The organism is Paenarthrobacter sp. 10L412, assembly GCF_056395565.1.
Map to the genome: position 1 here is coordinate 229,459 of NZ_JBFTJT010000005.1, position 55,848 is coordinate 285,306.

The window sequence follows — 55,848 nt, forward strand, 5'->3', positions numbered from 1 at the left end:
TGGAGCGCTTCCGGGACCTCATCATCGTCCAGGCCATGCCTGAGAGTGCACAGGCCATCCTCCGCGGCGTGCCTGAGGACCAGATTGCCCGGATGCGCAACCAGGCCACGAACCTGGGCGCTGCGGAGCTTTCCCGCGCTGCGGACGTCACCAACACGGCGCTCACGGAAATGACCGGAGCCACCTCCCCGCGGCTTCACTTGGAACTTCTCTGCGCGCGGATCCTGCTGCCCAGCTCCGAGGAAACAGAACGGGGCATTGCCGCCCGGATCGACCGCGTGGAGCGTCGCCTGAATTACGCTGGCGACGCCGGAATCCCGGCTGCCGCTTCCGGCACACCTTCCGCCGCGGCTTCTTCACCGGCGGTTGCCCCCGTTGCCCAGTCCGCTCCCGCGCAAGCACCGGCGGCAGCTGTATCGGTCCCGGCAGCCGCTCCAGCATCTGCACCTGCACCTGCACCAGTTCAGGCACCCGCACCTGCCTCTTCACCAGTTCAAGCACCTGTACCTGTGTCGGAAACGTCGTCTGCGCCCGTGTCGCGGGGGCCACTCTCCGCTCCGCGCGTCTCGACCAACGACTGGCCCGTGGACGAGTCGACGGCTGCACAGCGTCCTGTCCAGAATGCTCCCTCGACGAAGCCTGCCGCCGCGACGGCCCCTCCCGCCGCACCGCAACCGGCGCCGCAGACTGCACCCGCCTCGCAGACCACACCCGCTGCACAGACGGCGCCCGCTTCCCAGCCGGCCCCCGCGTCAAAGCAAGCTCCTGCCGCTGGTGGAGATGTCGAAGCTCTCCGTCGCGCTTGGCCCGAAGTCCTGCAGACGCTGACCAAGATCAAGCGCAGCACCTGGGCCTTGGTCGAACCGAATGCCCAGGTGGCACAGTTTGACGGTCAAGTGCTGACACTCGCCTTCACCACTGCTGGCCTTGCCGGCGCCTTTGGGCGCGCGGATCACTCCGAGAATCTTCGCCAGGCAATCCATAAGACCATCGGCATCGACTGCCAGATCGTCGCAGTGGCCGGCGGCAACAGCTCAGCGAGCTCTGAGCCAAACCCAAAAGCACCTACTAGCCGGGATCTTCCGGCGTCACCTGGCACCACAGCACCTTCGACATCACCATCAGTATCACTCTCGGCAGCGCCGGCCCCAAGCCCAGCGCCAGCTGTCCCGGTGCCGGACGTGCCAATGCCGGCCGCGTCTGCCCCTGCCCCGACCCCTGTTTCGTCGGTCGACTCTGCCTGGGGCTTGGCACCCGCTGGCCCTCAGGCAGCCGCACCGGTTCCCGCCGGGCCGGAGGCAGTCCCCGCCGTTGTGCACGCCCCGGCTCAGCAAGAACCCACGACGCCGGCACCCTCCGCTTCTGCTTCGGCAACGGGCGCGCCGCATAGGGAAGCCATGGTTCCCAGTGCTGCGCCAGAACCTGCCCAGTGGACGACGCCAGAACCCGCGCAGCAAGCCGCACCAGCACCTGCCTATCCAGAGACGCCAGCGCCGACCGCCCAAGCACCTGCAGCTGCAGAGACACGCGCGCCTGCTACCGCTTTGGAGCCGACTGGAGACTACTCCTACCCGGACGAGGATTGGGGTCCTCCGCTCGACGAAGATGCACCACCGCTGGACGAAGAACCGCCGATGGATTGGGAACCCTCACCCGCTTTTTCCGGTCCGAATACCACCCAGGCACAGGCTTTCTCGGAACGTCCGGCACAGTCCACGTCATCGGAACAAATCCCTGACCACCAAACCCCTGCGGAGCACACCCCCACATCGGCGGCGACTACAGCTGACAAAACCTCAGAAGCGGACGCTTCCCACGACCCCTGGTCCCGGGCAGTAGAACAAGCGCCGGGCACGTGGGTGGTCGGGACCGACTCCAACGTAGGCACCAAGCCAACGGCTGTGGTCGAGGCCGATGCGGATGGGTCGAGCACCCCCCACTACGAACCGGCCACGGCGCAAGCCCCGGACTGGCAGGCCCCGGCGGACAGGCAAGCCCCAGCGGCGCAAGCCCCAGCGGCGCAAGCAACGGCGGCGCAGGCCCCGACGAACACGGCTGACGCAGGAACCCCGACGTATGGCCACCCGACCAGCCCGGAGCAAACCGGCTCTTCGGGCTGGGACGTCGCTCCGGCGTCGAGCTGGCCCGGCACCATACCTGCCCAGGCGACCCAAGCGCCTGCCGCATGGCCCATCACAGCTACGGAAACCCAACACGCCAGTGGCTCCGTTGCGACGCTTGAGGAAGGCGCGCCGTCGGGCGGTCCTTCGGCCCGCCAGAGCCTTTACCAGCGCTTGACCAACAGCCCAGAAGCCCAGGCCGGGCGGGTGCAGGCGCCCGTGCGGACCCAGGCCCGGCCGGAGCCGGCACCTGAGGACATCCCCAGCCCGGAGGACGAGACGATCGAGGAATCGAGGGTCTTTGGGCGTGCTGCCGTGGAGCGTATTCTGGGCGGAAAGCTGATCGAAGAGCGCGCCTTGGATGGTTCTCCCCTGCAACCCCGCTGATGACAGCATTGATACCAAACAAACGAGGACATTTTGTACGAAGGTGCAGTTCAAGAGCTGATTGACGAGCTCGGCCGGCTTCCCGGTGTGGGCCCGAAATCGGCACAGCGCCTGGCGTTCCACATCCTTGAGGCCGATCCCGAGGACATGAAACGGCTCGTTACGGCCATCACCACGGTGAAGGAACGGGTCAAGTTCTGCACTGTGTGCGGCAACGTCACCGAGCAGGAAATGTGCAACATTTGTCGCGACCCGAGGCGGGATCCGTCGGTCATTTGCGTGGTTGAGGAATCCAAGGACGTTCTTGCTGTCGAGCGCACGCGCTCATTCCGCGGCCGATATCACGTGCTGGGTGGAGCCATCAATCCGATCGCCGGCATTGGCCCGGAGCAGTTGCGGATCCGCGAACTCCTCACACGCCTCAACGATGGCGCCATCCAGGAAATCATCATCGCTACGGATCCAAACCTTGAGGGCGAGGCCACGGCTACCTATTTGGCCCGCATGCTCAAATCGATCGGGATCACGGTCACGCGGTTGGCTTCCGGCCTGCCAGTGGGCGGGGACCTTGAGTACGCCGATGAAGTCACGCTTGGCCGGGCGTTTGAGGGCCGCCGGAACGCGCTGACATAAGGCGGCGTGAGGACAACCAGCGCCCTGGCAGGAGCACCAAGGCAGCGACCACTGCCTGAATCACGAGGCCGGTGAGGGCGATGGGCACCGGAGGCGCAAGCTGATCACTTGATTCCCCTCCGATACACGGAACATCACGGCTCGGTCCATCCGCTGCCCACTGCAGGCCGGACAACACCCATGCCAATTCATGCTCCCTGGGGAGCGCCTCCGCGGCGATGCTACCGAAGAGCAGGACGGGGTTGGAAGCTGCCAGCCAAGCAACCCGCTCTGTATGCGTCACTTCCACGGGGCGGAGACGCCCAACGCACTCGTATGCTGTGATCCGTCCGTTGTCGTCCCGCTCCACGTTGATGGGCACTGACGCTTGGTCCATCACGACGGTCCCGGGCAGCAGCGCAATGGTGGCTGCTACATTGCCCAGGCACAGGAACGCCACCGGCGCAGCAGCCAGGGCAACACCTGCCGCCGTTCGGCCAGAGCATGCGCGGGCACCGGCACCTATGAGTCCAAACAACACAATTTCAAGGACAACAACCACGACGCCGGCACCCGCCAACGCGATCGGCCCGCCGACGGCCACGCCCACCGCGAGCAGCACGATGCCGGATGGCACAGCGAAGACCGCCCCACGGAAGAATGCGGCGAACAGCACGCCGAAGAATGTTCGACCTAATTGACGGAAGCCCCACATTGCCCCGAGGAGTGCCGAAACGACTGCCATCAATCCGGCCATCAAAATGTAGATGGCGCTTGGCAGGCTCGATTCGAACCATCCGTTGGCTTCGCCGAAGGCGACCACAGTTGCGGCCATCGCCCAGGCGAGCATCAGGGCGCATGCGCAGGCCAACCAGAACCACCACGATCGCAAGGACGTGCGGCAGTCATCCCAAGCCTCCCGCACAGCGGCTCCAAGGATGTCAGCGATCCCAGGTTGATGGTTCAGCCTGTGTTCACTGCCCGCGGTCCCGTCATGCCGCGGAAACCGGTCGTCGATGACGCCGCCGCCGATCACTTCGTATTCCGAATCGCTGCGCGCTGGCCCGGGATCGTCCGGGTCCTCAGGAACCCAGGCCATGGCACCACGCAATGCTCATAAAAGGGATCGTACGCCCGTGGACCTGCTGCCGAAACGCCTGTGTGGCCGCCATGTGGTCACAATTCCTGTGGGGAGACAACACGGCGATAAACTGGCCAAATAAGCTACGCAGGCGTGCTCAAATTTGGAATTTGGAGTTTGGCATGCCGCGTTCGAACCCTATTGATGCAGTGAGGGTGCGCGCATGACTATGCCCACTACCGAAGTGAAGATCGAAGAGCTCTCCGACGGAGCTGCCATTACCAAGCAGCTGATCGTTCAGAAGTTCGGCGGTTCCTCGGTTGCCGATGCTGATGGCATCAAGCGGGTCGCTCAGCGTGTTGTGGATGCGCAGAAGGCCGGCAACGAGGTTGTGGTTGTTGTTTCCGCCATGGGAGACACCACCGACGAACTCCTGGACCTCGCAGGACAGGTGACGGACTCCGCTCCTGCCCGCGAAATGGACATGCTCCTTTCCGCAGGAGAGCGAATTTCCATGGCACTGCTTGCTATGGCCATCAACAAGTTTGGCGCCTCGGCCCAGTCCTTCACGGGCTCCCAGGCAGGCATGATTACCGACGGCATCCACGGCAAGGCCCGGATTATCGACGTCGACCCCCACCGCATCCGCACCGCCCTGGACAAGGGACACATTGCGATCGTGGCGGGCTTCCAGGGCATGAGCCGCAGCACCAACGAGATCACGACGCTGGGCCGTGGCGGCTCGGACACTACGGCCGTTGCTTTGGCTGCAGCGCTTGAAGCCGATGTTTGCGAAATCTACACCGACGTGGACGGCATCTACACCGCCGACCCCCGCGTTGTGTCCTCCGCCCAGAAGATCGACCGCATCTCCAGCGAAGAAATGCTGGAACTCGCTGCTTCGGGCGCCAAGATCCTGCACCTGCGGTGCGTGGAGTATGCCCGCCGTTTCGGCGTGCCGCTGCACGTCCGTTCCTCATTCAGCCAGCACGAAGGCACGTGGGTCATCCCGAGCGCCGATGAAAAGTTCACGATTCAAGAGGGAGTTGCCTTGGAGCAGCCAATCATCTCCGGCGTTGCACACGACCGGTCCGAAGCCAAGGTCACCGTTGTAGGTGTGCCGGACATTCCGGGCAAGGCCGCTGCGATCTTCCAGGTGATCGCGGATGCGCACTCGAACATCGACATGATCGTGCAGAACGTGTCCACCCACGGCACGGGCCGCACGGACATCTCGTTCACCCTCCCAATCGTTGAGGGCGCCGATGCTTTGGCAGCCCTGCGTGCCGCTGAAGGCCAGATCGGCTTCGAGAGCATCGAATACAACGAGCACGTTGGCAAGCTGTCCCTGATCGGCGCTGGGATGCGTTCACACCCCGGCGTTTCGGCAACGTTCTTCAAGGCCCTCTCCGATGCCGGCATCAACATCGACATGATCTCCACGTCGGAAATCCGCATCTCCGTGGTTACCAGCGCAGATGCCCTGGATGACGCCGTCCGCGCCATCCACGCCGCGTTCGAGCTCGACGGCGACGCTGAAGCTACCGTTTATGGCGGCACCGGCCGCTAAGGTCACCGCGGTAAACGAACCAGACGACGGCGAGTACCGCCGTCGAGGTTTACCAGGAAGGATCGGGGCAAGCGCCCCGGTCCTTCCTTCGTTAGCCTCTGATACGCTCCGCCGGAGCCAGCAGGACGTCGATGAGCTGCCTTAGTCCCTCCGCCATGTCCACGTCTTTGTCATAGAGCCACTGCAACTGCAGGCCATCGAACGCCGCGACAACCAATCTGGACAGCATGCCCGCGTCGACGTCGCCCCGGACTTCACCGGTCTGCTGGCGTCGGGCAATGTCCTCGCTGATTCCCTGCACCACGTTTTCGTACCGCTCTTTGAAGTATCCGTGGGAGTCATGGCCGGGATCATTGGCTGTGGCGGATGCGACGGCGTACAGCGTAGTCAGCCCCGGCTCGTGCCGGTTCCGCTCGGCGATCGGGGGCATGAGGCTAAGGCCCACCTCCTCCTGGCCGGCCACAGCCATGGCCCGTCGGTCGCGCTCTGCCAGGACTGCGGTGAGGAGTTCCTGCTTGCCCTTGAAGTAGTGGAAAAGGGTGGCTTCCTTGACCCCAACGAGTTCCGCGACGCGCTTGAGCGCAGTCCCTTCGAATCCTTCGGTCGCAAAGACGTCGGTAGCCGTCTGGATGATTTGTTCGCGGCGTTCCGCACCCTTCGCATATTGACCGCGGGCCTTGGAAGTAGACATTGAGTCAGTCTATTTCACCCATCAAAAATCGAGTCGTCCTAGATTTATTTCCATAAAAACCTAGTCACACTAGATTTTTGTCGCTAAAGTCTCCTGATAAGACCCGACGGTGGGTCATTGAGTTCATCAGGAGTCAAGTACATGAACCCCACACTCTCCCAAGCAGTCCTGGCAACAGGCGTGCCCGATGCCGAAGATCGCATCCGGGAACTCGCACAGAGCCTGTCCCTGGAGCAGCAGATCCAACTCTTGACGGGAGCGGATGTCTGGTCCACCCGCGCCATCCCTGAAATTGGGCTCAGTCGCGTCGTCCTGTCCGACGGGCCCGCAGGCGTCCGCGGCGAAGACTTCGACGAGCGCCACGACTCAGTCTCCCTCCCGTCGTCGTCCGCCCTGTCCGCCACATGGAGCGTGGAAACCGCTCGCCGCTACGGGCAGGTTCTCGGCCAGGAGGCCCGCCGTAAGGGCGTCCACGCCGTACTCGGGCCCACCATCAACCTTCACCGTTCACCCCTGGGTGGACGTCATTTCGAGTGCATGAGCGAGGATCCGCGGCTCACAGCAACCATGGCCGCCGGGTACGTTGCGGGAGTGCAGTCCATGGGCGTGGGGGCGACTCCCAAGCACTACCTGGCCAACGAGGCCGAGACGGAGCGCTTCACTTCCGACTCGGTAGTGGACGAACGCCCGCTGCGGGAGCTCTACCTCGCAGCGTTCGAAGACGCCATCACGGAGGCGCGGGCCTGGCTGGTCATGAGCTCGTACAACTCCATCAACGGCACCACGGCGAGCGAAAACAAGCTGCTTGAGACCCCGCTCTCCACGGAATGGGGCTTCGAAGGCGTCGTGGTTTCCGACTGGACGGGAGTGCGTTCCGTTGAGGCCGCAAACGCCCACCAGGATCTGGAAATGCCGGGGCCTGTAGGTCATTGGGGACCCAATCTTCTGGCCGCCGTCAACGATGGCCGAGTCAGCAGGGAGGCCATCCTGGAAAAGGTCACCCGTATCCTGCGACTCGCTGCCCGCGTCGGCTCCCTCGAAGGCTTCGAGCCCGCGGTCATCGGGCTCCCCGCCAAACTGGACGGGGCCGCCGTCGCGCGTGAAGTTGCCGTCCGCGGCGCCGTGTTGGTCCGCAACGAAGGCGGCATCCTGCCGCTGGACGCCGCCACGCTGAACAGCGTTGCGGTGATTGGCCACAATGCGGCAGAGGCCCGGACGCAAGGCGGCGGAAGCGCCACGGTGATGCCCAAGTACACCGTCTCGCCACTGGAGGGCCTGCGTAATGCACTGCCCGACGGCGTCCGTGTCACCTACGCGCGCGGCGCCAAGGTGGCCGAGGGCCTCCAGGCGTTCTCCCGGACTTCACTGCACAACCCGGTCTCCAACGTCCCGGGGATCCGCGTGACGTTCCTCGCGGAGGACGGCACAGAGATTTCGGGCGAAGACCGCCTCGCCTCACATTTGATCTGGTTCGGCATCGGCATTCCGGAAGGCGCCGCCATCATCCGGATGGAAACCGACTGGACGGCCGATTCGGCAGGTATCCACCATCTTGGAGTGGGCACTGTGGGGCACATCCGTCTCTCATTGAATGGAGCCGAAGTCTTCAACGATGAGATCCAGGACGACACCGACGTCCTGGGTGCTGCACTCTTCGATCCGCCCAAGACTGTTCACGCAATCGAGGCCGCGGCCGGCCAGAGCGTGCGAATCGAGGCCGAATACCGCCTCCCCAAGGAACAGATCATCCCGTTCACGGCAATCCTGCTGGGCGAAGAAACGGTAGTGGCTGATCCCCAGGCGGAGATCGACGCCGCGGTGGAAGTCGCCCGTGCTTCCGATGCAGCTGTTGTGGTCGTTGGAACCAATGCAGCCATCGAATCCGAGGGCTTTGACCGTAAGGACCTGGACCTCCCCGGGTTCCAGAACGAACTCGTTGAGGCTGTCGCCGCAGTCAACCCACGCACGGTGGTGGTTGTGAACTCCGGTTCACCGGTGGTGATGCCGTGGCTCGAAAAGGTAAACGCAGTGCTCCTGGGTTGGTTCGGTGGACAGGAGTTCGGCAGCGCGATTGCAGACATCCTGCTTGGCGCCGAGGAACCTGGCGGCCGGCTCCCTACAACGTGGCCGGCAGCCCTTGAAGATGTCCCGGTCCTGAACACCACTCCCGTGGACGGCAAAGTGGTCTACTCCGAGGGAATTCATGTGGGGTACCGCGCTTGGCTCAAGCAGCAGGGCGCTGGCGGCCCTGCTCCGGCGCTGCCTTTCGGCTTCGGACTCGGGTATACGACCTTCGAGTTCGGCACCGCCCACGCGCCACAGTCGGTCACGGCCGGCAACGATGTGCTTGTGCACGTCCCGGTGAAGAACACCGGCACGCGCACGGGACGTGAAGTTGTTCAGGTCTACCTCGAGCGCACCGATTCCGCCGTGGAACGTCCGGTCCGTTGGCTGGCAGGCTACGCAGGAACCCACCTTGCTCCAGCGGGGACTGACAGCGTTGAAGTCCGCATCCCGGCAAAGGCTTTTGCGCACTACGACGGCGGCTGGCAGTTTGAGCGTGGAACCTTCCGGCTGCTGGTGGGTCGCCACGTTTCGGACAGCTTCCAGACTCTGGACATCGAGGTGCGGTAATAATAGAGGGCAATTGGCGCGGCGTGGCGGCCTTTTTTGGGCCGCCACGCACGTGGTTTTCGCCACAAGCGCCGTATCTGGGGTATGGTATGGAATTTTCATGGCATGCTGTACGTTGCATACCCGGTAACCCCCTAACACGAAGAGGCATCAAAAAGTGGCAGCCGACTACGACGAACTCCGTACCGATGTAAAAGAGAACCAGGAGCAGTCCCTCCAGGCGCTCCAGTCCGCCAGCGCCCCCACGGCCAAGAGCGTGGTTCTTGAACTCGACGAAACTGACGGCCTGGACGCCAACGGTCCCGGCGGCGAAATCGTCGCTGAAGAACTCATCATCCAGGTCATCCCCCAGGCAAACGACGAGTTCACTTGTAACTCGTGCTTCCTGGTCCGCCACCGTTCGCAGATTGCCCGCGAAAAGGATGGCGTCGCCTACTGCACTGACTGCGAAGGCTAAAGACGACCACCACCCCGGCGGAACATGAATCGTCAGGGAGTGCCGCCGTCGGGATTCATTGCGGAAGGACCGGAGCACAAGCTCCGGTCCTTCCGCAATTAACTACTTGTCGCCCGTTTCCTGCCTGCCCTCCTTATCGGGCTCGGACTTATCGGGCTCGGACAGTCGCTCCTCGTCGGTGTATTCAGGTGCAACCACAGGGGAAAGAGCATCACCAAGGAGACCGGCGGCCTCCCTGCCATCCTCTGGAGCAGGACGGTCCGGCGACTTGTCGTCCTCCAGTGGAGTGTCCGTCATAGCCCGCCTCCTTGTCCGCCGATCATCTTCTGGCGCCGATGGTTGCTCACCCTGAGTTGAAGAATCCGCGCACCGCCGGCAAGCGCCACCAGCACGCCTCCTCCAACAGCTGCGATGAACAGCGTGGTTCCGAGGGCGAGCACCCCTTCCAATCCGAAGAACCGGACGGTGACCATGTCCTGGTTCTGAACGAAGAACACGATCAACAGGACCAACACCACCAGGCCCACAGCTACGGCCACCCAGATCGCAGCAGTTCGTGTGGGCCGGGAACTGCCCGGTGCCACCCGCCGCTGTGTGTGTTCCGCCCGTCCAGAACCTCCCCGGGCCATTGCGGCATCATCTTGAGCGCTCATTGACAGTCCCCTCATTTCCCAGAACGTATGTGTGCCCATCACATGTCCGTGCACTCATATAATAAGCATGCTTATAAGTGGCTCAACAGTGGGCGGGCAGGAAGGACCGGAATAAGGAAGGACCGGAGTTCGCGGTCCGGTCCTTCGGTCTATGGATGCCGTTGTTACTGACGGTCACAGTTACTGGTGGTCACACGCTGTAGTCAGTTGAAGTTGGCCCGGGATCGTTGTTCCGGACAGCGTAGTGATGACCTTCCGAATCGGTCTCAACGTCGAAATTCTTCAAGTCTTCCTCGGAAGCCGTTTCGAAGTCGTCGTGTTTGTGCACAACAGGGGTGTCCGTGTCCCCATGGGTTGCTGGTCCGAAGACGGACTGCAGCCGCTCGGTCACGTGCTGAAAGTTTTCCAACTTGCGTCCCATGTTCTTCCACCTCCTTTCAACGGGAGAGAGAAAAGCGGCAGGACGGCGCATGCCGTACCAGTACGCATATTTTACGCCCGCGGGGCGGAAAAGGAGCGACCGTCTGGCGCCTGAAATGGCGGGACCAGGGCTGCCAAGGAGGCCAGAACGCATTCCACTGCGGCCTCCAGTGGCGATTCCAAGGGAACCGCAATGTGGGGTTCATCCACGCGCGGGGGCTCCAAGGTGGCTTCTTGGGATGTCAGGAGCGACGCCGTCCTGTATTCGTGTTGGCGTTGGATCAGCCGCTCGGCGATGGTCCCAGCGGATCCGTCGAGGTAGATAAAGACGAGGCTGGGAACCTGGCTCCTTATTGGTCCCTGATCTACGGACGGTGTGGAGTGATTCCGGATCTGAGGCTGCTTGGCTGGAAACTCTCTGTGTTTGGATCGGTGCGTGGCGCAATGCGGACTCCTGCGGCCGCAAACGAATACTAAAAAATGGCCAAGCCTGACTCTATGGCGCCGTATCGCAGCGAAGTTCCCGAGATCGTTGGACGGTCGCCCAGCCTGACAGACTCCTGACCATTTTGTCTCAAGGAGGCCGGAACATAGCTCTTTTGCGTCGTACTCAGGTCGAGCGTGCGAACCTCACCAAATCCATGGCACAAGGAAGTTGCACTCGAGCGCCTCTTACACTTTCAGCTTTACGAAATCTCCGTTATCGGCCAATTTAAAATAGGCGGGGAGTAGCTAAACAAGAGGACCCAAGCCAGCGGTGCTTTATGGCCGATTGGTGGTTGGCGCAGGCTGCAAGTCGAAGACGAGAACGCTACTCTCCTGATCGCTGTTCGTGATGAAGGACTGAAAGCGTGGCGCATCGGGTCATACAGCGCCGGATTAGTGATGAATGGTTCGCCGACGTAATAGTTTCGGTCACCCTGTGAGGCGAAGGAGACTATGTAGGCCTGATGGAATCCCTGACCTAGTCCTTCGGGGCTGTTCTGTGGCCCCGACTCGATACTCCGGATGTAGGGGCGTCCATTCCGCTTGGATGTTTGGAGCTCGTGGAACTTTCGCTCGATTTTCTGTAAGTCCTTTCCGTCGATGTCCTCTCGCTAGCGGAACACCACGATGTGCCGGATAGTTCCGGGCTCATAGTCAGGGCTTGTCAGCGTTATTTCGCGTTGCTTTTCAGCATCATCCGTCATGTGTGTCCTGTTCGTCTGTTTCTTTTAGGCGGGAGGGTGTTCCTTCCCTGCCTGGGTTAGTGAAGCTAGGTCTGTCCGGGCAGAAGTGTGCCGGCCAGGGCGCAGTTGCTTACTCTGCGCTGTGCCATTCCTCCCGGCCGGCAGTGGAGTCGAAGGATCCTGCGGCGGAGAACGGGTACTGATGTCTTGTGGGGTCGCGGCAGGACAGAGCTGTTCAGCCGAACCAGTAACGGAAGCGTTCAGGCGACAAATTTCAGGTGGACGTTCAAGGTGCGGCAGTGCGTGCGGAGTCCACGCGTTCCAGCCATCTCTGTGTCTCGAGCGCGACTTCCTCGATGCTCTTTCCGGTCCAGCGGGAGATTGTGATGTTCACCTGCGCCTGGAAATTACTGACAAGGTCAAGGTCGGGATTGAGCAGCCACTGGAGCTCCATTCCGTCCATCAGTGCGATCAAAGAGCGCGACTCCAGATCGATTGCGTCATCGGGAAGCGGCAGGATGTCGCCGGCGTCCCGGGCAATGCTCAACTGCCGTTTGAAACCATGGAGCGAATCTTCGTAGCGCTTGACGATAAAGTGGCGGGCCGGATGGTCTGGGTTTGAGGCCTCAGTACTTAGGGTCAGAAAAAGTTCGATGAACCCGCGGTGCGTCGTGTGGTAGCGCATGAGCGGAATCAGGGCCCGGATGTGTTCAAGACCTGTATGGGGCCCCTGCCAACGGGACGACTCTTCCTGCCAGTGGCGCAAAACCGCTATCAGCAACCCTTCCTTGCTGCCGAAGTAGCGGATTAGAGCCGCTCCGGTTACGCCAACTTCCTCGGCTATGTGACGCAATGAGCCCGCGTGATACCCATGCCTGGCGAATATGCGTGCAGCAGCGTCGACGATTTCCTGGCGCCGTTGGAGCCCCTTTTTATACGGGCCTCGGCTCATGAGTGAAGCTGACATACCATCTCTTCCCTTCCTCGGTACCCCATCCTATGGCCCTCTTGCCAAATCAGGAACACCTGTTTATGTTTGGCGAAACCGAATCGCTCGGTTTCTTTTTGGGTGGCCTAGCGCACATCCAGTGAGACAGGTGTTCAGATCAATGAGGAGATGTACATGTCCGCTCTCGAACAGTACGAGATAACAGCCTGATGAAAATGCCAACCTTGTTTAAAAGCCACAGCCGACGCCGGAGGCTAACCGCCCTTGCCGTCGCAGCCGGCATAGCCGCCACAACTATCGCACCAGCCCTAGCGTCGTCGCCGCCCGCGCCCGCCGCCCAACCGGCGGGGCGCTCGGCCCTGGGTGAAGCCGCATACCAGCGGCCTCTCGGAGTCATTGGAAGCACCCCATGCAGCACTCACGATTGGCAACGCTGTGCAGGCGATGCCTCCGACCCCAATACCTCGCCGTTCCAGCTCGGCAACCCCATGGCTCAGCCCGGCCTCGGTATTCCGCTCGGTGGACTCGGAGCAGGCTCGTTCATGATCAACCAGGCCGGGACCTTCGGTCCGTGGAACATGGGCGGATCCACAAACACGAACTACGAGAAGCGCATCCTGCCCCAGGCCGCCATACACATTCGTGAACAGCAGCCAGGCCAAACCGCCACGACCAAGACGCTCGCCGTCAACAGCTCCGAGTTCGGGTCCGTCCTCCCTGCCTGGTCGACGTTGGACGCTGGGAGCGGGACATACAGCGCGCTCTACCCCTTCGGACGCATCGACTACGCCGACCCCGTGCCCGCCACATCCGTGTCAACAACTTTCTGGACACCCCTCGTGGCCGGCAACGACGAGTCCTCCTCCCAACCAGTCGCCTACTTCGATGTTGAACTCACGAACGAAACGAGCAAGCCGACGAACGTGTCGACCATGTTCACCTTCCCCAACGCTCCAGCTCACGTGGGCAGCACAGTACAGAACACCCCCAGCTCCGTTCCCAGTGTCCGCACGGGCTTCACCAGCCACGAGACCGAGGATCACCGCAACAAAATCACGGGTATCACGTTGGGGGCTTCCAGCCCCACCAACACCGCAGACTCGCAGAACAGCGAGTGGACCACTGCTGTGCGAAGCGAACCCGGACAGCGAGTCACATACGCAACGTCCTGGAACGCCGAAGGCGACGGCTCTGACATCTACACCCCGTTTAGTGCAACCGGCAGCCTCCCCAACGCTGCCCTCGACGGCAGCAACTCCGCCAGCGCCCTCGCAGTCGAGATGAACCTGCCGGCCCACAAAACGCAAACCGTTCGCTTCGTCCTGGCCTGGGACTTCCCACAGATCTCTTTCGGTACTGCGGGCGACACATCCTGGATGCGGCGCTACACCTCCTTCTACGGAGCGCGTGAAGACGCCCAGAACAACTACGTCCCGGGCAGCTATCCCGGCAACCAGGGCTTTGCCATCGCAGCGCGGAACCTAGCACGCGAGGACGAGGCAAAGGAAGCGGTGGAACGCTGGTGGAAGCCGGTGGCCTTCGATGACACGGTGTCGCCGGCGATCCGCATGGCAGCGCTGAACGAACTAAATCAGCTCACGTTCAACGGCTCCTTCTGGGAAGCGGGCCTCGTCTCCAGTCCACACCAGACCGACGTACCCCGGGTAGGCGCGGCGGTCCCTGGCACCCACCTGTTCCATACGCTCACGGGTGGTGGCTGGGCCGACGCCGGGGAGGTCGACGTCCAGGGTCAGATGGCGATAGCCCTGCGTGAGCTGTTTCCCTCCATCGAAGCCGACTCGGTCCGCGCGACGTCCGAGATGATTGCCCAAGACCCCAACGGCCGAGTGCCTGGAAGTCCGGGCTTCAACCCCCCGATCGACGGCTATATCTGGTGGCAGTTGAGCGCGCCGTGGCTGCTGTGGGAGAAATCTACCGGCTCAGCCGCACCCGAAGATACCTTCTTCGACCGTCCCGTTAAGTACCTCCTCCGCGCGTACGGCGCGTATCGAAGCTCAGGCAACGATTCGCTGCTGCGCGACACCTACCCGGCGATGGTGCGCGCATGGACGCACGACGCCCTACCCCGGATACCGCAGGGAGACACGCTTCCCACCGAGCCGGCCGTCTTCGCCAGCACTTATGACGTGATGGGGCAATCCGGCGGGGTGCACGGCGTTTACAACTCCGGCCTGTACATCCTGGCTACGGAGATCATGGCAGCCGCTACTCAGGACGCCAAACGGCTCGGTATCCCCGAAGCCTCGACGGTCGATGTCGACGCCCTCAATCACACGCGGGCCAGTTCCCAGGCTGCGTACGAGGCCGCCTTCTGGACCGGGAGCTACTACAAGTTCACCGACGCAGGCGAGAGATCCTCCGACGTCTTCGTCGACGTGCTGTGGCCTCAGCATGTGGCCGAGCAGCTCGGGCTGGCGGACATTAATCCGCCCGAACGTGTAGCCGCTCACCTGACCAACACCTTCGACCAGCTCACGCAGGTGAAGGACTCCACGGGGCACATGCTCGGAGCGCCGAACCTCGTGCCCATCGGCGGCAAACCCTACCCGTTCCTGCTCAACCGGCCTAGGGAACTCGGTTTCCAAGCCGCAGAGGTGTGGACTGGGACGAACTTCGAGGTCGCCGGAACGCTCATCCGGGAAGGCGGACGCCTTGGACGACCCGATCTGGTCGCCGATGGCAACGAGCTCGCGGAGGGTCTGGTGCACCAGATATACAGCCCCACTGCGGCCGCAGGTGGCGCCTACGCCTTCAACACCCCAGAGGCGTGGAACGGCTACGACACGACCACCTACCGGGCGGCCTACTACGTGCGAGCCCTAGCCGCCTGGGACACGTACGCATCGGCCCGCCGCCAGTGACACTGTAGACGAACGCGCGTGCATCAACTGAGGACGCAGGGTCAGATGGTGACCCTGCGTCCTCATCACGTCCGTGAGGCACGGTTCCGCCATCGGATGCAGTGTGACCGACGATTCCTCCCGCCAGTGCCGAACGGCCACTCGATGCCTTGGTTCGACCTACTTGAGGACAGCTGCGCACCTACGCGCACGCCCACGGTCGAGCCCGAGGGGGCTCGCCGAGTGGCGGCGTAGCTAGTGAAGCTGACAAGCCACCACTTCCCTTCCTCGGTATCCCGTCCTGTTGGCGTCTTGCCAAATCCAAAACACCTGTTTATATTTAGTGAAAAGTAAACGCATGATGTCTTTTCGGGTGGCGTAGCCCACACGCTGCGACTCAGGTGTTCAGATCAATGAGGAGATGCACATGTCCGCTGTCGAACAGCAGAAGTCAACAGCGCCACCGCTTTTAGGCGTCGGAATACTGGGAGCAGGCCCCGTGACGCAGGCAATTCACCTTCCCACCCTGGCAAGGCTCACCCAGACGTTCTTTGTGGCACATGTGATGGACGTGGACGAAGGCATTGCTGAATCAGTGGCCGGACGTGTAGGTGCACGCTTTTCCACCAGCGTCGAAGCGCTGCTGGCTGACCCTGAGGTCGAAGTAGTGGTGATCTGCAGCCCCCACCAGTTCCACGCCGAGCAAGTCATCGCCGCGTGCCGGGCCGGCAAGCGCGCGATCCTGTGTGAAAAGCCCTTTGCAATGAGCGGTGAAGAAGCGGCCCGAATCTCGGAAGTTTCTGCCGAGACCGGTGTGCCGATCATTGTGGGAGCGATGCACACTTTCGACCCGGGGTGGACAGCAGCGGTGGAAGCCTGGGGCGACCTGGCGGAGACAGCACACACCTTGCGGTCTTCAATTGTGTTGCCTCCAAATCCCCGATTTGAGGATTTCGCCACGGAGGTCGTTGCCCGTCCGGCCACTCCCCCGGCTCCTGACCTTCGCGATCCAGCCGTTTTGGAGGGCTCGATCCGCGGAGGAGTGATGGGTCTGGCGATCCACGATCTTCCGCTGGTGCGCCGCTTCGTCCCGACGTTCACCGATCTCGAGGTACTTCGTGCCGAGGCCCTGGAGCCCTTCGGCTACCTGATCGTCGTCCAGGCCGGTGGCCGGACCATTGATCTACAGGCAGTCATGTCCGACAGCTGGGAACCTGAATGGACCTTCGAGGCGATGAGTGACATGCAGTCCCTGAAGGTGACCTTCACACCCTCCTATGTGCAGGCCGGATCAGCCGTAGCCGAAATATCCGACGGCGAGAAGACTCAAGTCTTTGGCCCCTTTGACGCCAACGGTTACGAAGGGGAATGGCAGTTCCTTGCGCTCCTGGCACGGGGCGAAGCCAATCCTCCGAGCGCCGACGCTCTTATCCAGGACCTGCAATTTGCACTCGCAACAGCCGACGCGGCGGCGTCGGCAGCACTGAAACGACAAGAGGCCGCAGCATGAGAACTACATTCGACGTTCATGCGGACAACGGCGCCGCTCAGACTGGCGCGGTCGCAGCGGTCATTGCGTCCCTGCCCATGTCCCTCGCACCGGGACAGACGGATACGGCGGCGCTGCAGGGCGTGTCCGGCACGAACGGTTGGGCGCATCGAGCCGGCGAGACCATCGCCAAGGGTGCGGCCGGGGTCGCGGTGATCGCGCCGGAACCAGGCGACACGCAGTCCCTTGAACGACTGGCGGCCAGCAAGTCGGTACCCGTGGTGCTCGGCTTCCGCTGGGCTTCCAACCCTGCGGTAGCCCAGGCAGCGGAGGTCTACAAACTGGCAGCCCCTGACAGCGCCCTGGTTGAAGTAACTGCCTACATATGCAACAGCATTCCCATCGAGCAGGTGAGGGCCGAACTCCTGGTGCTGGCCGGGAGGCTTCTGGGACCCCTGGATGACGTTCGCACTCTCCGCACTAACAAAAATGGTTTCGCCGTTGCTGCCACTCTCACCGGCTCGGGGGCGCCCCTGACCATAGCGGCCGTAGTCTCAAACGCTTTGAACAACGACGTGCGTGTCCGGATGCTGACCAAGAACGGTTGCGTCGACCTCTCGATCCCGGCTCCTGACACCGCCCGCCCGGCAACGCTGAAGAGAACAGACCCGCAAGGTGCACTGACCTCTCCAACTATTTACGAGTCATCCCACCGCGCAACGTGGAAACGCTTGGCAGTCCTGGCTGCCAGCGGTTCCACTGCACCGGACCTTGCGGAATTCCGAACCGCGATCGCATATCCCTAGCAGATCCAATTCATCCATCTCAACGAAGAGCAAGGCCCGGGACACCAGGCCAGAAAAGGAAAGAACAATGACGAATCCCAACAGCACTACCGCCAAATCAGTCTCACGCCGCGGCTTCCTAGGACTCACGGCCGCGGTTGCCGCCGTACCGCTTCTTGCCGCTTGTACCGGAGGATCCTCCCAAGGCGGAGGTTCGGGCGCCGGTGGCACGGTAAAGTTCTGGGACATGCCATGGGGGCCGGCCTCGTACACGGAGGCAGCCAAGAAAATCACGGAATCGTATGCACCTGAAGGCGGAAAAGCCAAAGCGACCTATCAGCAAATCCCGTGGAACAACTACTACCAGACCTTCTCTTCGGCCATCGCGTCCAAGACGGGGCCGGCAGTATCCACCGGTGCCGGATTCCAGGCGTTCCAGTTCGAAGAGCAGAACCAGATCGCCTACGCCGACAAGGTCATCGAGGAACTGAAAAAGAACGGTATGTTCGATGACTTCCTTCCGGGCGTCCTCGAACCCTTTGAGTCCGACAAGGGCTATATCGCCGTCCCCTGGCAGCTGGACCCGCGTGTGTTCTGGTACCGCAAGTCACTGTTCGAGCAGGCAGGAACTGAACTTCCCAAGGACTGGCCCACACTGCTGGAAGCCGGCAAGAAACTCAAAACCATTGGGGCATTCGCCTTCGGAACTGGTGCCGGGGCCGGAAACAACATCGGAACCCAGTCCGTGGTCCAGATGTTGCTCAACAACGGCGGCGGCTTGTTTACCAAGGACGGCCAGCCGGATGCCCTCAATGACCGAAACGTCGAGGCCGTGGAGTTCATCCGCGAACTTGTGGCCAACGGCGTAGTGGACCCGGCCGCGGTGAGCTACAACGAGGACAGCCTCACCAGCCAGTGGAAGGACAAAAAGATCGCCTTCGGTCTCCACTCCCCTGGCCTTACCCAGCGCACCGGGGACACCACAGGTGACATCCTGGTCGCGAATCCGCTCGTTGGCCCGCACGGTGACAAAGCAACCCTCACGTACGGCAACAACATCATGATGTACAAGAACACGCCGTCGCAGGAGTCTTCGGAAGCATTCCTTGTCTACTACCTGGGCCAGCTGAAGGAACTGTGGAAGCAGGGCGTCGTGGGAGCGATGCCGGTGTTCAAATCCATCACGGAACTTCCCGAGTTCCAGAAGGATGCCAACAACGTCAAGATCATCAAAGACTGGCAGCCGATCTCCAAGTCGTTCAGCGCCCAAGGCACCAGGCTCTTCGCCGCCCTGGCAGCTGTTGAAGGTGGCCAGTTCCTCGGCCAGTTCACCCAGACGGTGCTCGGCGGCAAGACCGATGCGAAGACCGCACTGCGGGACCTGCAATCCGGCATCGAATCAGTTATGAAAAAGTAAGGCTAAAACGTGACCTCATCCACCGCCCGCATCGGCCTGGGCCGAGCCCGCCGGGGCGTAGCCCCCGGCGGGCCAGGCACGCCGGGAAACCGCAAGGGCAAGCTCAGTACCCAGACCCGCCGCACCTTCTTTTGGCTGTTGTTGCCCTCGGTGGTGCTGCTGGTACTCATCTATGCCTATCCCCTCATCTATGCCGGAGTGCAAGCCACCCATGACGGTTCCCTGATCGAGACCGGCAAGTTCATCGGGGGGGAAAACTTCGCAAGCGTGCTCACATCCGGGGCGTTCTGGAAGGCCGCCCGATTCACCGTGCTGTTCACTGTCGTGGGAGTGTTCGGCTCCTGGCTTGTCGGAATGGGACTGGCCCTGTTGTTGCGTACCAAGATCCCGGCAAACGGAGTCTTTAAGGTGCTGCTGCTCCTGCCTTGGGTCGTACCGATCGTAGTCTCCGCGGCGGCCTGGAACTGGCTGGTGGCGACGCCCGACAGTCCCGTGCCTGCGCTGTTCCGCAGCCTCGGCATGGGTAGCCCCTTGTTTCTGGCCGACCCTACCTTGGCCGCCGTTACCGTCATGATCTTCAAGGTGTGGGTCAGTTTCCCGTTCATGATGATGATGACATCCTCGGCCCTGGCCTCCGTGGACACTTCGGTCTACGAAGCTGCCAGCATGGATGGCGCCAGCCGGTGGCAGCAGTTCAGCCAGGTCACGCTCCCGCTGATCTCCCGCTCGACCTACATCAGCTGGATCCTCATGACGATCTTTTGTGTCAATGACTTTCCCACCATTTACCTGCTGACCGGCGGAGGTCCCGTCGATGCGACTACTTCTCTCGTGGTTCTGGCTTACCGCACCGTTTTTCAGAACTTCCAGACGGGCCCGGGCGTGGCCATCGCCTTCCTCATGACTCTCACCCTCGTCGTGGTGTCGGTCATTCTTTACCGCCAGATCCGAAAGTCGAGCGTCGAATAATGAATGCAGTACTGCATACAACCGCGGAGGCTGGCCGGCTTCCGCGGGCCACAAGCAAACCCCCTGTGCTTCCTGAAGCCGGTATGCGCGGGCGCTGGTGGAGGTTCGCCCTGATCCTTGCCATCACCGCGATCGTCCTGATCCCAATCATGGTCACGATGGTTCTCTCATTGACACCAGGACGGACAAGTACCGCCACAGGCCTTACCCTGGAGAACTTCGGCTACATCTTCTCCCAAACGCTCGCCACCACCTGGCTGCAGAACAGCCTGGTCACCGCCTTGGCGACGGTCGTCGTATCAGTAGCCGTGGCAGCACCGGCCGGCTATGTCCTCTCCCGCGGCAGGAGCAAGGCAGTCTCCGGCTACTCGCTGCTCCTGTTTGTGATGCAGTCCCTGCCGATCATCACCTCAGTAGTACCGCTGTTCATCCTGTTCGCCGGGATGGGGCTGGTGGACAACCTTCTGGGCCTGACCATCATCTATGTGGGGTCCACGATGACCGTGGCGACGTGGATGATGGCCGCCTACTTCGACTCCATTCCGATGAGCCTGGAGGAAGCAGCCTGGATCGATGGCTGCTCGGTCTTCGGCTCCTTTGCCAAGGTCGTGCTGCGCAACTCCCTGCCAGGAGTCCTCTCCACAGCGATCTTTTCCTTCCTGCTCGCCTGGAACGACTACCTCGTGGCCATCGTGTTCCTTCGATCAACCGAGATCATCACCCTGCCACTGGGTGTCCAGTCATTTTTCCAGCAGAACCTCACCGACTGGAGTTCAGTCATGGCCCTCGCCGTCGTGATGATGGTCCCGCCAATAATCGTCTTCGCCACCCTGAACAGATACTTCAGCGTCGGCGGTATCGGCGGTTCCCTCGCCGGACGCTGACACACGCGACAAGACTCGACGCACAAAATCGTCAAAGGAAAACATGTCCTACTCTCTCCAGCTCTACACGCTTCGCAATTCCCTCCAGGAAGACTTACCAGGCACCATCAGGAAAGTGGCCGCTATTGGATTCAAGAAAGTGGAACCGTACAACTTCGTGGCCACCGTCAAAGAGCTCAGCGCCGCGTTGAAGGAAAACGGCCTCACCGCTCCTTCCGGCCACGCCCCGCTTTTAAGCCAGGACCAGGATGAGATCTTCGCCGCGGCGAAGGAACTTGGCATCACCACAGTTATCGATCCGTTCCTGCCGGCAGAACACTGGCAGGACCCAGAAAGCATTCAGGCCACAGCGGAGAAACTTAACGCTGCGGCCCGGAAAGGGGCCGAGTATGGCATCCGCGTTGGATACCACAACCATGCCTGGGAACTGGAGAGCACGATCGAGGGCAACACCGCCCTCGAGTACTTCGCCAGCAAGCTGCAGCCCGAAGTTGTCCTGGAAATCGATACGTATTGGGCGGCCGTGGCCGGGCAAAACGCCGCAGATCTACTGACCCGCCTCGGTGACCGGGTGAAGTTCATCCATATCAAGGACGGCCCGATCAGTACCGATACCACGGCCCAGCTGCCTGCCGGCGAGGGAGCAATGGACGTCCCGGACATCCTCCGGGCAGCCACATCACTGGAAACAGGTGTAGTGGAATTTGATGACTACACCGGGGACCTTTTCGAGGGCATCAGCAGGTCCCTGGCATACCTGTCCAGCGTCGAAGAACTGAGCGGATAACCGCCACTCCCCCCGGCAGGCCTCCCACACCTAGGCCCGCATATGGCCAGAGAACCGTTTAGAAGCAACTCAATACATTCTCGGCCCCGATGAGCCCCCGATGGCCAGATACGCGTTCACGGGCCGTACGCAGTCCAGCCTCCGGCACGCCACAGTGTGAGTTACTTCGATGCCCGGCAATAGAGCAGAAACCTTGGTGGGACTCCTCAGCGAAGATTAAGGATCTGCTTTGCCTGATTCCCAGCCAAGAACACCCTTCGTGACTGTCTCCTGGAGGCCTGCCGACGACTGGACAACACTCAAAGGCCAAGACATTGAAATTTTTGAAAATGGAGGCTGATTGACCGCGGCCGGGTGGATGACGTGACGATCGATGGATTCGTGTTGTGGCTGATGCAGGAAGGAGCGTCGAGCAGGTGGATTAAAGAAAATTTGCCGGGAACCTTTATCCGCCTCGCCTCGTAAAGACGTGCTCGTTTCGAACGTCGTTCATGCCCGTGCTGAAGTCCAGATATTCAGAGTTCCGGCACAAGCTTTGCGTATCTGCCCAAACCCTCCCAGATGCCACAGGGAGCTTCATGGGCCCGCATTTACGAAGGATTAGCCGGCCGGACCGTACAGCGTTCCTGCGCCAGCGCCTAAGAGAGGAATAGACCCATGACGGACAGCAACGTCCACACCGAGAACCGACAACTCCAGGGGCCGCACGGGGACATCCCGGTCCGCATCTACACGCCATCGATATCCCGCCCCGAGCCGGTCGGCTTGGTGTGGTGCCACGGCGGATCGTACATCTACGGCGACCTCGACATGGCCGAGAGCGATTGGGTCGCCACCAGCCTGGCCGAGGCCGGGATCTCCGTCGTCGCCGTGGACTACCGACTCGCCCCGGCCCCTCAGTGGGCACTGGACCTCGGCGCCGAACCGGGCGCCGGTAACTCCTACTACCCCGTAGCAATCAACGAGATGGAGGCTGTTCTCGCTTGGGCAAACACAGAACTACATTCGCAGAGTCCCGCCGGCTGGGCGCTGGGTGGAGCAAGCGCAGGGGGAACACTCACAGCAGGATTGACTCTGCGCCTGCGCGATCAGGGCCTCGCCATGCCCTCTAGGCTGCTGCTCGTCTACCCGCTGCTGCACCCGCAGTTGCCGCAGTTCAGCAACGAACTGGCGGCCAAGCTTGCCGCAACCACCCCGGCCCCTGGCATCCCCCTCACAGCGGAAGGCGTCCAAGGGCTGACGCTGAACTATGTGAACGGAGACCCCCAGCAGTTGGACGACCCTTATGCATTCCCCGGTGGGCATGATCTATCCGGCTTTCCACCCACGTTCATCCTCAATTCCGACGTGGACACCATCCGCGCATCCGGCGACGCCTTTGCCGCCGAACTCGCCAGCGCCGGCGTCGACATGTTAACCGTCAGGGAACACGGAACAGAGCACGGACATCTCAACGAACCGACGACAGTCGGTGCCCAGCGGAGCATCCACCGCATGGCTGAGTGGCTCGCCTCACCATGGGCCAACGGTCGAGCTGCCGATAGCTCGTCGGCGAGCACGGAAGCGTCAGTGCGGTGACAACCCCGTGTCCCCTCGCAAACCCTCGCTGAGAAGCAAATCCCGGTTCAGGCCCGTCCTCGAGATCAGTCATCCTATGACCCCTCGCCAGGAATTACCGTCACCAATGCGGTCCTCGGCATTCGCTGTCTGAGATCTGTTCGTCTTTCCCCTGCCATCTTGTTCACCAGCCCAGGAGGGCACATGTCCCACTACGCCAATCGGCTGCCCACCAACGAGGACGGCTTCCTCACACGCAGCGACCTGCCCGGTCATTCACCGCTCTCGCTGTCCGTTCAGGTCACGACAGAGGACGACACACAGAGCCGGGACCGGAAAATCAGCGAAGCCGTCGACGAACTGATACCTGCCGCGTTCGAACACAGACACGGCATCCTCGTCATTCAACAAGACATCGACATGTATACCGTCCAAGTCGATCCGAGCGTGCCCTGCGGCACCATCCATGAAAAGCGCCACTGAAACAAACCACCTCGGCACCGACCACGGCACACACGGTCGCCTTGCCGATCCCCCCACGCCTCCACGCATCGAAAGGAAGTCATTTTGGACGAGAAGTCACACAAGAACACGCCGCTGCCCGGTACGGACATTGGAAGCACCATGCTCTCTGGCGATTCCTATCAAAACCGCTTCGGCCCCGCTGAAGTCCCCCTCGAAATCGGTCATACGTTTGGGGTGGCGATGATCGGCTATGCCTTCATGGGAAAGGCCCACTCCAACGCGTGGCGCAACGCGGCCAGTTTCTTCGACGTCCCGGCCTTCGAACAGAAGGTCCTTGTGGGGCGGGACGCCGATGCCGTCGCTGAAGCAGCGGCCAAGTACGGCTGGGCTGAATCAGCCACCGACTGGCGAACGGTGATCACCCGCGATGACATCGACGTCGTGGACATCTGCGCCCCGGGCTACATGCATGCCGAAATCGCCATCGCCGCCCTCCAAGCCGGCAAACACGTCCTGGTGGAAAAGCCCTTGGCCAACACCCTGGACGAGGCGGAGCTCATGACCGCGGCCGCAGCGAAAGCCCGTGCCCGCGGCATCCAGTCCATGATCGGGTTCAACTACCGGCGGGTCCCCGCCCTGGCGCTGGCCCGTGAACTCATAGCCGAAGGCAGGCTCGGCACCATCCGCCACGTCCGGGCCGCATACCTGCAGGACTGGCTCGCCGACGCCCAGTCCCCCATGAGCTGGCGGCTCCGCAAGGAAACCGCGGGCTCAGGAGCGCTGGGTGACATCGCTTCCCACGCCATCGACCAGATCCAGTACCTGACCGGGCAGACGGTCCTTGAGTCGTCAGGGATGCTCAAGACCTTCGTTGACCAGCGTCCCGGCCCGGACGGCCCCGAAGAGGTCACAGTCGATGACGCAGTGTGGGCAACATTTTGGCTCACCGGTGACATGGGGGCCTCCGTCGAAGCATCCAGGGTCGCCACGGGCCAGAAAAACAGCCTCCAGATCGAGGTCTATGGCACTGCGGGGTCTCTCACATTCGATTTGGAGAACCTCAACGAACTGCAGTTCCTCGATGCCACCGTCCCCGTACGGGAACAGGGCTTCCGCCGGATCCTCGTCAACGAGCCTGAGCACCCCTACATGGGTGCGTGGTGGCCGCAGGGTCACATCATCGGCTGGGAACACACCTTCACGCACCAGATCCGGGACTTCCTCCTGGCTGTTCAGGCCGGGGAGGCGCCGTCGCCGTCGTTCGAAGAAGGCCTGCAGGTCCAACGCGTCTTGGCCGCTGTCGAAGAATCAGCCAACAACAAAAGCACCATCACCATGGTCACCGATAAAGCGTTCACCACTGAAGGAGCCTGACATGCCCCGCCCGCACACCCTGTTCACCGGCCAGTGGGCCGACCTCCCCTTCGAGGAAGTCGCCCGCCTCGCCTCGGGCTGGGGCTATGACGGCCTGGAAATCGCCGTCTCCGGAGACCACCTGGACGCCTGGCGCTGGGACGAACCCGGCTACATCGACTCCAAACTCGCCGTCCTGGAAAAGTACAACCTGAAGGTCTGGGCCATCTCCAACCACCTCAAAGGCCAGGCCGTCTGCGATGACCCCATCGACTTCCGCCACGAAGCAATCGTCGGGTCCCGCGTGTGGGGTGACGGGGAGCCCGAAGGCGTCCGCCAACGCGCCGCCGAAGAAATGAAACACACCGCCCGCCTCGCCAAAGCACTCGGCGTGGACACGGTGGTGGGGTTCACCGGGTCCTCCATCTGGCAATACGTCGCCATGTTCCCGCCCGTCCCCGAAAAAGTCATCGACGCCGGCTACCAGGACTTCGCGGACCGCTGGAACCCCATCCTGGACGTGTTCGACGAATGCGGGGTCCGCTTCGCCCACGAAGTCCACCCCTCCGAGATCGCCTACGACTACTGGACCACCGTGAGGACCCTGGAAGCGATCGGGCACCGGCCCGCGTTCGGCCTGAACTGGGACCCCTCCCACTTCATGTGGCAAGGCATCGACCCCGTCTCCTTCATCTGGGACTTCAAGGACCGGATCTACCACGTGGACTGCAAGGACACCAAGCTCCGGCCCACCGGCCGCAACACCGTCCTGGGTTCCCACCTGCCCTGGGGCGACCCGCGCCGCGGCTGGGACTTCGTCTCCGCCGGACGCGGGGACGTGCCCTGGGAATCCTCCTTCCGCGCCCTCGCCGCGATCGGCTACAACGGCCCCATCAGCATCGAATGGGAAGACGCCGGCATGGACCGCCTCCACGGCGCCCCCGAAGCCCTCGCCGCCCTGAAAAAGTACGACTTCCCGGCATCCAAAACCAGCTTCGACGCCGCCTTCAGCAGCAAAGACTAACCGTTGCAAGAACTGCTGACAACGGCTGATGTAGCAAGCGGCGTGGTCACCGATCCTGAAAGCACGCATGTCGCCGCCACTCGTCTGAAAGCCGCGCAGCTATCACCTCTGTCTCGGTTCGCTGCCACGCAAAGTCCAGACGCGGCAAATCCCTAAAACAGCTAACAGAGGACCAAACATAGGCATGACCTCACTTTCCATGATCGGCATCGACATCGGTGGCACCGGCATTAAGGGCGGCATCACTGACCTCACCACTGGCCGTCTTGAAGGAGATAGGGTCCATATCGCGACCCCAAGTCTGCGCACGCCACATGCCATCGCTGACGTTGTCGCAGAAGTAGTCCAGGAACTGGAGCAGCGAATGGAAGCGCAAGGGGTGGGTGCACCGGTAGGGGTTACTTACCCCGGGATCGTCCAGCACGGCGTTGCCCGCTCAGCTGCAAACCTGGACGCTTCGTGGGTCGGCTTCGATATTCAAACCCTCTTCACAGACCGTCTTCATCGAATCGTCGAGGTCATCAACGACGCGGACGCTGCTGGCTTGGCGGAAGTGAAATTTGGTGCTGGCGAAGGTGTTAATGGCACAGTCCTGGCAATCACGCTGGGAACAGGGATCGGTTCGGCGTTCGTATTCGATGGAAAACTCGTGCCCAACTCTGAACTGGGCCACCTTGAGATCGACGGGTTTGACGCGGAAACCAAGGCCTCGGCCGTCGCCCGCCAGAGAAACAACTTGAACTGGGAGCAATACAGCGAGGTCCTTCAACGCTATTTCTCTCACGTTGAATTCCTCTTCTCCCCCGACTTGTTCATAGTGGGTGGTGGTATCTCAGCTTGCGCCGACCAGTACCTTCCTAAATTGAAACTGAATACCCCGATCTTGCCGGCCAAACTAAGGAACGACGCGGGCATCATCGGCGCAGCCCTTCAGGTAGCTGCACTTCACCCGGATGCGATTGCAGCAAACTGCAATTAAGCCCTTCGTTGTAGCGCGCAGGTTGAAGTACACCCCAAACTGATGTCAGGCAGCGTGGGCAAAGGCCGTCAAAACAGGGTTAGATTCTTCTTTTCTGACTACGGGTCGAGAAACTCATAGACCGCAACCTGACACCCCTCGTTCATAGGCAACGGCGCAACATATGGTTTCTTATCGGCGTTTGCGGGTGCCCCCAAGGCTCAGTCTTCTGGTTCTGTGCCGGCGTCGGCCCATTCCAGCGCGGCCACAACGTGGCCTTCATCGGGCAGGGCGCGCTTCTCGTCTGCCGGGAGCTTGTCGTAGGTGTAAGCTGCCACCGCCATGGGCGAGGTCGAGCGACCCAGACTGTACCGGACGCTGCGGTCGTTCTTGGTGCCGCAGATGAGAATGCCGATGGTTTCGTTGTGGTGCTCACGGCGCAGCATGTCATCGACAAGGGCGACGTAGAAGTTGAGCTTGCCAGCATATTCCGGCTGGAACTTGCCGGTCTTAAGTTCGACGACGACGTAACGGTTCTGGTCGACGTGAAAGAAGAGTAGATCCACGTAGAAGTCATCACCGTCGACGTCGAAGTGCACCTGCCGGCCAACGAAGGAAAACCCCGGTCCGAGTTCCCGGAGGGTTTCGGTGATCCGGCTGGTCAGGGCGTTTTCGAGGTCACGTTCTGCCACTTCCCGGATAGGCCGAGGAACTCGAAGTTGTACGGGTCCTTGGCAACCTGTTGGGCCAGCTCGGATGATTGCGCAGCAAGCTGCTGCGCAAAGTTCGACGGTGCATTCCCGGTGCGTTCCAGGGTTCTGTTCATGATCATGTTCAGCAACACATTGCGTGACCACCCGTGCTGAACTGCCGACGCAGCGTAGGCGTTGGTGGAATCAGGCCCGAGTTTCTTGTCCAGGAGAACCATGATGTGCCCTCACGGCAATTGCGCAGCAGCCTGCTGCGCAATTGCCCCGTCCGGCCACATGGCCGCGAAAGTTGTCATGTACTGGATGTTCCGGGGGGACAGGCCCTTCATGTCGGGGAACTCCCTCCGCAGGTCCTCCGAGAGTCGTTTGATCACTCCGCTCCCCCAGCCCTGCCGGTCCTGCTGGAACCTGACCTCTTGGCCGATCGTCCAATAGAGCTCGATGAGCTGAGTATTAATGGTCCGAAGCGCCTTGGTCCTGGCCGCCTTGACTGTCGCTTTCAAGTCCTCGAGGAGATCCACATAGCCGTCGGGCAGGTCCATGTCGCGAGAGTCGGTCATCATCCCACCCTAATGCGGCCAAAGACGCGCTTGATCCCAATTGTTCAGACGCTGTCTGGACAATTAGGATGGCGGTGATTCGCAGGAGGTCCCGACGATGGCCGGCAGGACCGAGGTGTTCAGGGTCCCGGTGTTTTTGCATGTCGCATTTGTAGAACGGTCCTCGGGGGTCCAGGAGCACGTTCATGTGGTGGTCGGCGTGGTCTCTCCACCAGACGCTGATTGCGGTGGCTCCGTCGAGTCGGAGGTGTTCCCAGGCCCGCCAGAGCGCTTCGACGCGGGAGACTACCTCTGGGTGGAAGTACCTCTCGATGCACGATTTGGCGGCGCGGCCGTCGACGTCCCGGACGTAAGTGGGCAGCAGATGCTCGTGCCGGAATTCTTGGGCTGAACGGTAGACCAGTTCCGACAGCTTCTGGTTTTCCCTGTTGCGTGAGCGGGTTCGTCCGCGGTCGTGGCAGCGGCTTCGCTGAAGCGTCCGATGTCGATGGTCATGTCAGCGCACCGTTTTAAAACCGTGGGCGCCTTCAAATCCGTCCAATAGGCACCGGGAGTAGAAAGCGACACGGATGAAGCGGGGCCTCTAGCGCAGCGACTTATCGTCCGGATTGCGGGGAACCACGTACGTGCTGCCATCCGGGCGGCGAAGGGTTTCCCATTGCTGCGTCTCCGCTTCGCGTTGGGCCAGGAGCCTGCGGTTGTCCTCGGTCATTTCGTGATCGATGGAGCTGCTGTGTGCCGGGCCAAAGATGACCCTCAGCTTTCCCGTAGCGCGCATGAACTTCTGTGTAAAGGATTCCTTTGCCACGCGGATCGACTCCTCTTTTATACGGCTCAACAAGTTCATAGTACACTAACAATTAGTACACTAACTAATTGGGTGGGAAGGCAGCCATGACCCAGACCAGCGAGACAACCCAGACCAATGAAACAGGCCAGGCCAGCGAATCTGACGACCTCCTTCTGGAACGCCAGCTGTGCTTCGCGCTGACCGTTGCCTCGCGGAGCGTGGTGGGTATCTACAAGCCCATCCTCGAACAGCTCGGGCTAACCCATCCGCAGTACCTTGTGATGCTTGCACTCTGGGAGCGGAGCCCCAGGACACTTAAGGACATTAGCGACAGCCTCCTCCACGAACCCGCCACCTTGTCCCCACTCCTGCGCCGACTTGAGGAAGCCCAGCTCATCACTCGCGAGCGCGTGCCCGGCAACGAGCGTGCGCTTGCCGTCAAGCTGACGGAAAAGGGAGCAGCACTTCGCGAGCAGGCAACCGCGGTTCCTGGTGCAATCCGGGAGCGCCTGCAACTCAGTCGCGAGGAGGTGGCCGAACTCCACCAGGCCATGACCGGCCTCATTGCGGCCACCCAGCGCAGCGCCACCTGAGGCCCTGCGGACGGCAACCCAGCGCAGCGCCACCTGAGCACCAGCACTCAGTGCGCCAAGGTGAGAATCTCAGCCCCGTCGTCAGTGATGGCTATCGTGTGCTCACTGTGGGCTGTACGGCAGCCTGTCGCGCTTCTCAGCGTCCACCCGTCGGCATCGGTAACGAGCTCGGCGGTGTCCGCCATAACCCAAGGCTCCAGCGCCAGCAGTAGTCCCGGGCGCAATTTGTATCCACGGCCCGGCCTCCCGGTATTGGCAATGTGCGGGTCCTGGTGCATCGTCGATCCGATGCCATGACCACCGAACTGGGTATTGATCGGGTATCCCGCTTCGCTGAGGACCGAGCCTATGGCGTGGGAGATATCGCCGATGCGGGTGCCGGGTCCGGCGACGGCCACCCCTGCACTCAAGGCCCGCTCCGTCGCATCAATCATTGCCAGGCTGCCCAAGGGCTTTGAATCGCCCACTATGAAGCTGATGGCAGAGTCTGCAGCGACACCGCTTTTGGAAACGGCGATGTCCAGGGACACCAGGTCGCCGTCAGCAAGCGTGTAGTCGTGAGGGAGTCCGTGGAGTACGGCGTCGTTGACGGACGTGCAGATGTAGTGCCCAAAAGGGCCGCGACCAAAGGAGGGCGAATAGTCGACGTAGCAGGATTGGGCCCCGGCATCGATGATCATGGCTTGAGCCCACTGATCGATCTCCAGGAGGTTGACGCCTACGGCGCTGCGGCTTTTCATTGCCTGAAGAATGTCGGCAACCAAGGCACCGGCCTCCTTTGCCCGATGCAGTTCGGTGCGGTTCAGAATCTCGATCATGCGGCGCCTTTCCCATTCAACCAATAACTATCCCGGCCATATTATCCCGGTATTAGAATTGGAGCCATGGTCAGATTGCCACTCACAGCTGAAGAGGTCGAGCGCGGACAGCGTCTCGGCGCCATGTTGCGTCGCGCCCGGGGAGGGCGCTCCATGCTGGAAATTGCGCTTGAGGCCCAGGTTTCACCGGAGACGCTCCGGAAGATTGAGTCCGGACGGGTGGCAACCCCGGCATTCCAGACCATCGCAGCGATCGCCGATGTCCTCGGGCTGTCCCTCGATGAGGTGTGGGCGGGGATCAGCCAGCCCGAAAGCATTGCGGCACCCGCATAAAATGGCAGCAACCAAGGAGATTCCATGCGCTCGCGCCTCGTCCGGCCCCTCACAGGAGTCCGGCCCCTCACAGGAGTTCGGCCCCTCATAGCCGTCCTGGCCCTCGCTGGCCTGGCCGGCTGCTCGGGCACCCCCGCCCCGGGTGGGTCGAGCAGCGCTGCCTCCGCGCCGTCGTCGTCCGTCAGTCCAAGCGAAAGTCCCACGCAATCCAGCCCCACGCCCACCCAGGTGCCCACAACCCTCGGCCCCGAAGACACAGCACCGGACCCCAGCCTCCCGGGAGCACAACCCACGCCGGGACAGGGAAACGCTGAACTCTCCATCACGGTTCTGGAGTCCGCCAGCGCAGCACCGCAGAACTACACGCTCGTTTGCGTAAACGGCGCCCCGGCAGCCGAAAGCAAACACCCCACCGCGAACGCGGCCTGCACGGCACTGAAGAACAATCCTTCGCTGCTAAGCCACGCACCCATTAGGAGCGACCAAGAGTGCATCCAACAGTTTGGCGGGCCGCAAACGGCCAAGGTGACCGGCGCCGTTGACGGCATGGAAATCTCCGCTTCCTTCAGCCGCACCGACGGTTGCCAAATCGCCTTGTGGGACGCGGCCAGCGCCATCATCGGTTCCAGCGGTGGAGCAGCTTAGGCCGCAGCACCTCCCCCAAGAGCACTGGCTCGGGATGGAGGCCGCCCATCATGCACGCGTCGCCCGCTACGCCGACCCCTACTTGGCCCGCCGCTCGGCAGGAAAGAAACATCCCGTGGAGGACTTCCTCTTCACGTACTACACCCAGAAGCCTGGCCAATTGCTGCGCTGGCATCCCGGCGACGGCGTGGTGCTAAGTGGCGAGCGTGCCCTTGAGCGCGCCAACTGGAAGTTCTACCGCATGCTCGACGACGGCGACCTCGCCGCCGTCGGACTGCCGCCAGGTACGCCCGCGGTCACCTTTGACAGGGACAGCTTCATGGCCCAACGCGCCGAAGCCGTCAGTTTCGCCGGCATTATCCTCAAAGGCACCGCGATGCGCCCGGGTCAGTTCGGCTGCTTCGGCCTCCATGAGTGGGCCATGGTGTACCGGCAGGAGAAATTCGAGTTGCGGCACGAGTACTTGAAGCTGCGGCTTGGCGGGGACGGCACTGACACCGTGGTGGAGCAGAACCGTATCCGCTGTTCCCACTTCGATGCCTTCCGCTTCTACACGCCGGACGCCATCCCGCTGAACGAGTTCACGCCCACCCGTGAGAACCAGCGCACCATGGAACAACCTGGCTGCCTGCACGCCAACATGGACCTGTATAAGTGGGCCTACAAACTGACTCCGGCGCTGCCCAGCGAGTTGGTGATGGACTGCTTCGAACTGTCCTGGCGGATCCGGACCATGGACATGCAGGCCTCCCCTTACGACCTCGAAGAATGGGGCTACCCGCCCATCAGGATCGAGACATCGCAGGGCAAGGCCGAGTACGTTGAGTACCAGCGGGCTTTCGCGGCCGAATCCCAGACGCTGCGGGCCCGCGTGCTTCAGGCAATCGAATCGCTTCTTTAGAGGAGCGGGATGGTCCCCCGGGACTCCTGCCGCAAGCACCCGCCGCCACCAGCGAAAGGTAACCATGGTTTCTCCCGACAACAGCGAGTACGACGTCGATCTCACCGTTGCGCTGACAGAGGCACCTGGCGCCGCGCCCACTGAGTTCTACCTGCGGTCCGCGAAAGGCATTCTGTCTCCGGAGCCGGACTCGATCGACTCGAACCTTCCGGACGCGACCGCGGCCCTTGCCGCCGTCGAGCAGTTTGGTGAGGAAGTGTTCTTCCCGGTTCCGCGTCCGGACCGGATCTGCACGCAACAGTACGGGGGCCCGCAGGTCGCCCTGGTGACAGGTTGGTTCCGTGGGCGGAAGGTCCACAGCAAGCTCAGCCGGACCGATGGTTGCGAGATCGCACGCTGGCGCGCCATGGCACCACTCCTGGGCGGCGCGGAAGGATCCACCGGCGCCATCTGAGTTTCTGTGGACAGCTGACGCCCTTAAGAGAACGTCAGCTGTCCACACATTCCACGAACGAGCTAGCTCGCGTTATTGCTTTGCGTTGGCTCGTCTCCTCGGATCTTGTTGCTCTTCTTTTCCTTCGTTGGGTTTTCGTCATCCGGAACAACCGCGGCACCGCCAGGACTCACCACTACCGTGACGAAGCTGGGTTCGCTGGTGCCCTCGAACGTCAGGCGTCCAATGTAGGAGCCTGGCGTCAGGTTGGTCCAGTTCAGCGAGATGGTGCCGGCCTTGCCGTTGGCGAGGCGGATCGGGTTGGGCGTCACCGTGGCGTTGCCCTCGTTGGCCCCCAGGACCGCGGCATCAACTGTTGCCTTGGTGGGCTGGTTGTTGGGGCTCGCGTAAAGGTTGGCGAAAACGTAGTAGTCGCCCGGCTCGGGATCGGGCACGGTGACGGATTCGCTGGCCGAGGCCGTCGCGGACGGGAGCTGCTGACCTGTCGGGGTCAGCACGAGCATGTCGAAGTCCGCGGCTTCGTCGGAGGATATGACCGAGAACTTGGCCAAGGCACTGTTCTCCCCCACCGTCACCTTCTTGACGAAGTTCGAGGCGTTGGTCTCACCGGCAAAGGGGCCCGGAACCAGTTCAACTGCTGAGGAATCCGCCTTGGACAGGCCATCAACCGTGACTCCCACCGGTGCGTTGGTGCCGGAGACGATGTTGATGGCTGCCGAGCCGTTGGGGCCAGTTCCCGTGAACGCCATGGCCTTATCCGCGATGACAGACTGCGGACGGACAGCAATGGGCGAGGTGACGGTCTTGTTTGCGCCCTGCCAGCTAAGTGAACCCATGGCGAACTTACCCAAGGCTGCATTGTTGTTCTCGAACTGCACCTTGAACGTCTTCTTTTCACCCGCAGCACCAAAGTTCAGCACGGACGGGGTGACCTTGACGTTGACGCCGGGAACGTTGACGGAGGCGCGGTACAGGCCCGGCGTCAGCGCGGTAACGGTCCGCGTGACCTCGATCTTGCCGGCCAGGTTGCCCAGCGCAAACGAGGGGACGTTCATGTCCCGCGGCTGCGTGGCGCCCAGTCCCTCAATGCCGAGGTCCATGCCCGTGCCCTGGACGAATTTGAGGTAGTCCTCGGTGGTGGCGTCGTAAACCAAACCGGGGCTGAGGACCTTTGCGGGATCCACCTGTCCTGCGCCGGTGGCGAAGACATCCTTGTTGACGGCCCCGTTGGCCAGTTTCACCGGACCGGCCGTGGTCATCATGGCCGATTTCACGGTTGCCGGTGACCACTGTGGGTTTTTGGACAGGATCAGGGCGCCGAAACCGGCCACGTGCGGGGAAGCCATGGACGTTCCGGACAGGAAGCCAAAGTTGTCTCCACCGGTTCCGATGGGTGAAACTCCAGCAAGGATAGCGACGCCTGGTGCTGATACGTCAGGCTTCAGGAGGTCCGAATCCGTTGCCAGCAAGGGGCCGCGGGATGAGAATCCGGCGATCTGCGGCTGCGGCTCGGCGGGCAGGCCTGTGGTGTCGTGGTTCAGCAGGGACACAGTGACGGTCGGGTTGGCCGTCACCTTGTCCTTGATGGCCTGCGTGGCAGGAGGGTTCACGTGGACAGTGGGAACAGCATGCTTGTCCGTGTCCAGCGATGACTCGATTAGGTTTACCAGGATCATTCCGACCCCACCGCCTCGAAGAACCTCCGCGCTCTTCGCGGTGCGGTCAACCACGCCACGGTCACAGACAACAACCTTGCCGGATACCTTGGCAGGATCCAGCGAGCCGGGAGCACACAGCGCTGCATTGCCTTCACCGCTTGCAGCGTTGGTGGAAAGCACGACGCCGGCCCCGCTCACCTCGTTATTCATGATGCTCGCTCCGCGGAATTTGCTGCCATCGGAGAATTCGATGGTGCCCTGCAGTTCCTGCGAGAAAGAGGTGGCAGCGACTGTGGTCAGCCAGGGTGCTCCGTGGTTCACGGTGCTGGCGGTTGGTCCGGAGTTTCCGGCGGAGGTTGCCACGAAGATCCCGGCCGATGCGGCTGAAAGGAAAGCCAGCGATACGGGATCGGTAGTGGATGTGGTGGAACCGGAGATGGAGTAGTTCAGCACATCCACGCCGTCCAGGATGGCCTGTTCAATGGCATCCACCGAAGCGGAACCGTAGCAGCCGCCCGTCGTGGGATCTGTGTCTTCCCAGCAGACCTTGTAGATGGAGAGTTTGGCGGCAGGAGCGATGCCGCTAGTGATGCCGAAGCTGCGTCCGTCCACTACGGCGTCGACGTTGCCGTTGCCCGCGGCAGTGCTTGCGGTGTGGGTGCCGTGGCTGTCCACGTCAACGGGCGAGATGACTTCCTCGGGGGCACGGTTTTCCGGGGGGACACTTCCCAGGAAGCCATCCGCGAAGTAGTGGGTGCTGAGGACCTTGGAGTTGCAGGCGCTGCCGTCATAGCTGGCGCCTGTGTCCGTCCCGGGCTGGCACTCACCAACGAAGGTGTCGCCGTCCGCCTTCAGCATGGCGATCTTGCCGTCAGCGGTCCGGTAAGGGACGCCTACCTGCGGGTCTCCGACCAGCGGGCCAACGGGCTCGCCTGCGAAAAAGGGATTGGAGGGTGTGTATCCGGTGTCGATGACACCAACAACGGTGCCCTTCCCGGCGTTCTCCTGGCCTCCGTATTGCGTTGCCCAGGTGCCGTTGGGGCCGCTAAGTTTCAGGAAATCAGTGGTGGAGTAGTCAGGTGCGTACTGTGTGTCCGGTGCGATCATCAGGACCTTGGGGTCCTTGGCCAGGTTGATGGCCTGCTCTGCCGTCAGGTTGGCGCTGAAGCCGTTAACGGCGGTGGTGAAGTCACGTTCAATGGTGACGTTTTCCTGCTGCGCGACTTCCTGCTGCGCCTGTTGCAGGTGTTCCTGGTATTCCTTCACCTCCACGCTGCCGGATTCGAGCTTCTTGCCCTCTTCCGGCTTGGTGGGCGCAAGGCCCGGCGTACCGCCGTCGTACGTGGCCGCGGGCTTTTCTGCCAGGACAACCATGTAGCGGCCGTCCTTGTAGGCGCTGGGGTCAAGGTTCTTCTTGACCACGCCTGCCAGATTCCCAGCCACAGTCTCCGGTGAGGGAGCTGCCTGGGCCGGCAACGCCACGGAAGAGAGCAGCAACGGCAAGCCCACGGCGAGAGCCGCTGCCTTTCGAAGCCCCCCGCTTCTGACGAAGCTCTTTCCTTGTGATTTCACGAGTGATAGCACCTTTCACTGAGTGAGGCCCGGGCTCCATCGCCAAGGCCTGTCAACATGTGAATGGCTGCGTTCGTGACAGTTCTTGTCAAAAATGCGCAACCAGTCGAGTCACAGATTACAGACTGATAGCAAAATATGACATACAGCACACTTCAGGAAATTTGTCTTGTCTCCGCGCCAAATTCACGTCACATGACGACGGACCGCAGACCCTCCCACGCTTGGGTTTCATTGTTGAGAACGGTCGTTTCGGCGCCATCGCCCTTCGCCTCCCTCAGCCCGTACTGGTACCCAGCGATGGAGTATTCGTGGAGGTTTCCGTCTTTGGCTGCTTGCGGTTGGAGGAAGACAATGTAGTCCTTGCCAACCTCGACGTCGACGTCGTCGGTGATCTTTGCCTGGATGTACTTAGCGTCGGTGGGCTTCTGACCCCCATTCAGATTCAGAATCTTCTGCTGCTGGGCCGGATTAAGGGTGTTCCAGTAGTCGTCGTAGCTGACGATCCCGCCAACACGCGAATAATTCAGCTGGGCACCAGCCTTAATGTCCCCCTTGTAGACCTCCCGGACCGACATCTGTCCGAAGGTCTGCGGGAAGACATATTGATTGGAAATCGGACTGAACGATCGTCCACCATCGATTGAGTCGATGTACACACGGGCAACGACAGGGTACTTATTGAATCCATAGAATGGATCCTTTGCTTCCCAAAGAAACTCAACCTCGGTACCAGCCTGCTGTATTTCGTCTATCGGGATGTTGGCATAGGCATCGTTCGAATTCGGAGGTGCCGACTGCTCCACTTGCTGACTCGATTCTGAAGCAAGAGGTTTGGTTGGTTCCGGGGCACATGAGGACAAGCTGGTAACCAACAGCGTGGCCGCAACAACGAAAAGCGCACTTGCCTTGTTCATTTTTTGCCCCCGTGTAACAGATAGAACATGACTGTCTTTTATCCGAGGGTATAGGTACATACCGACATACCTTTCCAACGATGGAGTTGCAGTGAAAATCCTCGTCCCCCACACCATCACGCTGGACCTCTCCGATTCAGGCGAGGACGTGTTCGTTTACCAGGCCGATGAGCCCGTTCCGGACGAGCACGTTGACGCGGAGGTCCTGGTGGTCTGGCAGAACACCTCCGAGAATCTGGCCGATGCTGCCCGAAGGATGAGCCAACTCAAACTCGTGCAGACCCTGGCAGCCGGACCGGATTCCGTCCTGGCAGCGGGATTTGCAACCAACGTGTCCATCGCCTCGGGTCGCTCACTTCACGACGGTCCAGTGGCCGAGCATGCCTTGGCTCTCACGCTCGCCGCCGTGCGGAGGCTGGACCTTCTGTTCGAAGCCCAAAAGTCCGCCTCGTGGGACCAGGCCTACAACGCAGCGCAAGCCAGCACGGAAACGGAACAGCTTTACACGCTCGACGGCGCGAACGTCACCATTTGGGGGTTCGGTTCCATCGCGGGTCGACTCGCTCCCATGCTCGCCGCGCTGGGGGCAAACGTCACGGGCGTGGCCAGCTCACGAGGGGAGCGCTATGGCTTCCCCGTCGCTGCGGCGGAGGAACTTCCCGAAATACTGCGAACCACGGATGTGCTGATCTCGATACTGCCCGCCACCCCCGAGACCACCGACGCTTTGAGCGCTGAACTCTTGCGTGCACTTCCGGCGACCGCAATTTTCGTCAACGTTGGCCGCGGGGCAACCGTTGATGAAGACGCCCTGGTTGCCGCCCTGCACGAGGGTCGCCTGCGCGCCGCAGCGTTGGATGTCACCAAGGACGAGCCGCTGCCCGCAGGCTCCAAACTCTGGTCGGCGCCGAATGTCATCATCACCCCGCACGTGGCGGGCAACCGTCCCAAGGGCTCAGCCAAGCTGGTCCTTACCAACCTGTCAGCCCTCCGGGAAGGCCGGGCATTGACCAACCAGGTTTCCGGCTAGCGCGGGTTTCCAGCTAGAGCGAAGCCAAGCGGCGCGAGCCAAGAAAGCGCGAAAAAGTGGGCCCGTCCGGGTGGACGGGCCCACTTTCGTGAACGATAAAAGTCAGGCGTGCTCGTAGGTCAGGCAGTCTGCAGCCTCGCGGCCAGGGCCAACCTTGACGTCGTGGGCCTCGCACATGAGGTTGTTGTTGTGAACGCATTCGGACCGCTGGCAAGCACCTACGTGGGCAAGGACCTTGGGAAGGCCGCCCATTGCGTTCGTGTCGATGAACGTGGCGCAGGAAGCGTGGTCCTGGGTTCCACCAATGGTGATTCCAAAAGCAGTGCATCCATCATGGTTGAAGCCGCAGCTGCCAACGCTACAGGCGGATACCTCGGCAATGTGTTCGGTCATTGTTCCTCCTGGTTGGATCCGGATATAACGCAGGACCTCGACCCCGCGTGTAGTCCCTAAACTACGCCGACATTGCCGGATTTAACCCGATCGAATAGCGCATTTGTACGTACGCTAATACGCCGCTATTTGCCTGGGGTCCGGAGCGCATCGCTGATCTTCGCGCGCGTTTCCTTATCCAACGGGGCTGTCACGTGGTGTTCCCTCGCCGCCCTGTCAGCCTTGATTTTCTGGATGACCATCCGTCCCAGACCCGCAAAAACAGCTGCGGCTACGACGCCCAGCACCATCGACCTCGGTTTCTCCGCCATGCCCCAATCCTAGTGACGGGCGCCACGCCCGGCGAGTGCCGCCGTCGGGCTTTCATTGCCCCGAATTTGGTGGGGATCGGCGGGGGGTCCTCGCGGAATCCGGCTGAATAGGGTATGCGCGCCGGTCCCGGTAAGATAGGTGTGCAAGCTCGCGGAGCGCCCCCACGCTGTAGAAACCCAGTTGAACGGCGTGAGACGGCAACCTCCGCGGCAGCCTTATTTAAGGTTCACCCAACTCACGCACAGGAGTTACCGGATGCCCCGGATCGTCGTTGACGTCATGCCCAAGCCCGAGATTCTGGACCCCCAGGGGAAAGCCATCGTGGGTGCACTGCCCCGCCTCGGCTTCAACAGCTTCAGCGCAGTCCGTCAGGGCAAGCGTTTCGAACTGACAGTCGACGGCGAGGTGACCGACGCTATCCTGGCCCAGGCCCGTGAGGCCGCTGAGACCCTCCTGTCCAACCCGGTGATCGAGGATGTTGTCAACGTCGAGGTCGTCGAGGCCTGATATGACATCGATCCCCCTGATTGGCGAGGCCGTGGCCGTCGCCGCTGAGCCCCGCTTGGCCGGCGCCAAGATCGGCGTCGTGACCTTCCCCGGCACCCTTGACGACCGCGACGCCGCACGTGCAGTGCGGCTTGCAGGCGCCACGGCGGTTCCGCTCTGGCATGCAGACACCGAACTGGGCGATGTTGACGCAGTCATCATCCCCGGTGGTTTCTCCTACGGTGACTACCTGCGTGCCGGCGCTATTTCGCGTTTTGCGCCCCTGATGACCAAGCTCATCGATGCCGCCAACTCGGACGCAAAGCTCCCGGTTTTGGGTATTTGCAACGGTTTCCAGATCCTGACGGAATCGCACCTGCTGCCAGGTTCCATGATCAAGAACGACCACCTGAAGTTCATCTGCCGGGACCAGGTCCTGCGCGTGGAGAACGCCAACACTGCCTGGACCCTGGACTACCAGAACGGTCAGGAAATCACTGTGCCGCTGAAGAACCAGGACGGCCAGTACATCGCTGACGAGAAGACCCTGGACGCCCTTGAGGCTGAGGGCCGCGTGGTGTTCCGCTACGTAGGCTTCAACCCGAACGGCTCGCGCCGCGACATCGCAGGCATCTCGAATGCTGCAGGCAACGTAGTCGGCCTCATGCCCCACCCCGAGCACGCGGTTGAGGTCGGTTTCGGACCTGAGTCCCTTGATGGAATCGGCGGCTCCGACACCGACGGCCTGGGCTTCTTCACCTCCGTTTTGAACAAGATTGTGGGAGGCGACAAGTGACCACGGAAACCACCAAGAAGTTCAACATCGATACTGTTGAACACGCTGCCAAGACCCCGGACACGGAACTCCCGTGGGCCGAGCTCGGCCTGAAGCAGAACGAATTCGACGAGATCGTCAAGGTCCTGGGCCGCCGCCCCACCGGCGCCGAACTGGCCATGTACTCCGTCATGTGGAGCGAGCACTGCTCCTACAAGTCCTCCAAGAACCACCTCCGCCAGTTTGGCGAGAAGGTCACCGAGGAAATGAAGAAGGACATGCTGGTGGGCATCGGCGAGAACGCCGGCGTCACCAACCTTGGCGACGGCTGGGCCGTGACGTTCAAGATCGAGTCGCACAACTCGCCGTCGTTCGTTGAGCCTTACCAGGGCGCCGCTACCGGCATCGGCGGCATCGTCCGCGACATCATCTCCATGGGCGCGCGCCCGGTTGCCGTGATGGACCCGTTGCGCTTCGGTGCGATCGACCACCCGGACACTGCCCGCGTCATGCACGGTGCCGTGGCCGGAATCGGCGGCTACGGCAACTGCCTCGGCCTGCCGAACATCGGCGGCGAAATGGTCTTCGACTCCGTCTACCAGGGCAACCCACTGGTTAACGCACTCGCTGTAGGCGTCATGCGCCACGAGGACATCCGCCTGGCCAACGCCTCCGGCAAGGGCAACAAGGTTGTCCTGTTCGGTGCACGTACGGGTGGCGACGGCATCGGCGGCGCTTCGGTGCTGGCCTCGGAGTCCTTCGACGACACCAAGCCCTCCAAGCGCCCCGCCGTCCAGGTAGGCGACCCCTTCGCTGAGAAGGTCCTCATTGAGTGCTGCCTCGAGCTCTTCAAGGGCTCGCTGGTTGAAGGCATCCAGGACCTCGGCGCTGCTGGTATTTCCTGTGCCACGTCCGAGCTCGCCTCCAACGGCGATGGCGGCATGGAGGTCGAACTGACTTCCGTCCTGTTGCGCGACCCCACGCTGACCCCGGGCGAGATCCTCATGTCCGAGTCTCAGGAACGCATGATGGCCGTGGTCACCCCGGAGAACATCGAAGCTTTCGAAGCTGTGATGGACAAGTGGGCCGTGGAGTACTCCTGGTTGGGTGAGGTCACCGATACCGGTCGCCTCATCATCACCTGGGAAGGCGAAGTAATCGTCGACGTCGATCCCCGCACCGTTGCGCACGATGGCCCGGTCTATGACCGCCCGTTTGCACGCCCGGAATGGCAGGACTCGGTCCAGGCGAACTCCTTCACCGGTTCCGTCGAGGATGCAGACCGTCCTTCCGCTCCCTCGGAACTGGCTGCAGCCGTTACTGAACTGGTCGCTTCGCCGAACATGTGCAGCAAGGACTGGATCACCAACCAGTACGACCGCTACGTTGGCGGCAACACTGCCATGGCCTTCCCGGATGATGCCGGTGTGGTCCGCGTTGACGAGGAAACCGGGTTGGGCGTTGCCCTGGCCACGGACGCCAACGGCCGCTACACCTACCTTGAGCCGTACCAGGGCGCCCAGCTCGCGTTGGCCGAGGCCTACCGCAATGTGGCCACCTCTGGTGCTGTTCCGATGGCCGTCAGCGACTGCCTGAACTTCGGTTCCCCCGAGGACCCGGACGTCATGTGGCAGCTGGCCGAAGCCATCCGTGGCCTCTCGGATGCCTGCATGGAGCTTGGCATTCCCGTCACCGGCGGCAACGTCTCGCTCTACAACCAGACCGGCACCACGCCGATCCACCCGTCCCCTGTGGTGGCAGTCCTGGGCAAGCTCGACGACGTCGCCCGCCGCACGCCGTCGGGTTGGCGCGAGGATGGCCAGGCCATCTACCTGCTGGGCACCACTGCCGCAGAACTGGACGGTTCGGAATGGTCCAACCTGCGTGGACACCTCGGTGGCCTGCCGCCGAAGGTTGACCTCGCTGCCGAGCGTGCTTTGGGCGAGATCCTGATCAACGCTTCCCGTGACGGCATGGTTGACGCAGCACACGACCTCTCCGAAGGCGGACTTGCAGCCGCATTGGTTGAGTCGTCCCTGCGCTACGGCGTTGGCGCCCGCATCGCCCTTGAGGAACTCCTGGAGCGCGACGGCGTTGACCTGTTCACCGCACTGTTCTCCGAGTCCCAGGCCCGCGCAATCGTCTCGGTGCCGCGCTCCGAGGAAGTCCGCTTCAAGGACATGTGCACTGCCCGCGGCTTCGCCCACCTCCGGATCGGCGTTGTTGATGCTGCCAGCGCGAAGCTGGAGATCAACGGCGTGGACGAGCTGTCCTTGGACGCTCTCCGCGAAGCACACGAGGCCACTTTGCCGAAGTACTTCGGCTAAGCCTCCCCGCTAAGACAACGCGGGGTCACTTCCGGCCCATAAATCCCTCGGGATGGGCCGCAAGTGACCCCGCGTTGGGCGTTAAGCGGGCCAGGTCTGTTGCCGGGAGAGTTGGTCCGTGAATTCCGGTCCGGGCAGAGGACGGCCGAAGTAATAGCCCTGCCCACTCGTGCACCCGATGCTTCGCAGCGCTTCGGCCTGTTCCGCTGTTTCGATCCCCTCCCAGATTCCCTCCAGTCCGCAGGAGCGGATTAGCTGTTGGATCGCGGCAAGGAAACCCAGCTGCGTACTGTCCTTGCTCAGTTCCTGGACGAACTGCCGGTCCACTTTCACGCGGTCCACCGGAAGTTTTCGCAGATAGCCCATGGACGAGTAGCCTGTGCCGAAGTCATCGATCTCCAGTCCAACGCCCAAGCGGTGCAGGCTCGCCAAGGTGTAACGGTCCAGCTCGTTGTTCTGGATGATGGCGCTCTCCGTGAGCTCCAAAACCAGTGCTTCCGGAGGCAGACCCGTCTTGCCCAACGCGTCCCGCACGTCGTCCACGAACTCCAGGCTTTGCAGATCTGCAGCAGAGACATTGATTCGCATCGTGAAATTGTGTTGTGCCGTGACGGGGTTGTCCCGCCACTGACGCAGTTGCTCCACGGCCGCGTGGAGCACCCAGCGGCCCAACTCCGCGATCAAGCCAGTAGCCTCTGCAACGGGGATGAAATGGTCCGGCATGATGAGACCACGCACAGGGTGGTTCCAGCGGACCAAGGCCTCGCTGCCCTCGATCCGGCCGGTGGCCAGCTCAACGATCGGCTGGTAGAAGAGGACCAGTTGATCCGAGCGGATGGCTTCCCGGAGCTCCCCCACAATCTGGCGCTGGAGTTGCCGGGCATGAAGCGTGGAGGGATCGAACAACTTGAGCTTGTTCCGGCCCTCGCTCTTGGACTCCTCCATCGCCATATCGGCCTCCTGGAGAAGGTCCTCGACGCTATGATGCGGCTCGGCAATCCGAAGGCCCATGCTGACCCCACAGCGGACACTGCTGTTCCCGAGGTCGATGTTGGGTTCCAGCGCCGCAAGGATACGGTTTCCGACGGCGGCCGCCCGGTTTTGCGGCGTGGCGGGCAACAGCACGGCGAATTCGTCGCCGCCCAGGCGGGTGACGACGTCGTTCTCCCTCACCGCCGAGCGGATCCGCATCCCGACCGTGACCAGAATCTGGTCCGCGGAAGCATAGCCAGCGGACTTCTTGAGTCCCTTGAAGCCATCCAGGGTGACGAGCAGGAGTGCGGCTGGCGTTGCGCCGCCGGCAGCAGCCTCCTGCGCTTCAATGAAGGCATCCACCAAAGCCACACGGTTGCCGAGCCCCGTGAGTACATCCGTGAAGACTTCGCGACGCTGCTCGTGGCGTGCGTGATGGAGCTCCTCCATCAACGAGGTGATATGCCGCTCCAGTTTCCCGATCCGAGCGTCAATGTCGGCCGGAAAGGAGCGGCTGGGGTGGATTCGGCTGGGTTGGATTCCGTTGGGCTGGGTTGCGTTCACGACGCTTCCATGCGCCGCAGGGTATCGTCGGCTACGGCTTTCGGTTTGGCGACGGGATTGCGGCGTTCGTCGAGGAAGAGCCGGTACGAGGCGACATCGAGCCTGCCGTCTCCTTCGATCGGAGTCCCGGCCCGGTACACGTGGGTAATCCAGGACCCTCCCAGGATGGCTTCGATCCACGCATCGCATTCAGCCAAGGGAAGGGGCACACGCGATCCGGTGTTTCGCCGATGGCCAGCGATTGAGACCGTAATGCAACTGCCCAGGAGTCCCTGATCGGCGGTGAACCATGCAAGGCCCTCGACGTCGGCCACAATGGTCAGGTTTGCACTGTCATCGCCTACGCACTGGACGGGTTGCATCCGCACAGACCGCCGGGCCACGTTCAAGGCTGTTGGTGTTCCAGCCTGGTACGGAGCACTGGTGATGTCTTGGCGGAAGGCACTCAGTTCCTGGTTGTGCTGGATCTGGATGCGGGTGGTGAGTTCATTGATGGTCATGATCGTGCCTCGTCAGCGATAGTGGCCGCCTGGAGGCGGTCGGCTCCTACAATCCGGTTTCTTCCCTGTGCTTTGGCGCTGTACAGGGCTGCGTCTGCCACCTCGATCATGGAGGTGAGGTCTGGGGCAGCCGGGGTGCTTGCCGTGACTCCGTAACTGATAGTGGGGAAGGACACGCCCTCCGGAACCTCGGTGGAAGCCATGCGGCGGCTGATCTCGGTCGCGATGCTTTGGGCCCGCTCCTGCGTGGCGCCGGGCAGGAAGAGAACAAATTCTTCCCCACCGTACCTGCCGATGAGATCCGTAGACCTGACCGAGGACGTGCAGGCCTCGGCGAAAGCCTTCAAAGCGACGTCCCCGGCGCGGTGTCCGTGGGCGTCATTGACCAGCTTGAAGTGGTCCAGATCAGCCAGGACAACTGCAGCACCGGACGCATTGGCATGAAGTCGTTTGAGTTCGCTGGATGCCAAGTCCAGGAAGGCTCCCCGGTTAAGGAGACCTGTCAGGTGATCCTTCGAGGCCCGCTCTCTCAGGCCTTTGATCAGTTGGTCGCTGCTCAAGGTGGTCATGCTGAAGGACACCGTCACCAGCAGCACCAAGGACACCAGGCCCGAGGGCGCCGGACCAAAATACGTACGGAATGCTGCACTCTCGGGGCCGTCCAGTGCGTAGACCACCCAACGGCCCAGGTAATAAATGGCCAAAAGTCCGGCGGCCAAGGAGAGGGCTTTGTGCACTTGGGAGTGCACAGCCTTGATGAACCACAAGTCGCGGGCAGCCAGTGCGATGCCAAAAGTCATCATGCCCAGATACACGAAGCCCCCGGACCATACGTTGGAGCCTGGGCTTTCCAGCACGGACGCGCCTGCCGTGACGACGGGAGCCACCGCCAGCTGCCATGGTGCCGCTTTAAGGTCCCGCAGCGTACGGGCACCCGCCCAGACGCTGAACGCTCCGGCCACCACCAGGACGTTGCCGAAGGGGTTGGCCCAGTGCTGGGCCGGTGTGCCGTTCAGGAGGAACGCCGTGTTTCCCAGCATGAACTGCAGCAGCGCCAGGCTCCACCAGCCCGCGTATGGCGACCGCGTGCGGCGGTAAGAGGAGAAGAACAGCACGAAGAGCGTCAATGTGACCACTCCGAGGGCAACCCTCACCGAAAACGAGTCGAGCACCATTGTTCGCTCCTGCCGATTGGTCCCACGCCAATTTCTAACATGTCAGGGTTCCTGTCAAAGCGGAGCCTCTCCACATGTTGGTCGAGCCGGGGACCTTGTAGTACCCGCGGATTTCATAGGTCCAGGTACCCACGGGCTGGTTTCCGGACTTATAGGACTTTCCGGCATTCTTGCTAAGGTCGCCGGTGAAAGCCAACGTGCCGGAGGGGTTGTACAAGTTGATCTCGTGATAGTTCGCGCCGGAAACTTCCGCGAAGGAATTCACATCCACGGCAACCTTGGCACCATTCGCCGAACACGTCATGATCACGTCGGCACCAGTCGGGGCGAGGAGACGCATGGCCGAGTATTGGGAAGCGGCATGGTCGTTGTCACTGAAAGCGGCAAGGGCGGCGGCAGGCCCGGCCATCATGGAAAGAGCGACGGCTGTCACGCCCGTGAGTGCGCGCCAAGTCTGATTCTTGCTCATGCCGCCCGCCCCCTTAGCTGCTTCCGGCCCTGCTCTGGTTCCAGTCTGATCGCGCCGGATCAACCCCGGTGCCACATTTCCTCAAGATTGGCTCAGGATTGCGGCCGGACACGTGCTCATAATGAACCATGTGGATCGGTTGGATCGAATTCGATGTGCTCCTGGGCGATGTCCACAGCCTGAAGGAGAAACGCTCGCTCGTGCGGCCAGTCATTGCTGAACTCAAACGTCGCTTCGAGGTATCCGCAGCGGAGACCGGGTTGCAGGACCAATATCGCCGGACCTTGCTGGGCGCGGCATTGGTGGCGCCTGACCGCGCGCACCTCAAGGAAGTGCTCGACGCCGTTGAACGGTTCGTTGCCGCCCGGCCTGAGCTTGAGCTGCTGAGCGCAAGGCAACGCGAGCTGCATAGCGAGGACTAGGCGTACACAAACCCGGGGGTTAGTAGCCCATGACCGCCAGCCGCGTTGAATCCAGGTGGGCATCGATCGCTTGATGTGCGGCGTCCAGGCTCCGGCTGCGCAGGGCATCGACAATCAGCTGATGCTCGCGGAGCACGTCCCCCGCACGGTCTGTCCCCTGTGTGACAGCGCGGACACCAATCCTGAGTTGCCGCTGCCGAAGGGAAGCGTAGAAATCGGCCAGGATGGGGTTTCCTCCGGCACGGACCATGAGCGTGTGGAATTCGGTGTCCAACTCAATGAACCGGGCGGGGTCGTCCTTCGCTTCGTGCTGCTGGTCGATGATGCGTTGGAAGGCGTCGATCTGCCCATCCGGCATGCTGTCCAGCGCTGAGACGGCCCACTTCTCCACCACAGAGCGGGCCTGCAGGATCGCTCGGACATCGGGGTCCGAGATTGGCGGAACGTAGGCGCCTTTGTGTGGAATCCGTTTGACGAAACCCTCGGCTTCGAGGCGCAACAGTGCCTCGCGGACCGGTGTGCGCGAGGTACCGGTGGACTTGGCGAGGACCGCCTCGTTGAGGAAGGTCTCCTCGTCCCGCGGCAAGGCAGCGATATAGCTTTTCATCCACTGATAAGCCACTTCGGGCTGTGATTGGGCAGTGGGAGTCATCTGGATCATGGAGAGCCTTTCTCGCGAAGCCCAGTATACGAGTTGCATTCAGGACGGACCGGGACGCCCTCGAAAAAACTTCTTCGTCAAATGTAGACGGGTTGTATACAACTAGTCTACAGTGTTGTTCAGTGACTCCGCTCACGCAATTGGAACCCCTCAATTTCCTGGGATCGGCTTCGCTTCACTGGAAGCCCCGCCGCTCCCAACCGCAAAAGGATCCCCACAATGACCGATTTGAAGAAAGCAGAACTGAGGCAGCAGAAGCACTCCAGCCTGCCCGTGGTCGCTGCTTCGAGCCTGGCCGGCACGGCCGTCGAATGGTACGACTTCTTTCTCTACGGCACCGCCGCCGCATTGGTTTTCAACAAGCTCTTTTTCCCAACCTCTGACCCGCTTGTGGGCACCATGCTGGCGCTGGGAACATTTGCCGCCGGCTTCCTTGCCCGTCCGCTGGGTGCCATAGTCCTGGGGCACCTGGGCGATAAGCACGGCCGTCGCGCCACCCTGGTGGCCAGCCTCATGCTCATGGGCGTAGCCACCACGCTTATTGCGTTCATCCCTTCCTATGCAGCCATCGGCATCGCAGCACCGTTGCTGCTCTTGCTGCTGCGCCTGATCCAGGGATTCGCACTGGGCGGCGAATGGGGCGGGGCCGTTCTCCTCGTCTCCGAGCACAGCAATGACAGCGCACGGCGGGCGTTCTGGGCATCCTGGCCCAACATGGGTCCGCCGCTGGGCAACCTCATGGCCGCAGGTGTACTGGCAATCCTCGCCGCCACCATGCCCGAAAGTGAGTTCATTGCCTGGGGCTGGCGCGTCGCCTTCGGGCTGTCCGCACTGCTGGTCATCATTGGCCTCGTCCTGCGTCTTTACGTTCAGGAGACTCCCCTGTTCAAGGAAGCACAGCTGAAGCGCGAGGCCGAAGCCATCAAGGAACGGAAATTGCCCCTGGCCATTCTGTTCCGCCGCAACTGGCGCCAACTGCTCATCGCCACCGGCAGCCGCATGGGTGAGAACGCAGGCTTCTACATCTACTCGCTGTTCATCATCACCTACGTCACCCAGATCATGGGCTTGCAGCGGCAGACGGGCCTCACCGCCGTCATGATCGGCCAGGGCGTCGCCGTCGTCGCGATCCCCATCCTGGCGCTCTATGCGGACAAAGTGGGCCGGAAGCCGATCATGATCGGCGCTTCGATCGCCACCGTTATCTGGGCGTTCGCGTTCTTCGCACTGCTGAACACTGGCCAGGTGTGGGGCATCATTGCCGCCGCCGTCGGTGGCTTGTTGATCTTCGCCGCCTACAGCTCCGTGATCGGTGCGTTCTTCTCCGAGCTCTTCCCCACGGATGTCCGGTACAGCGGCACCTCGGTTGCCTACAACCTCGCCTCGCTGATCGCCGGCTCGCTGTCCCCCATCATTGCCCTGGCTCTCTACAGCGCCTTCGGCACCGGCTACGCGATCGGCATCTACCTCGCAGCGATGGGCCTGATCTCCATGGTCTCGGTCATGTTCGCCAAGGAGACCAAGGGCCTGCGGCTCAGCGACCTGGATGAGCAGAAATAATCCCTCGAAACCTGAAAGTAAGGAAACAACCATGAAAGTCGCACTCGTCCAGGTGGCCAGCCCGGATTCGGAAACCCGTGAGGAGCGGATCGATCGCGTGGAAGCGATTCTTCGCGGCATCGACGGTGCCGAGCTGATCGTCCTCCCCGAACTGTGGAGTGCCGGATACTTCCACTTCGATGAGTATCAGTCCCTGGCCGAGACCCTCACTGGCCCCACGGTGTCCATGTGCTCACGGGTGGCGGCAGAGCTTGGTGTGTACCTTCACGTCGGCAGCATCATCGAGGCCGGCGAGGACGGCCGGCTCAGCAACACGTCCATCCTGCTGGGACCGGACGGGAAAATCCTGCACACGTACCGGAAGATCCACGTCTTTGGTTACAAGTCCAAGGAAGCCAGCCTCCTTACGGCGGGATCCTCCCTGCCGGTGGTGGAGCTGCCGTTCGGAGCTACGGCCGGGATCACCTGCTATGACCTCCGGTTCCCTGGATTGTGGATGGAGCTGAGCACCCGGGGTGCGGAAATCGTCATCGTCCCTGCAGCCTGGCCCGCAGCGCGTCGCGAACACTGGCGACTACTCACAACGGCGAGGGCGCTGGAGCACCAGATCTTCGTCATTGCCTGCAACGCCGCAGGCAGCCAGGAAGGCGTGGAGCTCGGAGGACACAGCCGGGTGGTGGACCCGGCCGGCAACGTACTCGCCGAAGCCGGGGCCGGGGAATCGGTGCTTATGGTGGACATCGATCCGGATCAGGTCAAGGCCGTACGCACCGAATTCCCGGTTATTGGCGATCGGCTCGCGGCCTACGACGCCCTTGCCGTTTGACCAGTTTGGCCAGACTGACCCACGACGATTTAGGCAGCATTCAAGGAGACAGAATGGAAACAACAAGGCAAGTCCCACTCACCTTCAGGGTGGTGGGCACGGACAAGACAATCACGGTCTCGGACTTCCACGCAGTAGTGGCCGGCTACACCGGCAGGGATCCCAAGGCCGTGCAGCATCACATCGACGAGCTGGCAGCCATTGGCGTAGCTCCGCCGCCGGAAGTGCCCATGTTCTACCGGATGGACTCGCACCTGTTCGATACATCAGGCGAACACGACACCAGCAACAACCTGACCTCCGGCGAGATTGAGCCCCTCTACATTCGCCACGACGGCAAGTTCTACCTCGGCATCGGTTCCGACCACACGGACAGGGACATCGAAGCCCAGGACATCGGCGATTCCAAAAGGGCATGCCCCAAGCCCGTCGCCGCAGAGGTCATCGAAGTCCCCTCACTCGAGGACCTGGACCTTGACCAGTGCACCGCCCGCTCGTGGGTGGATGGCGAACTGTACCAAGAGGGTTCGTTGGCGGGCCTGCGCAAGCCGGCGGACGTCGTCGAAAAGCTCCTGGCGCGGACGGACATCGGTGACGCCGACTTCATGTGCCTGGGTGGCACTTTGCCACTGCTGAAGGGGAAGTTCGTTGACGGAACTTCCTGGAAAGTAGAGCTCTCGTTCCCCAATGGGACGAGAATCGAACACAACTACAAAATCAAGAAAGGCTCACTTCGATGAGAACCGGAAAGCAATACCTGAAGTCCCTGAACGATGGCCGGACGGTGATCCTCGATGGCGAGGTAGTTGGCAACGTCCTGGAACACCCGGCGTTCGCGAAGGTTGCCCAGACCATGGCTGAGCTGTTCGATATCGCAGCCGATCCCAGCAACGGCATGCAGTTCCATTCGGAAGAGATTGATGGACCCGCGAACCGCACCTTCGCTGCTCCGCGCACCCAGGAAGAGCTGGTCCTCCGGCGCCACGCCATCGAAAAGTGGGCCAAGCACACCCATGGCTGGGTAGGCCGTAGCCCGGACCACGTGGGTACCTTCTTCGCCGCCTTCGGCTCCCACGCGGACGTGTTCAAGAATGACGAGCGCGACTTCGCCGGCAACGTGGAGCGGTACTACAAGAAGATCCTGTCCGAAAACCTGTACCTTTCCTACGCGATCATCCCGCCGCAGGTCTCCCGCGCAACCACTGCGTCCGGTTGGGAAGGCGAATACCTGCAGGTCGGCGTCGTGCGTGAAACCGAGGAAGGCATCATCGTCCGCGGTTCGCAGATGCTTGCCACGGGCGCAGCGATTGCAGACGAAGTGTTCGTCACCTGCATCAAGCCGCTGGGTCCGGATGACGTGGACTTTGCCGTCAGCTTCGCCGTTCCCGTGGCGACTGACGGGTTGAAGCTGTACTGCCGCCGTCCGTTCGCGCCGGCAGCCACCAGCGACTTCGACTACCCGCTGACCAGCCACTACGACGAGCCCGACGCCTTGGTAGTTTTCGATGACGTGCTCATCCCCTGGGACCGCGTGTTCATCAACCGGAACATCGATACCCTCCGGCGCCAGTTCTTCGATACCGGTGCCCACGCATTGGGAAACTGGCAGGCCCAGATCCGGTTCTCCACCAAGCTGAAGTTCATTGCTTCTGTTGCCCGCAAGGTCACCCAGGTGAACGGCACGGACAAGATCCCCGGAGTCCAGGAGAAGCTTGGCGAGCTCGCCGCGATCGTCCAGTCCGTTGAATCGGCAGTTCTTGCGGCCGAATACACGGCAACGGTTGACGACGCCGGCATGGTGGTTCCCGGGAAGAGCGCCCTTTACGGGGCCATGGGTCTTCAGTCCGAGACATACCCGCGGGTGATTTCGATCCTTCGCGACCTGGTTGGTGGTGGCGTGCTGCAGCTACCGTCCAGCGTTGCCGACATGACCAGCAGTGTGACCCGTCCGGACATGGAACGCTACGTGCAGTCCCCTGGTGTTGCCAGCGAAGAGCGCGTGAAGCTGTTCAAGTTGGCTTGGGACATCATCGGCTCCGAATTCGCCGGCCGCCACCAGCAGTACGAAATGTTCTACGCGGGCGCCCCGTTCGTGGTCCGCGGAGCCTACACCTACCGGAACTACGGTTACGACGCCCTGGTGGCTGAGCTGGACAAGTACCTTGGTTCCTACAGCATCAACGGCCCAGTAGACGGCAGCGTCAACGGCATGGAAGGAGAATAGCCATGGCAAAGCCCGAATTCGAGTTCACCCCCACCTCATCGGTGGACTTTGCTCCCTGCAACCCGCACATTGAGGGCCTGTCCGAGGCCATCCTTGCCCGGGATTCAGACAACGACAGCGTCACGCGCATCCTCAAGTTCGAGCCCGGCACGGACACTTCGCCCAACGGCGTCCTGACCCACGATTTCTGGGAAGAGGTCTTCATCTTCGAAGGCTCGTTCGTGGACCAGCGCCTGGGCAGGACCTTCAAGGCCGGCGACTGGGCCACCCGCCCGCCGGGCATGGAACACGGTCCGTGGGTTTCCGAATCCGGGGCCAAGATGTTCGAGGTCCGGTACTACACCGATCCGGTACAAGCCGAGCGGAGCAACTGACATGAGCCTCGCACCGCTCTTCACTGTTCCCGATGCCATGGGAATGCGCCGCGCCATGGGCCGCTTCCTCACGGGTGTCGCCGTGGTCACCACCAAGCACGAGGATGAGCTGTACGGGATGACCATCAGCTCGTTGACCTCCATCAGCTTGGAACCGCCCATCCTTATGATCTCGCTGAACTTCGGCACCCGGACCGGTGAGGCGTTGATCGAGAGTGGCAAGTTCGCCGTCTCGATCCTTGGGGCCAAGCAGGAGTCGATGGCGCGACGCTTTGCGGTGCGAGGCGGCGACCGTTTCGGCGACGGCGAATTCGACGTGACCGAGAATGGACTTCCTGTCATCAAGGGCGCCCTCGCCCAGGCTGATTGCACCGTTGTGCAGCAGTACGACGTGGGAGATCACCAGGTCTTCTTCGGCCAGGTCACCACGTGCCGGGACCGGGACGGCGAGGTGCTCGCGTTCAAGGCGGGCCGCTTCGGCTCGTTCTCCGACTTCGGCCACGCGGAGATCCCCTGGATGTTCTGAGTTAGGTTTTTAGGAGCCGTCGCTTCCTGACCTTCTTTGAGGCGCGAACGCCCCGACACGCCGCTAATTGCGGCGCGTCGGGGGCGTTCCGTCTTCAAAGAAGGTCAGCACCGTACAGGCGCTGCTACTTCGAGGTGCCCTGCGAGACCGAACCCTGCAGCTGACGCTGGAAGATGACGTAGACGATCAGGACCGGAACCACCGTGACAGTGACTGCCGCGAAGAGTGCCCCGAAGTCCACGGCGTATCCCATCTGGCCGGCGAAGGCCGCGAGGCCCTGCGAGAGAACGCGCGGCCCGGCAGCGTTGATGGACACAGGGATGAGGAACTGGTTCCACAGGCCCAGGAAGTTGAAGATGGCAACCGAGGCGAGGCCCGGCTTGGCCATCGGCAGCATGACCTGGAAGAATGTCCGCCACTCCCCTGCGCCGTCAAGTGCTGCTGCTTCAGTGATTTCGTGCGGCAGCGACTTGAAGAAGGAGAACAGGAAGAACACTGTGAACGGCAGCGCGAACCCTACGTACACGATGATCAGGCCCGGCAGGGTGTTCAGCAGTCCGATGTTCTTCAGCACGAAGAACAGCGGGACCATGGCGAGGAAGATCGGGAACGTCAGGCCGGCCAGCATGAGGTAGTAGATCGCCCGGCTGCCCGGGAACGTGTACCTCGCCAGGACGTAGGCGCACATTGCACCGAGCACCATGACGATCACCAGTGCCGAACCCACCACAACCACCGAGTTCAGGAAGTAGTTCCCGATCCCGGCCTCACTCCAGGCCTTCACGTAGTTATCGAACCGCCACTGCGAGGGCAAAGCGAACGGCGAGGCAAAGATCTCGCTTGATGTTTTGAAGGACGACATGAACGTCCACAACAACGGCAGGATCACGATGAGCGACCAAATGGTCAGTGCCGTGTGGGAAATTGCCCCCACCAATTTGTCCCCGGGCGTAGTGGCGGGTTTGCGCGGCTGGAAATGCAGCGACTTCATTTCAGGGGTTGAGACTTTTGTTGTCATTAGATGCTCACGTCCTTGTCGCCACCAGTGAGCCGGTTAATCACGAACACCAGGCCGGAGAAGATCAGGGTTGCCACAGCAAGGACAACGCCCATGGCGCTGGCGAGTCCGAATTGCCCCTTGCTGAAGGCCGTGAAGAACAACTGCTGTGCCATCACGAGCGTCGAGTTGTCCGGGCCGCCGCCGGAGTTCAGTGCCGCCATGTAAACGAACGCATCGAGCGCCAGGATACCCATATAGATATAGGCGGTCTGGATGTTGTCCCTGATCAGCGGGATGGTAATGGACACGGCGGTACGGAGCCTTCCCGCGCCGTCGATCCTTGCGGCCTCGAACAGCTCAGCAGGAATGCCCTTGATACCGGCCACGAAAAGGACCATGTAGAAGCCAACGAAGCCCCAGACAATCACGAACATGGTGGCAATCATGGCCGTGTTTTTATCGCCGAGCCACGCGAAGCTCTTGAACTGGTCCAGGCCCATGCCGGTCAGGATCCCGTTGAGCAGGCCGCCGGACGGATCATAGATCTGGCCCCACATAATGCCGATTGCAATGGCAGGAATGGTGTACGGGAAGAACGAAACAACACGGTAGAAGCTGGAATTGCGCAGGCCCTTGATCTGGCCCTTGCTGCTCCCGCCAACGGTCACCATGGTAGCGAGCACCAGGCTCAGGATGATGGTGACGATTGGCAGCACGATGACCAGGAGGATGTTGTTCCCCATGGCCTTCATGAAGATGTCGTCCGAGAAGATCCGGGCGTAGTTCTCAAAGCCGATGAAGTTCTGTGTGGGCGAAAAACCCGACCAGTCCGTCAAGGAATATCCGAAGGCCTGGATGAACGGCCAGATCACGAACAAGAGATAGATCGCCAGCGGCAGGCCAAGGAACACCGCGAAGAAGCTGACCTTGTCCCACGTCAGCGGCTTGCGCCGGCGCCTCACCACAACCGGTGGGGCCATGGCCGGAACGACGGCGGCCAGGCCGTCGTCGTTCCGGCTCTGCTTGGTTTTCACTACCGTCACTTCACTTCAATCTTCTTGACCGAGCTGTCATTGCGGACCTTGTCGGTGATGTTCTGCAGGGCCGAGGTCAGCGTCGGGACATCCGACTTGCCATCGAGGAAGGTGTTCCAGACGACGAGCTGGTCCTTGTTGGTGCCGTAAAGGTCGATGAAGTTCCAGGTGTAGATGTTCTCGCCTGCATCGCCGAGCAGCTTTGTCTGCGAGACCAACGCCGTTGAACCGAAGCCATCGGCCGGGACGGTGTCCTTGACGATGGTGGGAGCAAGCTTGGTCTTGGCGAAGTTGGTAGCAGCTTCCTTGGAGAGCATGACGCGGAGTAGTTCCTTGCCGCCGGCAACGTTCTTGCCCTGGGAGGGAACCACGTAGGGCTCGCCTGCTGCACTGTGCAGCGAGGCGTACGGCTTTTTGGGGCTCGCACTCACTGAAGGCACCGGCGCGCCCGTCATCTTGAAGTCCGCCTTGGTCTGGTCCTTCATTTCGTTTTCGATCCACGAACCGGACGGGTAGAACACTGCTTCCTGGGCGTTGCTCCACTGGGCCTGGGCTGCCGTGAACTGCGTTCCGGAACCGCCGGGCTTGAAGTAGCCCGCCTTGACGATCTTGTCCAAAGCGGTGAAGACCGACTGAATGGCCGGGTGCGACCAGCAGTCTGCCTTGAGGTTCTCCAACGCCAGCCGGACGTCGTCGCCACCTTCCTTGATAGCGGAAGCGATCGCCATTTCCTGGTAATACGTGGCAGCTTCCTTGCCCCAGAGGAACAGGTACTTGCCCTTGGCCTTGGCCTGCTCGCCGAGCGCGTACATTTCATCCCAGGTCTTGGGGACGGTCCAGCCGTTTTCCTTGAGCAGGGAGTCCGAGTACCACATGGCGTAAACGGTGAGCACATAGTTCAGGGCGGCCAGCTTGCCCTCGAATGTCCCGGGAGCGAGCACGCCGGTGTACAGGGTGTCCTTGATGACCTTGCCT

At 61.8% G+C, this 55,848-nt stretch carries 54 protein-coding genes and 2 pseudogenes (2 of these 56 cut by a window edge); 33 read left to right on the plus strand and 23 right to left on the minus strand.

Going from position 1 to position 55,848, the window contains the following annotated elements:
* On the plus strand, nucleotides 1-2,507 hold the 3' portion of the coding sequence (locus AC1DD7_RS07715; protein ID WP_477514481.1) for a DNA polymerase III subunit gamma and tau. Its footprint begins 868 nt before the window's first position; the window shows 2,507 of its 3,375 coding nt (coding positions 869-3,375); its start codon lies off the left edge, out of view; its stop codon occupies nucleotides 2,505-2,507.
* A 33-nt stretch (nucleotides 2,508-2,540) separates the two neighbouring features.
* Complete coding sequence (recR, locus tag AC1DD7_RS07720) at nucleotides 2,541-3,140, plus strand: recombination mediator RecR (RefSeq protein ID WP_216921891.1); 600 nt, start codon at nucleotides 2,541-2,543, stop codon at nucleotides 3,138-3,140.
* Here the strand turns inward: recR and AC1DD7_RS07725 are convergent.
* A complete protein-coding gene (locus tag AC1DD7_RS07725; protein WP_477514482.1) occupies nucleotides 3,094-4,218 on the minus strand; it encodes a hypothetical protein in 1,125 nt (374 codons plus the stop codon). The genes recR and AC1DD7_RS07725 overlap by 47 nt on opposite strands.
* A 205-nt stretch (nucleotides 4,219-4,423) precedes the next feature.
* Here AC1DD7_RS07725 and AC1DD7_RS07730 point away from each other — a divergent pair, with 205 nt between their 5' ends.
* Nucleotides 4,424-5,770, plus strand: a complete 1,347-nt coding sequence (locus AC1DD7_RS07730) for an aspartate kinase (protein ID WP_477514483.1) — start codon at nucleotides 4,424-4,426, stop codon at nucleotides 5,768-5,770.
* Nucleotides 5,771-5,861: 91 nt separating this feature from the next.
* Here AC1DD7_RS07730 and AC1DD7_RS07735 read toward each other — a convergent pair whose 3' ends face one another.
* Nucleotides 5,862-6,461 carry a TetR/AcrR family transcriptional regulator gene (locus AC1DD7_RS07735; RefSeq protein WP_477514484.1) on the minus strand — a complete coding sequence of 200 codons (600 nt, stop codon included), beginning with the start codon at nucleotides 6,459-6,461 and terminating at the stop codon, nucleotides 5,862-5,864.
* Between the two features lie 141 nt (nucleotides 6,462-6,602).
* On the opposite strand from AC1DD7_RS07735, the gene AC1DD7_RS07740 reads away from it, so the two are divergent.
* Complete coding sequence (locus AC1DD7_RS07740) at nucleotides 6,603-9,095, plus strand: beta-glucosidase (RefSeq protein ID WP_477514485.1); 2,493 nt, start codon at nucleotides 6,603-6,605, stop codon at nucleotides 9,093-9,095.
* A gap of 157 nt (nucleotides 9,096-9,252) precedes the next feature.
* On the plus strand, nucleotides 9,253-9,552 hold the full coding sequence (locus AC1DD7_RS07745; protein WP_216921958.1) for a DUF4193 domain-containing protein: 300 nt from the start codon (nucleotides 9,253-9,255) through the stop codon (nucleotides 9,550-9,552).
* 102 nt (nucleotides 9,553-9,654) lie between these two features.
* Here the strand turns inward: AC1DD7_RS07745 and AC1DD7_RS07750 are convergent, their stop codons facing one another.
* The 5 genes from AC1DD7_RS07750 to AC1DD7_RS07770 all read right to left on the minus strand — a co-directional run bounded on the left by AC1DD7_RS07750 (nucleotide 9,655) and on the right by AC1DD7_RS07770 (nucleotide 12,761).
* The gene (locus AC1DD7_RS07750; RefSeq protein WP_477514486.1) at nucleotides 9,655-9,849 is read right to left on the minus strand and encodes a hypothetical protein; all 195 of its coding nucleotides are present in this window, start codon (nucleotides 9,847-9,849) and stop codon (nucleotides 9,655-9,657) included.
* The gene (locus tag AC1DD7_RS07755; RefSeq protein WP_477514487.1) at nucleotides 9,846-10,205 is read right to left on the minus strand and encodes a LapA family protein; all 360 of its coding nucleotides are present in this window, start codon (nucleotides 10,203-10,205) and stop codon (nucleotides 9,846-9,848) included. The genes AC1DD7_RS07750 and AC1DD7_RS07755 overlap by 4 nt, the downstream gene beginning before the upstream one ends.
* Nucleotides 10,206-10,395: 190 nt before the next feature.
* Entirely contained in the window at nucleotides 10,396-10,626 is a 231-nt protein-coding gene (locus tag AC1DD7_RS07760) for a hypothetical protein (protein WP_477514488.1), read from the minus strand.
* A 685-nt stretch (nucleotides 10,627-11,311) separates the two neighbouring features.
* Entirely contained in the window at nucleotides 11,312-11,713 is a 402-nt protein-coding gene (locus tag AC1DD7_RS07765) for a Dabb family protein (protein WP_477514535.1), read from the minus strand.
* 367 nt (nucleotides 11,714-12,080) lie between these two features.
* Nucleotides 12,081-12,761, minus strand: coding sequence for a TetR/AcrR family transcriptional regulator (locus AC1DD7_RS07770; RefSeq protein ID WP_477514489.1), 681 nt, complete (start codon nucleotides 12,759-12,761; stop codon nucleotides 12,081-12,083).
* A 197-nt stretch (nucleotides 12,762-12,958) separates the two neighbouring features.
* Here AC1DD7_RS07770 and AC1DD7_RS07775 point away from each other — a divergent pair, with 197 nt between their 5' ends.
* From AC1DD7_RS07775 to ppgK, 12 genes are all read left to right on the plus strand, one after another.
* On the plus strand, nucleotides 12,959-15,625 hold the full coding sequence (locus AC1DD7_RS07775) for a GH116 family glycosyl-hydrolase (protein ID WP_477514490.1): 2,667 nt from the start codon (nucleotides 12,959-12,961) through the stop codon (nucleotides 15,623-15,625).
* Between the two features lie 406 nt (nucleotides 15,626-16,031).
* Complete coding sequence (locus AC1DD7_RS07780) at nucleotides 16,032-17,114, plus strand: Gfo/Idh/MocA family protein (protein ID WP_477514491.1); 1,083 nt, start codon at nucleotides 16,032-16,034, stop codon at nucleotides 17,112-17,114.
* On the plus strand, nucleotides 17,111-17,899 hold the full coding sequence (locus AC1DD7_RS07785) for a hypothetical protein (protein ID WP_477514492.1): 789 nt from the start codon (nucleotides 17,111-17,113) through the stop codon (nucleotides 17,897-17,899). Before AC1DD7_RS07780 ends, AC1DD7_RS07785 begins: the two co-directional genes overlap by 4 nt.
* 67 nt (nucleotides 17,900-17,966) lie before the next feature.
* A complete protein-coding gene (locus AC1DD7_RS07790; protein WP_477514493.1) occupies nucleotides 17,967-19,295 on the plus strand; it encodes an ABC transporter substrate-binding protein in 1,329 nt (442 codons plus the stop codon).
* 9 nt (nucleotides 19,296-19,304) lie between these two features.
* Nucleotides 19,305-20,264, plus strand: a complete 960-nt coding sequence (locus AC1DD7_RS07795; protein ID WP_477514494.1) for a carbohydrate ABC transporter permease — start codon at nucleotides 19,305-19,307, stop codon at nucleotides 20,262-20,264.
* Nucleotides 20,264-21,148, plus strand: a complete 885-nt coding sequence (locus AC1DD7_RS07800; protein WP_477514495.1) for a carbohydrate ABC transporter permease — start codon at nucleotides 20,264-20,266, stop codon at nucleotides 21,146-21,148. The genes AC1DD7_RS07795 and AC1DD7_RS07800 overlap by 1 nt, the downstream gene beginning before the upstream one ends.
* 43 nt (nucleotides 21,149-21,191) lie before the next feature.
* Complete coding sequence (locus AC1DD7_RS07805; protein ID WP_477514496.1) at nucleotides 21,192-21,935, plus strand: sugar phosphate isomerase/epimerase family protein; 744 nt, start codon at nucleotides 21,192-21,194, stop codon at nucleotides 21,933-21,935.
* Between the two features lie 657 nt (nucleotides 21,936-22,592).
* The gene (locus AC1DD7_RS07810; RefSeq protein ID WP_477514497.1) at nucleotides 22,593-23,513 is read left to right on the plus strand and encodes an alpha/beta hydrolase; all 921 of its coding nucleotides are present in this window, start codon (nucleotides 22,593-22,595) and stop codon (nucleotides 23,511-23,513) included.
* Nucleotides 23,514-23,696: 183 nt separating this feature from the next.
* Nucleotides 23,697-23,975: a hypothetical protein gene (locus tag AC1DD7_RS07815; RefSeq protein ID WP_477514498.1), complete on the plus strand. Its 279-nt coding sequence runs from the start codon at nucleotides 23,697-23,699 to the stop codon at nucleotides 23,973-23,975.
* A 222-nt stretch (nucleotides 23,976-24,197) separates the two neighbouring features.
* Complete coding sequence (locus AC1DD7_RS07820) at nucleotides 24,198-25,331, plus strand: Gfo/Idh/MocA family protein (RefSeq protein ID WP_477514536.1); 1,134 nt, start codon at nucleotides 24,198-24,200, stop codon at nucleotides 25,329-25,331.
* Between the two features lies 1 nt (nucleotide 25,332).
* A complete protein-coding gene (locus tag AC1DD7_RS07825) occupies nucleotides 25,333-26,334 on the plus strand; it encodes a sugar phosphate isomerase/epimerase family protein (RefSeq protein WP_477514499.1) in 1,002 nt (333 codons plus the stop codon).
* A 184-nt stretch (nucleotides 26,335-26,518) separates the two neighbouring features.
* Nucleotides 26,519-27,313, plus strand: coding sequence for a polyphosphate--glucose phosphotransferase (gene ppgK / locus AC1DD7_RS07830; RefSeq protein WP_477514500.1), 795 nt, complete (start codon nucleotides 26,519-26,521; stop codon nucleotides 27,311-27,313).
* 200 nt (nucleotides 27,314-27,513) lie between these two features.
* Here the strand turns inward: ppgK and AC1DD7_RS07835 are convergent.
* The 3 genes and pseudogenes from AC1DD7_RS07835 to AC1DD7_RS07845 all read right to left on the minus strand — a co-directional run bounded on the left by AC1DD7_RS07835 (nucleotide 27,514) and on the right by AC1DD7_RS07845 (nucleotide 29,370).
* Nucleotides 27,514-28,562 (minus strand): annotated as a pseudogene (locus AC1DD7_RS07835) (PDDEXK nuclease domain-containing protein).
* A 106-nt stretch (nucleotides 28,563-28,668) separates the two neighbouring features.
* Nucleotides 28,669-29,057, minus strand: a pseudogene (locus tag AC1DD7_RS07840) (DUF4913 domain-containing protein); the annotation flags it as partial.
* Between the two features lie 88 nt (nucleotides 29,058-29,145).
* Entirely contained in the window at nucleotides 29,146-29,370 is a 225-nt protein-coding gene (locus tag AC1DD7_RS07845) for a hypothetical protein (protein WP_477514501.1), read from the minus strand.
* Between the two features lie 86 nt (nucleotides 29,371-29,456).
* Here AC1DD7_RS07845 and AC1DD7_RS07850 point away from each other — a divergent pair, with 86 nt between their 5' ends.
* Nucleotides 29,457-29,945 carry a MarR family winged helix-turn-helix transcriptional regulator gene (locus tag AC1DD7_RS07850; RefSeq protein ID WP_477514502.1) on the plus strand — a complete coding sequence of 163 codons (489 nt, stop codon included), beginning with the start codon at nucleotides 29,457-29,459 and terminating at the stop codon, nucleotides 29,943-29,945.
* A gap of 47 nt (nucleotides 29,946-29,992) precedes the next feature.
* On the opposite strand, the gene map is transcribed toward AC1DD7_RS07850, so the two are convergent.
* Nucleotides 29,993-30,763 (minus strand): type I methionyl aminopeptidase, encoded by a 771-nt coding sequence (gene map / locus AC1DD7_RS07855; protein ID WP_477514503.1) that lies wholly within the window; start codon nucleotides 30,761-30,763, stop codon nucleotides 29,993-29,995.
* 66 nt (nucleotides 30,764-30,829) lie between these two features.
* Here map and AC1DD7_RS07860 point away from each other — a divergent pair, with 66 nt between their 5' ends.
* From AC1DD7_RS07860 to AC1DD7_RS07875, 4 genes are all read left to right on the plus strand, one after another.
* Nucleotides 30,830-31,096, plus strand: coding sequence for a helix-turn-helix domain-containing protein (locus AC1DD7_RS07860; RefSeq protein WP_223947860.1), 267 nt, complete (start codon nucleotides 30,830-30,832; stop codon nucleotides 31,094-31,096).
* A 24-nt stretch (nucleotides 31,097-31,120) separates the two neighbouring features.
* Nucleotides 31,121-31,741: a serine protease inhibitor gene (locus AC1DD7_RS07865; RefSeq protein WP_477514504.1), complete on the plus strand. Its 621-nt coding sequence runs from the start codon at nucleotides 31,121-31,123 to the stop codon at nucleotides 31,739-31,741.
* A 34-nt stretch (nucleotides 31,742-31,775) separates the two neighbouring features.
* Entirely contained in the window at nucleotides 31,776-32,642 is an 867-nt protein-coding gene (locus tag AC1DD7_RS07870; protein WP_477514537.1) for a 3-methyladenine DNA glycosylase, read from the plus strand.
* Between the two features lie 64 nt (nucleotides 32,643-32,706).
* Nucleotides 32,707-33,096, plus strand: a complete 390-nt coding sequence (locus AC1DD7_RS07875; protein ID WP_477514505.1) for a serine protease inhibitor — start codon at nucleotides 32,707-32,709, stop codon at nucleotides 33,094-33,096.
* A 62-nt stretch (nucleotides 33,097-33,158) separates the two neighbouring features.
* Here AC1DD7_RS07875 and AC1DD7_RS07880 read toward each other — a convergent pair whose 3' ends face one another.
* Nucleotides 33,159-36,326, minus strand: a complete 3,168-nt coding sequence (locus AC1DD7_RS07880) for a S8 family serine peptidase (RefSeq protein ID WP_477514506.1) — start codon at nucleotides 36,324-36,326, stop codon at nucleotides 33,159-33,161.
* 191 nt (nucleotides 36,327-36,517) lie between these two features.
* On the minus strand, nucleotides 36,518-37,243 hold the full coding sequence (locus tag AC1DD7_RS07885) for a hypothetical protein (protein WP_477514507.1): 726 nt from the start codon (nucleotides 37,241-37,243) through the stop codon (nucleotides 36,518-36,520).
* 91 nt (nucleotides 37,244-37,334) lie between these two features.
* Between AC1DD7_RS07885 and AC1DD7_RS07890 the strand changes: the two genes are divergently transcribed.
* Entirely contained in the window at nucleotides 37,335-38,273 is a 939-nt protein-coding gene (locus AC1DD7_RS07890) for a phosphoglycerate dehydrogenase (protein WP_477514508.1), read from the plus strand.
* Between the two features lie 102 nt (nucleotides 38,274-38,375).
* On the opposite strand, the gene AC1DD7_RS07895 is transcribed toward AC1DD7_RS07890, so the two are convergent.
* On the minus strand, nucleotides 38,376-38,666 hold the full coding sequence (locus AC1DD7_RS07895) for a DUF1540 domain-containing protein (protein ID WP_442018646.1): 291 nt from the start codon (nucleotides 38,664-38,666) through the stop codon (nucleotides 38,376-38,378).
* A 125-nt stretch (nucleotides 38,667-38,791) separates the two neighbouring features.
* On the minus strand, nucleotides 38,792-38,977 hold the full coding sequence (locus tag AC1DD7_RS07900) for a hypothetical protein (protein ID WP_477514509.1): 186 nt from the start codon (nucleotides 38,975-38,977) through the stop codon (nucleotides 38,792-38,794).
* Nucleotides 38,978-39,233: 256 nt separating this feature from the next.
* On the opposite strand from AC1DD7_RS07900, the gene purS reads away from it, so the two are divergent.
* The 3 genes from purS to purL are packed head-to-tail and all read left to right on the plus strand — an operon-like array spanning nucleotide 39,234 to nucleotide 42,566.
* On the plus strand, nucleotides 39,234-39,485 hold the full coding sequence (purS, locus tag AC1DD7_RS07905; RefSeq protein ID WP_011773385.1) for a phosphoribosylformylglycinamidine synthase subunit PurS: 252 nt from the start codon (nucleotides 39,234-39,236) through the stop codon (nucleotides 39,483-39,485).
* 1 nt (nucleotide 39,486) lies between these two features.
* The gene (purQ, locus tag AC1DD7_RS07910) at nucleotides 39,487-40,260 is read left to right on the plus strand and encodes a phosphoribosylformylglycinamidine synthase subunit PurQ (protein ID WP_477514510.1); all 774 of its coding nucleotides are present in this window, start codon (nucleotides 39,487-39,489) and stop codon (nucleotides 40,258-40,260) included.
* Nucleotides 40,257-42,566 carry a phosphoribosylformylglycinamidine synthase subunit PurL gene (purL, locus tag AC1DD7_RS07915; protein ID WP_477514511.1) on the plus strand — a complete coding sequence of 770 codons (2,310 nt, stop codon included), beginning with the start codon at nucleotides 40,257-40,259 and terminating at the stop codon, nucleotides 42,564-42,566. The genes purQ and purL overlap by 4 nt, the downstream gene beginning before the upstream one ends.
* Nucleotides 42,567-42,647: 81 nt before the next feature.
* Here the strand turns inward: purL and AC1DD7_RS07920 are convergent, their stop codons facing one another.
* From AC1DD7_RS07920 to AC1DD7_RS07935, 4 genes are read right to left on the minus strand one after another with little or no spacing between them, the layout of a single operon-like run.
* Complete coding sequence (locus AC1DD7_RS07920) at nucleotides 42,648-44,102, minus strand: putative bifunctional diguanylate cyclase/phosphodiesterase (RefSeq protein ID WP_477514512.1); 1,455 nt, start codon at nucleotides 44,100-44,102, stop codon at nucleotides 42,648-42,650.
* Nucleotides 44,099-44,602 carry a hypothetical protein gene (locus AC1DD7_RS07925; RefSeq protein WP_477514513.1) on the minus strand — a complete coding sequence of 168 codons (504 nt, stop codon included), beginning with the start codon at nucleotides 44,600-44,602 and terminating at the stop codon, nucleotides 44,099-44,101. Before AC1DD7_RS07925 ends, AC1DD7_RS07920 begins: the two co-directional genes overlap by 4 nt.
* Complete coding sequence (locus AC1DD7_RS07930; RefSeq protein WP_477514514.1) at nucleotides 44,599-45,777, minus strand: GGDEF domain-containing protein; 1,179 nt, start codon at nucleotides 45,775-45,777, stop codon at nucleotides 44,599-44,601. Before AC1DD7_RS07930 ends, AC1DD7_RS07925 begins: the two co-directional genes overlap by 4 nt.
* Before the next feature lie 34 nt (nucleotides 45,778-45,811).
* A complete protein-coding gene (locus AC1DD7_RS07935; protein WP_477514515.1) occupies nucleotides 45,812-46,246 on the minus strand; it encodes a SipW-dependent-type signal peptide-containing protein in 435 nt (144 codons plus the stop codon).
* A gap of 128 nt (nucleotides 46,247-46,374) precedes the next feature.
* Between AC1DD7_RS07935 and AC1DD7_RS07940 the strand changes: the two genes are divergently transcribed.
* The gene (locus tag AC1DD7_RS07940; protein WP_224094124.1) at nucleotides 46,375-46,668 is read left to right on the plus strand and encodes a DUF503 domain-containing protein; all 294 of its coding nucleotides are present in this window, start codon (nucleotides 46,375-46,377) and stop codon (nucleotides 46,666-46,668) included.
* Between the two features lie 19 nt (nucleotides 46,669-46,687).
* Here the strand turns inward: AC1DD7_RS07940 and AC1DD7_RS07945 are convergent, their stop codons facing one another.
* Nucleotides 46,688-47,329, minus strand: a complete 642-nt coding sequence (locus tag AC1DD7_RS07945) for a GntR family transcriptional regulator (protein ID WP_477514516.1) — start codon at nucleotides 47,327-47,329, stop codon at nucleotides 46,688-46,690.
* A gap of 219 nt (nucleotides 47,330-47,548) precedes the next feature.
* On the opposite strand from AC1DD7_RS07945, the gene AC1DD7_RS07950 reads away from it, so the two are divergent.
* The 6 genes from AC1DD7_RS07950 to AC1DD7_RS07975 are packed head-to-tail and all read left to right on the plus strand — an operon-like array spanning nucleotide 47,549 to nucleotide 52,839.
* The gene (locus AC1DD7_RS07950) at nucleotides 47,549-48,889 is read left to right on the plus strand and encodes an MFS transporter (protein ID WP_477514517.1); all 1,341 of its coding nucleotides are present in this window, start codon (nucleotides 47,549-47,551) and stop codon (nucleotides 48,887-48,889) included.
* Between the two features lie 31 nt (nucleotides 48,890-48,920).
* On the plus strand, nucleotides 48,921-49,715 hold the full coding sequence (locus tag AC1DD7_RS07955; protein WP_477514518.1) for a carbon-nitrogen family hydrolase: 795 nt from the start codon (nucleotides 48,921-48,923) through the stop codon (nucleotides 49,713-49,715).
* 53 nt (nucleotides 49,716-49,768) lie between these two features.
* The gene (locus AC1DD7_RS07960; RefSeq protein WP_477514519.1) at nucleotides 49,769-50,455 is read left to right on the plus strand and encodes a DUF2848 family protein; all 687 of its coding nucleotides are present in this window, start codon (nucleotides 49,769-49,771) and stop codon (nucleotides 50,453-50,455) included.
* A complete protein-coding gene (locus AC1DD7_RS07965) occupies nucleotides 50,452-51,939 on the plus strand; it encodes a 4-hydroxyphenylacetate 3-hydroxylase family protein (protein WP_477514520.1) in 1,488 nt (495 codons plus the stop codon). Before AC1DD7_RS07960 ends, AC1DD7_RS07965 begins: the two co-directional genes overlap by 4 nt.
* A 2-nt stretch (nucleotides 51,940-51,941) precedes the next feature.
* The gene (locus AC1DD7_RS07970; protein ID WP_431118088.1) at nucleotides 51,942-52,313 is read left to right on the plus strand and encodes a cupin domain-containing protein; all 372 of its coding nucleotides are present in this window, start codon (nucleotides 51,942-51,944) and stop codon (nucleotides 52,311-52,313) included.
* A 1-nt stretch (nucleotide 52,314) separates the two neighbouring features.
* Nucleotides 52,315-52,839 carry a flavin reductase family protein gene (locus tag AC1DD7_RS07975; protein ID WP_477514521.1) on the plus strand — a complete coding sequence of 175 codons (525 nt, stop codon included), beginning with the start codon at nucleotides 52,315-52,317 and terminating at the stop codon, nucleotides 52,837-52,839.
* Nucleotides 52,840-52,963: 124 nt separating this feature from the next.
* Here the strand turns inward: AC1DD7_RS07975 and AC1DD7_RS07980 are convergent, their stop codons facing one another.
* The 3 genes in view from AC1DD7_RS07980 to ngcE are tightly spaced (each overlapping or abutting the next) and all read right to left on the minus strand, a layout consistent with a single transcriptional unit that may run on beyond the window.
* Entirely contained in the window at nucleotides 52,964-53,857 is an 894-nt protein-coding gene (locus AC1DD7_RS07980) for a carbohydrate ABC transporter permease (RefSeq protein ID WP_477514522.1), read from the minus strand.
* Nucleotides 53,857-54,882: a carbohydrate ABC transporter permease gene (locus tag AC1DD7_RS07985; RefSeq protein ID WP_431118084.1), complete on the minus strand. Its 1,026-nt coding sequence runs from the start codon at nucleotides 54,880-54,882 to the stop codon at nucleotides 53,857-53,859. Before AC1DD7_RS07985 ends, AC1DD7_RS07980 begins: the two co-directional genes overlap by 1 nt.
* Nucleotides 54,879-55,848, minus strand: the 3' portion of a protein-coding gene (gene ngcE / locus AC1DD7_RS07990; RefSeq protein ID WP_477514523.1) for an N-acetylglucosamine/diacetylchitobiose ABC transporter substrate-binding protein. Its footprint extends 440 nt past the window's final position; 970 of the gene's 1,410 nt are visible here — the last part of the coding sequence; its start codon lies beyond the right edge, outside the window; it ends in the stop codon at nucleotides 54,879-54,881. Before ngcE ends, AC1DD7_RS07985 begins: the two co-directional genes overlap by 4 nt.

What these genes read in the sequence shown, in the direction of transcription:
- AC1DD7_RS07875 (WP_477514505.1), top strand. Translation starts at nt 32,707, where the DNA reads ATGGTTTCTCCCGACAACAGCGAGTACGACGTCGATCTCACCGTTGCG.
- AC1DD7_RS07885 (WP_477514507.1), bottom strand. Translation starts at nt 37,243, where the DNA reads ATGAACAAGGCAAGTGCGCTTTTCGTTGTTGCGGCCACGCTGTTGGTT.
- AC1DD7_RS07780 (WP_477514491.1), top strand. Translation starts at nt 16,032, where the DNA reads ATGTCCGCTGTCGAACAGCAGAAGTCAACAGCGCCACCGCTTTTAGGC.
- AC1DD7_RS07725 (WP_477514482.1), bottom strand. Translation starts at nt 4,218, where the DNA reads ATGGCCTGGGTTCCTGAGGACCCGGACGATCCCGGGCCAGCGCGCAGC.
- AC1DD7_RS07785 (WP_477514492.1), top strand. Translation starts at nt 17,111, where the DNA reads ATGAGAACTACATTCGACGTTCATGCGGACAACGGCGCCGCTCAGACT.
- AC1DD7_RS07975 (WP_477514521.1), top strand. Translation starts at nt 52,315, where the DNA reads ATGAGCCTCGCACCGCTCTTCACTGTTCCCGATGCCATGGGAATGCGC.
- purQ (WP_477514510.1), top strand. Translation starts at nt 39,487, where the DNA reads ATGACATCGATCCCCCTGATTGGCGAGGCCGTGGCCGTCGCCGCTGAG.
- AC1DD7_RS07810 (WP_477514497.1), top strand. Translation starts at nt 22,593, where the DNA reads ATGACGGACAGCAACGTCCACACCGAGAACCGACAACTCCAGGGGCCG.
- AC1DD7_RS07925 (WP_477514513.1), bottom strand. Translation starts at nt 44,602, where the DNA reads ATGACCATCAATGAACTCACCACCCGCATCCAGATCCAGCACAACCAG.
- AC1DD7_RS07750 (WP_477514486.1), bottom strand. Translation starts at nt 9,849, where the DNA reads ATGACGGACACTCCACTGGAGGACGACAAGTCGCCGGACCGTCCTGCT.
- AC1DD7_RS07770 (WP_477514489.1), bottom strand. Translation starts at nt 12,761, where the DNA reads ATGTCAGCTTCACTCATGAGCCGAGGCCCGTATAAAAAGGGGCTCCAA.
- AC1DD7_RS07935 (WP_477514515.1), bottom strand. Translation starts at nt 46,246, where the DNA reads ATGAGCAAGAATCAGACTTGGCGCGCACTCACGGGCGTGACAGCCGTC.
- AC1DD7_RS07735 (WP_477514484.1), bottom strand. Translation starts at nt 6,461, where the DNA reads ATGTCTACTTCCAAGGCCCGCGGTCAATATGCGAAGGGTGCGGAACGC.
- AC1DD7_RS07800 (WP_477514495.1), top strand. Translation starts at nt 20,264, where the DNA reads ATGAATGCAGTACTGCATACAACCGCGGAGGCTGGCCGGCTTCCGCGG.
- AC1DD7_RS07860 (WP_223947860.1), top strand. Translation starts at nt 30,830, where the DNA reads ATGGTCAGATTGCCACTCACAGCTGAAGAGGTCGAGCGCGGACAGCGT.
- AC1DD7_RS07930 (WP_477514514.1), bottom strand. Translation starts at nt 45,777, where the DNA reads ATGGTGCTCGACTCGTTTTCGGTGAGGGTTGCCCTCGGAGTGGTCACA.
- AC1DD7_RS07825 (WP_477514499.1), top strand. Translation starts at nt 25,333, where the DNA reads ATGCCCCGCCCGCACACCCTGTTCACCGGCCAGTGGGCCGACCTCCCC.
- AC1DD7_RS07850 (WP_477514502.1), top strand. Translation starts at nt 29,457, where the DNA reads ATGACCCAGACCAGCGAGACAACCCAGACCAATGAAACAGGCCAGGCC.
- AC1DD7_RS07940 (WP_224094124.1), top strand. Translation starts at nt 46,375, where the DNA reads ATGTGGATCGGTTGGATCGAATTCGATGTGCTCCTGGGCGATGTCCAC.
- AC1DD7_RS07755 (WP_477514487.1), bottom strand. Translation starts at nt 10,205, where the DNA reads ATGAGCGCTCAAGATGATGCCGCAATGGCCCGGGGAGGTTCTGGACGG.
- AC1DD7_RS07965 (WP_477514520.1), top strand. Translation starts at nt 50,452, where the DNA reads ATGAGAACCGGAAAGCAATACCTGAAGTCCCTGAACGATGGCCGGACG.
- AC1DD7_RS07980 (WP_477514522.1), bottom strand. Translation starts at nt 53,857, where the DNA reads ATGACAACAAAAGTCTCAACCCCTGAAATGAAGTCGCTGCATTTCCAG.
- AC1DD7_RS07950 (WP_477514517.1), top strand. Translation starts at nt 47,549, where the DNA reads ATGACCGATTTGAAGAAAGCAGAACTGAGGCAGCAGAAGCACTCCAGC.
- AC1DD7_RS07900 (WP_477514509.1), bottom strand. Translation starts at nt 38,977, where the DNA reads ATGGCGGAGAAACCGAGGTCGATGGTGCTGGGCGTCGTAGCCGCAGCT.
- AC1DD7_RS07820 (WP_477514536.1), top strand. Translation starts at nt 24,198, where the DNA reads ATGATCGGCTATGCCTTCATGGGAAAGGCCCACTCCAACGCGTGGCGC.
- AC1DD7_RS07815 (WP_477514498.1), top strand. Translation starts at nt 23,697, where the DNA reads ATGTCCCACTACGCCAATCGGCTGCCCACCAACGAGGACGGCTTCCTC.
- AC1DD7_RS07970 (WP_431118088.1), top strand. Translation starts at nt 51,942, where the DNA reads ATGGCAAAGCCCGAATTCGAGTTCACCCCCACCTCATCGGTGGACTTT.
- AC1DD7_RS07760 (WP_477514488.1), bottom strand. Translation starts at nt 10,626, where the DNA reads ATGGGACGCAAGTTGGAAAACTTTCAGCACGTGACCGAGCGGCTGCAG.
- AC1DD7_RS07775 (WP_477514490.1), top strand. Translation starts at nt 12,959, where the DNA reads ATGCCAACCTTGTTTAAAAGCCACAGCCGACGCCGGAGGCTAACCGCC.
- AC1DD7_RS07865 (WP_477514504.1), top strand. Translation starts at nt 31,121, where the DNA reads ATGCGCTCGCGCCTCGTCCGGCCCCTCACAGGAGTCCGGCCCCTCACA.
- AC1DD7_RS07790 (WP_477514493.1), top strand. Translation starts at nt 17,967, where the DNA reads ATGACGAATCCCAACAGCACTACCGCCAAATCAGTCTCACGCCGCGGC.
- AC1DD7_RS07805 (WP_477514496.1), top strand. Translation starts at nt 21,192, where the DNA reads ATGTCCTACTCTCTCCAGCTCTACACGCTTCGCAATTCCCTCCAGGAA.
- AC1DD7_RS07895 (WP_442018646.1), bottom strand. Translation starts at nt 38,666, where the DNA reads ATGACCGAACACATTGCCGAGGTATCCGCCTGTAGCGTTGGCAGCTGC.
- ppgK (WP_477514500.1), top strand. Translation starts at nt 26,519, where the DNA reads ATGACCTCACTTTCCATGATCGGCATCGACATCGGTGGCACCGGCATT.
- AC1DD7_RS07730 (WP_477514483.1), top strand. Translation starts at nt 4,424, where the DNA reads ATGACTATGCCCACTACCGAAGTGAAGATCGAAGAGCTCTCCGACGGA.
- purS (WP_011773385.1), top strand. Translation starts at nt 39,234, where the DNA reads ATGCCCCGGATCGTCGTTGACGTCATGCCCAAGCCCGAGATTCTGGAC.
- AC1DD7_RS07955 (WP_477514518.1), top strand. Translation starts at nt 48,921, where the DNA reads ATGAAAGTCGCACTCGTCCAGGTGGCCAGCCCGGATTCGGAAACCCGT.
- AC1DD7_RS07740 (WP_477514485.1), top strand. Translation starts at nt 6,603, where the DNA reads ATGAACCCCACACTCTCCCAAGCAGTCCTGGCAACAGGCGTGCCCGAT.
- AC1DD7_RS07945 (WP_477514516.1), bottom strand. Translation starts at nt 47,329, where the DNA reads ATGATCCAGATGACTCCCACTGCCCAATCACAGCCCGAAGTGGCTTAT.
- AC1DD7_RS07960 (WP_477514519.1), top strand. Translation starts at nt 49,769, where the DNA reads ATGGAAACAACAAGGCAAGTCCCACTCACCTTCAGGGTGGTGGGCACG.
- map (WP_477514503.1), bottom strand. Translation starts at nt 30,763, where the DNA reads ATGATCGAGATTCTGAACCGCACCGAACTGCATCGGGCAAAGGAGGCC.
- AC1DD7_RS07870 (WP_477514537.1), top strand. Translation starts at nt 31,776, where the DNA reads ATGGAGGCCGCCCATCATGCACGCGTCGCCCGCTACGCCGACCCCTAC.